Below are 55,055 nucleotides of genomic sequence, written 5' to 3' on the forward strand. Positions count from 1 at the left end.
ATGTCTCCGCGCGCCGGCCTCTTGCAACCCCCGCCGAGCACGGCTCAGATCAACCCAGGACTCTCGTTACGACTGGATGAGAAACGGGGGTCACGTCAGTGGACATCAATGTCTTTCAGGAAATCGAGGACCGCATCGACGAAGATGTCGTTGCGATCGCCCACCAGCATGTGGCCTGCGTTTTCGACATCGGTGAAGTGAGCGTGTGGAACGGCCGCCAGGAAGGCGTCGGCCGCCTCGCGCGAGACAAGCTCGCTGATGCTCCCGCGTATCAAATGGATCGGAGTGTCGATAGCGCCGAGCTGTTCCTGGAAGGAGCCGGTAGCGTACGAGGCTCGACTCTCCGCCACGCTCGTGACGAACCGAGGATCCCAATGCCAGCGATAGCGGCCGTCGGGATGCAGTCGAAGGTTCTTGGCAAGGCCGGATAGATCTCTCGGGCGAGGCCGATGAGGCAGGTAGTTGGCGATGAAATCAGCGGCGTCTTCGAGATCGGAAAATCCGATACTCGCGCGCTCGCCCATGAAGCCCATAACCTTGGCTATCCCTGCCGGCTCCATCTGCGGAGTGACATCGACGAGTGTCAGCGACGAGAAGGTTCCGGGTGCAGCCATGGCTTCCACAACCATCCCCGCGATGCCGCCCAGCGATGCGCCCACCAAAGCCGGGCGGCCCCCCAGCTGTTCGGCGACTTGGACGAGGTCTCCCGCAAAACGCTGGATGCGATAGTCGCCCGAGGGCGACCACTGACTTTGCCCATGCCCTCGAAGGTCCATCGCGACCGCGCGCCAGCCGGATGCGGAGAGGCTCGCACAGGCCCTGGCCCAAGCATGCCGGGTCTGGCCGCCGCCGTGCGCCAGGAGCACTGTACCGCGAACAGGATCACCATAGGTGTCGGCCTCAAGCGTAAGGCCCTCATCGCCGCGGAAGGTGACGGTCACCGGTTTGACCATGGTGCGCTCCGTTTCCACAAAAACAGTGATGAGAGTTACATAAGGCGGGCCGTGGCGATAGGTCAGCAGCTCGGCCGAGAGAGCGTTCGGCCTGAGCGTGGCCCCACAGCGTGGAGAGGATGTCTCCAGGCCGCGACGGGCTTATTCCCGCGACGGAACCTTGGAGTCGTCAGTCCATCAGGTAGGCGCCGCGACCGCTCGCGAGCAGGACGCGATCTTCATCAAGGACCTCAGTGTCCGCCACGCTGATACGGGAGCCGGTCTTGACGATCCAGCTCCGTGCGCGGAGGTTTCCAGGCGCCGCGGGGCGATGGTAGTCGACCCGCAGGTCCGCCGTGGCTCGCACCACCAAGCCGGCGGCGAGGAGCGCATAAAAGCCTGAAAGATCAACGAGAGAAGCTAGTATCCCGCCGTGGGCGGTCCGGCGCTTAGGGTTCGAGATGAGCTCCTCGCGCCACGGCATGGCGAGTTCGATGCCATCCGCATCGATGCGCACGACCTTCAGGCTCAGCCAGCGGTGGAACGGTGCGGCGGCGACCGCCGCTTGCAGGTACGCGGCGTCGGGTAAGTCGGGTTGGGCCGGTGTCGTCAACATGCGCTCCTCATCCGGGATATCCGCATCCTTTCCCGGCGCCCCGGCGGAAGCCAACCCGCATCGTGTCGTCGGCCAACGGGGCAGCGCCCCTTGACTAGTAACGTCTAATACAGCTTCATTCGCGTCTCCCCTCAGCAGAGATTCTGCTTGAGCACCTGGACGCGCTCCGGCGCGTCCTTCTCTTTTTGGGCCTGCGACGCCGCGCGGCAGCATGACGCAGTCTAGGATGAATTGACGCCGGCTCTGTCGTAATGGCCATTTCCGATACGGGGATAAGGACGCAAATGCGTACTGGCGACGCAGCGAGCGCGACGCCGAGGCGGCGGTCCGGCGCTTCGACACAGGCTTGCTGTTCGTCGAAATGACCCTTCTCATTCGCGAGCTCTTCGACGCGCGAATACGCCCTTTGCGGCTGACGGGCTCGACGCGACGGGTGGTGTCGTGCCTAGGCAGCAGGACGACCAGACCCAAATCGAGCTTCCGCGCAGGCTCAAAATCAGCCCTCTCGCGCTTTGGAAGGCGGTGGACTGCCCGGCGCTTAGCGGCCCGGCCGCGCTGCCACCCGATCCGGCCGATCGACGCAGGTGGCGCGCGCGCCCCGACGGGCGCCGCGCGCGCGCCTTTTGCCGACGATGTTGGCCGCGGCCGACGCCTTGCAGGCGGAGTGCTGCCGGGACATCTCGGCTCAGGACCTGGCGACGCTGCAACCTTCCTTTGCGGCCTCGCGGCCGGACATCTTGGCCGCCGGGGCAGATCTTCACGCAGCCACCGCAGCCGTGGGGGTCGCCCGGGCCAACCAGTTCCCGAACGTCGTGCTCAGCGCCGACTTCACCCAGACCGCCATCCGTCAGGGCGACCTCTTCGCCTCATCGGCTTCGGGCTGGAGCCTCAGTCCTTCCCTTGCCGCGCCGCTCTTCGACGGCGGCGTTCTGAAGGCCCGCCGCCACGCCGCGGAGGCGGACCTGCGGATCGCCGAGAGCCGCTATCAACAGACGGTGCTGCGCGCGTTCGTCCAGGTCTCAGACGCGCTAGCTGCGCTTGCGAGCGACGAGGGCGGCATCGAGAGCCTGCAACGGGCGATCGCGGCCGGGGAATCTGGGCTGCGCGACGCCGAGACGGCGTACCGGCTTGGCGGCGGGCCCTCGATCGACGTCGCGCGGGCGCAGCGGACGCTGAGCCGGGCCCGGCGGGCCATGATCCAGATCCAGGGCCAGAGGTACCTGGATCTCGTCGAACTCCATGTCGCGACAGCCGCCGATTGGCGCGCCTCGCCATGAGGTGTCGAGCGGACAGGCTTGGGGGAGCGAAGGGGCATGTGCGACGAGTATCGGCTGAACGCGGACATGCGGCTCGCCCTGGGTCCCCAGTCGGCGGGTCTCGGACCGGCCGAGCAGAGCCTTCTGGCCGGTGGTGAGATCGCGGTGCGACACGGCGATCCCGCGCCACTCCTCGTCCCGCGCGATCCGGCCGCGCCAGAGGCGGGTCTGCGGCTGCTCATCGCCCGCTGGTGGCTGGTCCCTTCCTTTCATCATGGGGCGCTCTCCGAATGGCGGGTCGTAAGCGCGCTCGCGCGCCTGGAATCCTTGGAGTCCCGGCACGCCTACCTTGACGCCTACCGGTGGCGGCGCGCCTTGGCCCCGTTCACCAGCTTCATCGTCTACGGGCCCGGCGCGGAGGGCGGCCGGCGCACGCCAACACAGGGCTGGGCGGTCAAGTGGCGACCGACCGGCCCAACCGACACCCTGCGGTTCTTCCCGGCGATCTGGGAGACCACCACGCTTCCGGGGGACGAGGGCGACCTCACCAGCTTTGCCATCGTCGTGGGCCAACCCGCGAAAGAATTTGCGGTCGGCGACAGACCAGGGCCGTTGGCGCGGCGGCAGGCCCGACTCCTCGACCTCGAGCAGGGCCTGGAATGGCTGCGACTCGACGGACCGGGCAACCTTGGCCTGCTCGATCCTCGCCCACGAGGGGGTTCGACATTGAGCCGTGGCGGCCTGCGTCGCCGCCGACCTTCCAGATGTGGCATGGCGGACGTGCCTGTTGACGCGGGAACGGGGATGGATTGGCTGAAGCACGAGGGGAAGCGAGTGTTGATCGACCCCGCGCCCAGCGCGGGTCTAGATCAGGCCCTGGTCGCACAACGTTCCAGATTAGGGAGCTACTGTTGACCCAACAGCCTGTAAATGTTCCGGCCTCGTTCCGTCATGCCGGGACCTTCTAGCGTGCTTGGCGCTATCCCTCCGTCGCTTCGAATCTACGAAGCGCTACGTGGCCGCATTGCGCGCTTGGGGCCGGTTGAGGAGCTGGTCGAGGCGAATTCCATCCACCTCGTCCGCCGCTCGGCCTTCGCAGGCGTTCATCCCCGTCAAGGCGGTTTGCTCCTCGTGATCCGAACGGCCACTCCGATCGAGAGCAACCGCATTCGTAAAGTGGAGCGTGTCTCGGCGAACCGGTGGCACAATGAACTCCTCATACAAGACTTGGCGGACGTCGATGACCAAGTCCTCGAATGGGTCGCTACGGCTTATGAGCTGGGTGGTTGATGGCACTCCACCAAGGGGCACTTGTCGGTGAGCCTGAATTCGCACTTCCAGGGTCGCAAGGCTTCAGTGGCCACGTCGGCATTCCATGTGCTCGCGCAAAGTGGACTCGAGGGATTCACGTTTCGAGCTGTCGCCGCCGCGTCGCGATGCAGCCTTGGTCGCATCGTCCATTACTATCCCACGAAGCAGGAGCTTCTCCTGGATGCGATCCAAGAGACGGGCGGCGCCATACTCGAGGAGATGGATGAGATCGAGCGTAGGCTGCCGGCGCGCGACGCGTTGGAGGCTGTCCTCTCCTGTGCGCTGCCGATCTCCGAGGCGGGCCGGGAGCATTGGCGCGTGTGGACAAGCTGTTGGACCCTCGCTTCGCGCGATCGCGAGGTCGGTCGGTTCGTCGATCGTCGAAGTCGGGCGTGGCGAGCACGGCTCACACGGTTGGTGACGAGCGCGACAACGCGTGAGGACGTGCGGGACGCCGACGCCGTCTCGGGTCTGGTTACGGCCGGCGTCACCGGCGTCGCGATGATGGCGCTTCGGGATGGTCTCGCGCCTGACGCGCAGATTGCGCTGCTGAAGGGGTGTCTGCGACCCTTCGAGAAAGAGGCTCGAGCCGTTAGCCTCTGACCAGGCGTCTACCCGCGCGAGGCGGGGTTCGGGGAAGCCCGGCCTGCAAACGTCTAGGACCCGACCAAGTCGGTCCAAAGGCGATCTGCGGGTTCCGCTGGCGAGCGCGGGTCGTATTCGCCTTCGACCAAGTCCGTCCACAACCGCTCGGGGCCGAGCGCGGTGGCGGGCGGCCGCGGCGCGGCGTCGCTCTGTTTGGGGCCGGGCGCCTGGTCACGCATTTCGAGAAGCGCACACAGGTGCGCGCTCCAGCGGTCGATCGCATCGCGCTTTTCAGCCACATAGGCGTAGAGGTTGTAATGGCGCGCGGTGATCGCTGCGCCGCCCCCGCCATCCTTGTGCGCGAGGATCTTGGAAACGACATGGGGCGCAACGCCGATCGCCGCGATCCCCGTCGCCCCGGTGCGACGCAGATCGTGGAGGCGAACGTCGTCGAGCCCGAGCGCGGTCGTCATGTCCGCCATTGCATGGCTGAGTGCGGCGGGTTCGATGGGCGCGTCGTTTGACTGCGGAGATGGGAAAACGAATGGGCTCGCCCCCTTCCGCCGCTTGTCCTGAAGCCCGATCGCTGCCTCGATCAAGGCCACGGAGCGATCGCAGAGCGGCGCCAAGTGTTCCACGCGACCCTTGGCGCGCTCGGCCGGGACAAGCCAGGTCTTGCGGACCAGATCCACTTCGTTGCGGCGCATGCCCGAAATCTCCCCGCGACGCTGCAGGGTGAACATCGCAAGCTCGATCGCGATGCGCACGGGCCGGCTGATCAGCACCTTCTCCCCGGCCTTCCTGTCCCTGATCACCAACCCTTCGCTGTCCTGCAGTCCGCTCCAGAGGCGTTTCAGCTCGTCGTCGGTCAGGGTGCGTGTACGCGCCTCGACCTGCGAGACACGAGCCACGTGCGTGACCGGATTCACCGCGACGCGCTCCTCGGCGATCGCATAGTTGAAGAGCTGCGAGAGCAGGCCCCGAACACGGTTGGCCTGTCCGCCGGAGGCTTCATAGATCTCCTTCACGACGTCCCGCACACGGCCGCGCGTGACCTCGTCCACGCCGTCGGCGCCCAACTTCGGCGCGACATGCTTGGTCCAGAGCCACCGTTCGGCCGAGATGGTGCTGTCCGCCTTCCTGCGCCCGCGTCCGCTGCGGTGTGTGCCGAGCTCGCAGGCGCTGAAGTAGGCGCTCGCCAAGTCGGACATCGTCTTGAGCGGCTGGGCTTTGGCGGCGCGGCGGGCCACCTTCTTTGCGACGGCCGGGCTTTCGCCGTGGTCGACCTTGGCGCGAAGGAGGCGAGCGGCCACACGGGCGCCCTGCAGCGTCAGCCGTCGGACCTCGCCCTCGGCGTCAGCCGTGTCGTCGATGGTGGGGTCGAAGACGCCGATCGTGACCCGGCACTGCTTGTCGGTGCGTCTGTCGCGGTAACGGAACGACCAGGATTTCTCGCCTGCGGCCGAGACCCGCAGCTCCAGCCCGCGCACGTCGCCGTCCGGGTAGGCCACGCGCTGAGCCTCGGCGCCATCGGGCGTGGTCCTCACGCCCGGCTTGGCGCTGCGGCAGAAGGCTGAGGTGAGGTTTCGGTCCGAACGCCTGGGCACTTTTCCTACCCCGCTCGTTTTGTGACCCCGGGTTCCGGGTCACACTGGGGTCACAAAATGGAGCATTTCCATGGGAAAATCTGAACCCGCTCGAACCCGAGATCAAGTCACAAGTCATTGGTTATATTGTGATTTGTCGTTTCACCCGGTTTCTGCTTGTTTCATCAGAACCGAACTACGAATCTGAGGGTCGGACGTTCGAATCGTTCCGGGCGCGCCATTTCTTCCCACTCGCCAGCGGCGATCTCTGTTCCACCACGTTAGCCCTACGCCGGCGGCTTGCCGTGGAACGGCGCGATCCCGCCAAGCTTCGATCCCCTCCGGAAACGCGCCGCGGCCACCCGATCAGCGTTCGATGAAGGCCAGGAGATCGGCGTTGATCATGTCGGCGTTCACGGTCGCCATGCCGTGCGAAAAGCCCGGGTAGATCTTGAGTTCGCCATTCCTGAGCAGTTTGACGGCGAGCTTCGCGCTGTTGTCGATCGGTACGATCTGATCGTCGTCGCCGTGCATGAGCAACGTCGGGACCTGGATCGCCTTGAGATCGTCGGTGAAGTCCGTCTCGGAGAAGGCCTTGATGCCGTCATAGTGGGCCTTCGTCCCGCCCATCATGCCCTGGCGCCACCAGTTGTCGACCACCGCCGGCTTCGCTTCGACGCCCGGCCGGTTGAAGCTGTAGAAGGGTCCGGACGCCACCTCCCTGTAGAAGCTCGCCCGGTCGGCGGCGAGCGCCGCGCGAAACCCGTCGAACACCTCGATCGGCAATCCGCCCGGGTAGGCCTCGGTCTTCAGCATGATCGGCGGCACGGCGCCGATCAGCACCGCCTTCGCCACGCGGCCCGGTTCGGCCCTCGCGACGTAGTGCGCGACTTCGCCGCCGCCCGTAGAATGGCCGATGTGGACGACGTTCCTGAGATCCAGCGCCTCGACCACCGCCGCGACGTCCGCCGCGTAGTGATCCATGTCGTGGCCGTCGGCGCCCTGGGTGGAACGGCCGTGGCCGCGGCGATCGTGGGCGATGACGCGATAGCCCCGGTTCACGAAGAACAGGAGTTGCGCATCCCAGTCGTCCGAACTCAGCGGCCAGCCGTGATGGAACATGAGGGGCTGGGCGCTCTTCGGCCCCCAATCCTTGTAGAAGATTTCGACACCATCGTTGGTTGTTGCGTAGGCCACGGTCGTATCTCCTGTTTTCGGGGGTCCTGGGCTGTTGAGGTCAGTGGGTCTGCTTTGACGGTTGCGAGAGGTGGCGCGCGGCGCGGTCGATCACGTCGGCGACAGCGGCCGGCTGGGTGACGAAGGCCGCATGGCTTCCCGGTATCTCGATGATCGTCGCCCCGATGCGTCGCGCCATGCCGTTCAGCATGCCTTCGCCGAATGCGAGATCCTCGCGCGGGATGATCGCCCAACTCGGTTTCGACCGCCATGCCGCGTTCGTGAGCCTGGTTTCGAAGACCGACATGCGGATGGGCGCCTGCGAGTCGCGCAGAAACGCGGCGTCGGCGCCGCTCAGGTCGGCTGCGAAGCCGGACCGGAAGCGGTCTCGACGCACGAAGCCGTATCCGTCGGCGGCGGTGTCGATGACGAACTCGGCAGCCGCCGGATACCCAGAATACTGCTGCGCGGTCGTTTCGCCGGCGTCCGGCGCGAGGGCGGAGAGGTAGACTAGGCCGGCCACCTTCGGATGAACGCCAGCCTCGGTGATCACCGTCCCGCCCCAGCTGTGGCCGACGAGAATGGCCGGGCCATCCTGAGCGGACAACACGCGCCGGGTCGCGGCGACATCGTCCTCCAGCGAGGTCAGCGGGTTCTGGACGATGCTGACGCGATAGCCGCGCGCGGTCAGGTCGTCATAGACGCCGCGCCATCCCGACCCGTCGACAAAGGCTCCGTGCACGAGCACGACATTTCGTATCGAACGGGCGTCGAGGACGACCCGATCGCCGAGGCCAGCCGGGCGCGTCTGCCCCTGAGCGCTGCTCGCGAGCAGCCCGACGGCAAAGATTCCGGCCGCGAAGGCCCCGACAAACGGTCTGGCGACACCACCGATCATGACACCCTCATATATCGTAAGATAATAAATCGTATACGATATATATGACCGCTGACGATCTCCGTCAATTGCTTGCGATTATATCGCGCACGCCTTATCTGTCCGGAAACTGCAAGAGACTGCCCCACAGAGACCAACGATATGAAGAATCAAGAGAAATCGCCCCAGCTCGAATTGGCGGCGTCCTTGCCCGATTTCCTGTGCTTCGCGGTCTATTCGACCAACCTGGCGTTCCACCGGGCCTACAAGCCGCTGTTCGAGGAACTCGGCCTCACCTATCCGCAGTACGCCACCCTCGTCGCGCTCAACGAAGAGGACGACCAGACCGTCAGCCAGCTCGGCGAAAAGCTTCTCCTGGAGTCGAGCACGCTGACGCCACTGCTGAAGCGGCTCGAAGCCGCGGGCTACGTCACGCGCCAGCGCGACAGCCGCGACGAGCGGCAGGTCCGGATAAACATCACCGCGCAAGGCCGGGCGGTGTTCGACCAGGTGTTCTGTGGCCGCGATGCGATCATCGACGCCACGGGCCTGGACCCGGAGGCCTATGTCCGGCTGCAACGGGATCTCATCAAGCTGCGCGACAATCTGCTGGCGGCCTCGAGGAAGTAGCGCCGCGCCGCGGCCCCTTGCCCCGGCGGCCTCGATCCGCCATATGCCGCGGCGGAGATCGGCGGCGGACGAACGCCCCGCCAACCTGGTCAGGGCCGGAAGGCAGCAGCCACAACGGGTCACGGCTCGGGTCGTTGTCCGGTCTCCACCTTTCCCGTCTTGGGAATGCAGAACGCCCCGGCCGAAGGTCGGGGCGTTTGCGTTCGGACACGTCTCGGAGCCGTTCAGGCCACGACGTTCCGCCGTGACCGGATCGCCACGCCGGCTCCGCCGAACCCCAGGATCATCAGCGCCCAGGCCGCGGGTTCCGGCGCCGCCGCCAAAGGCATGAAGGTGATGACGCCGCTGTACGAGGCGTTGCCGCCCCCGAGCCCGGTCAGGACCAGTTGCTGACCCGTCCCCGACGTGATCATCACGCCGTTGAGGAACCGGAACTCGTTCCAGCCGGCGGCCCCGCTCTCGAATTCCTCGCCATTGAAGGCCACACTGGTCCACGTGATGTTCTGCGACCCGCCGCTCATGGTGGAGGTGATGACGAAGTCGCCGCGTCCCGTCGGCATGGCGAAGTCGAAGACGTCGGAGAAGTCCGAGTCGGAGATGCCGGTGTTGCCGAATGTTATGGTGAAGCCCCCGTCGGCTCCGACAGGTCCGTAATTTATGTAGGTCGCCGCCTGAACGGCCGATGGCGAGAGCCCTGCCGCAAGCGCGAAGGCTGCGGCGACAGGGACGAGAACACGTTTCATATCAGGACTCCGATGACCCAAGCCGCGTCCCACATGCGCGTTTATCGATTTGGAGTCTAGTAATTACGAAACGTATAGAAATGAAATATATTGAGATGGCCTATTGCCGCACGGACGCGGCGCCTTCGACTTTCGCGTGGCGACGCCCCGCCCAACGCGGGAACTTTCAACTTTCGCGTGGCATAGGCGCCCCGGGTTCCCCTAAATGCCGTCATGGGCGACGACTTCGACCACGACGATTCCGGTCCGCCGGAGCGCGACCCGAACGCGCCCGACATGTTCGGAGGTGCGCCGCCGCCGCGGGCGGCCGAAGAGTCGGCCGCCTACACCGTCATCGCGCGCAAGTATCGCCCCCGCACCTTCGACGACCTCTATGGCCAGGAGGCCATGGTGCGGACGCTGCGCAACGCCTTCGCCACCGGCCGGATCGCGCACGCCTTCATGCTCACCGGGGTCCGCGGGGTGGGCAAGACCACCACCGCGCGCCTGCTGGCCCGCGCGCTGAACTACGAGACCGACACCGTCCACGAGCCGTCCCTGGACCTCCGCGAAGAGGGCCGCCACTGCCGCGCCATCATCGAGGGCCGGCACATGGACGTGCTGGAACTGGACGCCGCCAGCCGCACCGGCGTGAACGACATCCGCGAACTCACCGACAGCGTGCGCTACGCACCGGTCGAGGCGCGCTACAAGGTCTACATCATCGACGAGGTCCACATGCTGTCGACGGGGGCGTTCAACGCCCTCCTGAAGACGCTGGAGGAGCCGCCGCCGCACGCCAAGTTCATCTTCGCCACCACCGAGATCCGCAAGGTGCCGGTGACCATCCTCTCGCGCACCCAGCGGTTCGACCTGCGCCGGGTCGAGCCCGAGGTGCTGGTGAAGAACCTGGAGATGATCTGCGAGACCGAGGGCGCCCGCGTCGAGGCCGAAGGGCTGATGCTGATCGCCCGCGCCGCCGAGGGCAGCGTTCGCGACGGCCAGTCGATGCTGGATCAGGCCATCGTCCAGGCCGACCCCGGCCAGACGGTCACCGCCGCCGAGATCCGCGACATGCTGGGCCTCGCCGACCGGGCGCAGACGATCACCCTGTTCGAACAGGCCATGCGTGGCGAGGCGGGCGCGGCCGTCGAAACCTTCCGCCAGCTCTACGGCTATGGCGCCGGTCCGGACCAGGTGATGCTGGATCTGCTGGACCACATCCACGCCGCCTCGGTGGCCAAGGCCGTGGGGCCCCAGGCCCTGGTGCTGCCGAAGGAACAGGCCATGCGTCTCGCGGCGGTCGGCGCGGCGCTGTCGCCGGGAACCCTGTCGCGGATGTGGCAGCTCACGCTCAAGGCCTACGAGGAGGTGCGGCGCGCGCCCGACGCGGCCGCGGCGGTGGACATGGCCCTGATCCGCCTGGCCTACGCCGCCGACCTGCCTGGCCCGGAAGAGGCGCTGAAGGCCCTGAGGGCGGGCGATCCGATGACCGGCGGTGGGCCCGGCGCACCTGGCGGCGCCCAGGGAGGCGCCCAGGGAGGCGCAACGGGCGGCGCGGCCGGCCGGCCGGCCGGAGTGGCGACGGGCGCCGTGGCGCGCCAGATGCTGCCGGCGGCCGGCGCCGAGCCCGCGACGACCCTCCAGAGCTTCGAGGACATGCTGGCGCTGATCGACCGGCGGCGCGACATCCGGCTCAAGCTGGACGTGGAGCGGTTCATCCGGCCGATCAGCTTCCGGCCGGGCGCCATCGAGTACGAACCCGCGCCGGGCGCTCCGGCCGACCTGGCCCAGCGGCTGGTGATCCGGCTGAAGGAATGGACCGGCGAGCGGTGGCTGCTGTCCACCCAGGGCGGCGGCGGCGCCGAGAGCCTTTGGGAGAAGCAGAAGCGCGAGGAACGCGAGACCCGCGCCGAGATCGAGGCGCATCCGTTCGTCCGCAGCGTGATGGACGCCTTCCCCGGGACCGAGATCATCGGCGTTCGCCAGATTCTGCAACCCGAGCCGGCGGCCGAGGCGCCCCCGCCCGAAGACGACGGCGACGAGGATTGAGGCGGCGGAGCCGCGAAGTGTTCGACCACGGACCATCACAGACCATCACTGACGTACGATCGGAACGTTCGTCCGTGTTGGTTCGTGAGGGTCCGTGGTTCAAGATGACAGCGCCTGCGGCGTGCATGGAGTAAGCGATGAAGGACCTCGGATCGATCATGAAGCAGGCCCAGGCCATGCAGCAGCGCATGGTCGAGGCCCAGGAGCGGATCGCCGCGATCGAGGTCGAGGGCACGTCCGGCGGCGGCATGGTGAAGCTGACCCTGCGCGGCTCGGGCGAACTGGCCCGTGTCGACATCGACGAGAGCCTGATGGCGCCCGGCGAGGGCGAGGTCGTCTCGGACCTGATCGTCGCCGCCCACGCCGACGCCAAGCGCCGCCTGGACGAGAAGCAGGCCGAGGTGATGCGCGAAGCCGCCGGGCCGCTGGCGGGCATGAACATTCCGGGCATGCCGAAGTTCTGACCTTGGCCGCCTCCGCCGGACCCGAGATCGAGCGACTGATCGGCCTGCTCGCCAGACTGCCCGGGCTGGGGCCGCGGTCGGCCCGGCGGGCGGCGCTGATGCTGCTGAAGCGGCGCGAACAGCTCCTGCTACCCCTGGCCGATGCGCTGGGCGAGGCGGCGGCGCGGGTGAAGACCTGCACGACCTGCGGCAGCCTGGACACCACAGATCCCTGCGCGATCTGCGCCGACCCGGCGCGGGACGCTGCGCTGATCTGCGTGGTGGAAGAGGTCGGCGCCCTATGGGCCATGGAGCGCGGCGGCGCCTTCCGCGGCCGCTATCATGTCCTGGGCGGCCTCCTCTCGGCGCTGGACGGGGTCGGGCCGGACGCGTTGCGCGTGGGGCCCTTGGTGAGCCGCGCTTCCGACGTCGGGGTGCGCGAAGTGATCCTGGCCCTGCCCGCCACCGTCGACGGCCAGACCACCGCCCACTACCTGGCCGACCGCCTGGCGGGCGCCGAGGTGAGCGTGACCCTGCTGGCGCGCGGGGTGCCAGTGGGCGGCGAACTGGACTGGCTGGACGACGGCACCATCGCCCAGGCCCTGCGGGCCCGGCGACCGGCCTGACAGACCCCGCGCGGGCGGCTGGCCGCGACTCACCGTCCGCGCTAAGAACGCAGCATGAACGGACTTCTCCTGCTGGCCATCGCCTGCGTGGTGATCGCCGCCGCCGCCCTGGCCTGGGCGTTCCGGGAACGCGCCGCCGCCGCGCACGAACGCGCGCGGGCCGTCGAAGCCGAGCTCCGCCTGCGCCTGCTGAGCGAGCAGGGCGACACGCTACGCACGCAGCTTTCCCAGTCGGCCGCGAGCATGGCCGAGGAGATCCTGCGCCGGAACGAAGAGACCGTGCGCAGCCGCGAACAGCTCGCCCAGGCCCGGCTGGAGGCGCAGCTCAAGCCGGTGGCCGACACCCTCCAGAAGTTCCAGGAACAGGTGGCCGCCGTGGAGAAGGCCCGCGCCGAGGACAACGGCGGGCTCAAGCAGCAGATCGCCCAGCTCCTGGCCGCCTCCACGGCGACCCAGGACGAGGCCCGCAAGCTGTCGGCGGCGCTGCGCCGGGGCGCCGGCGTCCAGGGCCGGTGGGGCGAGCAGACCCTGCGCAACGTCCTGGAGGCGGCGGGGCTCTCGGCCCGCTACGACTTCGACGAACAGGCCTCCACCGACACCGAGGAGGGCCGGCGGCGTCCCGACGTCACCGTGCGGCTGCCCGGCGGCGGCGTCTTCGTCATCGACGCCAAGTGCTCGCTGAACGCCTTCCTGGAGGTTCAGGACGCCACGGACGATTTCGCCCGCGATGCGGCGGGCCTGCGCCATGTCCAGAGCGTCAAGGCCCACATCCAGGGGCTCTCCGCCAAGGCCTACTGGGACCAGTTCGACGCCTCGCCCGATTTCGTGGCCATGTTCGTGCCGCTGGACTCGGCGCTCGCCGCGGCGCTGGACCGCGCGCCCGACCTGATGACCGAGGCCATGGACCGGCGCGTGGTGATCGTGACGCCCACCACGCTCTTCGCGCTGTGCAAGGCCGTGGCCTACGGCTGGCGGGTCGAGGAGCAGGCCGCCAACGCCCAGCGCATCGCCGACCTGGGCAAGGAACTCTACAAGCGCATCTCGGTGATGGGCGCGCACGCCGGTTCGGTCGGCAAGGCGCTGGAGGCGGCGGTCGGCCGCTACAACCAGTTCGTGGGCTCGCTGGAGACCCAGGTGCTCACCCAGGCCCGCCGCTTCGAGGAGCTGAAGGTGGACCACCAGGGCAAGGAGGTGGTGGAACTCGCGCCGGTGGAGACCGCCGTGCGGCCCCTGGCCAAGCTGTCGGCCGACGAGCCTGTTCCGCCGGTGCGCCTGGCGGCCGGCGGCGATTAGGCGCGAAAGACCCTCCGATCACCGGCGTCGCGGCGGCAAGGCGTCGCTGGGTCGGCCCGCGACCTTGACGGTCAACGATGGCGCCCTTACCTGCCGGACATGGCTCTGCGCGAGATCATCACCGTCCCGAATCCGCTTCTGAAGCAGGTTTCCGCGCCCGTCGAACGGGTCGACGACGACCTGCGGGCGCTGATGGACGACATGCTGGAGACCATGTACGACGCCCCCGGCATCGGCCTGGCCGCCATCCAGATCGGCGTCGCGAAGCGGGTGATCGTCATGGACCTCGCCCGCGAAGGCGAGGAGAAGCAGCCGCGCTTTTTCGTGAATCCCGAGATTCTATGGGCGTCCGACGACACCGCGCCCTACGAGGAAGGCTGCCTCTCGGTCCCCGAATTCTACGACGAGGTCGAGCGTCCCGCGAACGTGAAGCTGCGCTACCTGAACTACCAGGGCGAGACGGTCGAGGAAGACGCCGAGGGACTGTACGCCGTCTGCATACAGCACGAGATGGACCATCTGAACGGCGTGCTGTTCATCGACCACCTGTCGCGCCTCAAGCGCGAGCAGGCGGTGAAGAAGGTCAAGAAGGCCCGGGCGGCATAGCCCTCTCCCTGCCTGGACATGAACAGGGGGAGAGGGCTCGCTCGACCTCAGTGCTTCACGTCGGCGACCACTTCCTTCGCCTTGGCCTCGGCCTTGGCCGCGCCTTCCTTGGCGGCGGCCACGGCGTCACCCGCGGCGTCCTTGGCCGCGGCGCCTGCATCGCTGGCGGCGTCCTTGATTTCCGTACCCGCGTCGGCGGCGGCGTCCTTGATGTCGGCGCCCACGGTCTTGGCGTCGTCGGCGGCCTGCTCGGCGGCGGCGTTGACGTCGGCGGCGGTGTCCTGGCGCTCGGCCTGCGTGCAGGCGGCGAGCATGAGTACGGCGCCCGCGGTCGCGAGCATGGCGGTGATCTTCATGATTGAGGCTCCCTTCGACTCTTTCGCCATAACGGCCACGCTTGGCGGGAAGTTCCCTTGACCCGGATCGACCGCTAAGACGCGCGGCATGCGACTGGCTTTCCTCGGTACGCCCGACTTCGCCGTACAGGCGCTCGCCGCCATCGTGGCGGCCGACCATGACGTGACGTGCGTCTATTCGCAACCGCCGGCGCCGCGGGGCCGCGGTCACGAACGCCGTCCCTCACCCGTCCACGCCTTCGCCGAGGCGCGCGCCATTCCCGTGCGCACGCCCGTGTCGATGCGCGACCCGGAGGCGATCGCCGCCTTCCGCGCGCTCGACCTGGATGCGGCCGTGGTGGTGGCCTTCGGCCAGATCCTGCCGGCCGAGGTGCTGGAGGGGCCGCGCCTGGGCTCGTACAACGTGCACGCCTCCCTGCTGCCGCGCTGGCGGGGCGCGGCGCCGATCCAGCGGGCGATCATGGCCGGCGACGCGATGACGGGCGTCCAGGTCATGCGGATGACGGAAGGCCTGGACGAGGGTCCCGTGCTGGCGACCGCAACGGTCCGGATCGGCCCGCTGGACACCGCCGGCGACCTGCACGACCGGCTGGCCGCGGCCGGCGCCGACCTGATCGTCCGGGCCCTGGCCGACATCGAGGCCGGTGTCGCGGTGGCCCGGCCGCAGTCCGCCGAGGGCGTCACCTACGCCCGCAAGATCGGCCCCAGGATCGCGCGCCTGGACTGGACGAAGGATGGCCGCACGCTGGACCAGAAGATCCGCGGCCTGTCGCCATTTCCGGGCGCCTGGTTCGAGCTGCCCACGGCGAAAGGGCCGGCGCGCGTGAAGGCGCTTCTCTCGCAGTTCGAGGAGGCTGACGTGGAAGCCGGCGTTCCGCCCGGCGTGACGCTGGACGACCGGCTCCTGGTGGCCACGGGCGACGGCGCCGTGCGGCTCCTGCGGGTGCAGCGCGAAGGCAAGGGGCCGCAGGACGCCGACACCTTCCTGCGCGGCCAGCCCGTCCCGGCCGGGACGAGACTGGGCTGATGCCCCGCTACCGCCTCCTCGTCGAGTATGACGGCCGCCCCTATCACGGTTTCCAGGCCCAGGCCGGGCTGCCGTCGGTGCAAGGCGCGCTGGAGCGGGCCATCCGGGCCTTCTGCGGCGAAGACCTGCGGGTGAACGCGGCCGGCCGCACCGACGCCGGCGTCCACGCCACGGGACAGGTCGTCCACGTCGATCTCGCCAAGTATTGGCCCGCCGAGACGGTGCGCAACGCGCTGAACGCCCACCTGGTCCCCGAACCCGTCGCGGTGATCGACGCGCAGGTCGCCGTGGGCGACTGGCACAGCCGGTTTTCCGCGACGGGGCGACGCTACCTCTACCGGATCCTCAACCGGATGGCGCCGCCGGCGCTGGACCAGGGCCGAGTCTGGCACGTGAAGAAGCCATTGGACGCCGCGGCCATGCACGCCGCCGCCCAGGTGCTGGTGGGCCACCACGACTTCACCACCTTCCGCGACCTGGCCTGCCAGGCCAAGTCGCCGGTGAAGACGCTGGACGTGGCCGACGTGCGCCGCGAGGGCGACGAGGTCCTGCTGGTGTTCGCCAGCCGTTCGTTCCTGCACCGCCAGGTGCGTTCGATGACCGGCACCCTGGCCGAGGTGGGCGTCGGGCGCTGGACGGCCGCCGACGTGCAGGCGGCGCTGGCGGCCAGGGACCGCCGCGCCTGTGGTCCCGTGGCGCCGGCGGAAGGCCTGTATCTGACCCAGGTGGTCTATTGATCGCGTTGCGTCGGAGCCGCACCGGGCCTTAGCTTGGCCACATGAGCCTGCCGCCCCTGCCCGCCCAGCCCGACAGCGTCCCCTGGCCCACTCGCACGTGGCCGACGGGCGACCTGCCGCCCGCGCTGAAACGCGCCCGCTTCGAGGCTCTGACGGCCGAAGCGTTCGACGCGCCAATCTCGGACCGGCTGGGCAAGACCCACGCCCTGTTGCTGGTCCAGGGCGGTCGGATCGTCTTCGAACGCTACGGCGAAGGCTTCGTCCCCGAAGACACCCAGCCGTCGTGGTCCAAGGCCAAGAGCATCACCCACGCCCTGGTCGGCCTGCTGGTCGGCGACGGGCGGTTGGACATCCATGCGCCGGCGGCGGTTCCCGAGTGGCGGAGCGAGGGCGATCCGCGCGCGGCGATCACGCTCGACCACCTCCTGCGGATGTCGAGCGGCCTGAAGTTCGTGGAGGACTATGTGCCCGGCCACGTCTCGGACGTGATCGAGATGCTGTTTAACACCGGCAAGGACGACGTCGCCGCCTACGCCGCCCGCCAGCCGCCGGCCCATCCGCCGGGGACGTTCTGGAGCTACGCCAGCGGAACCACCAACATCGTCGCCCGGCTGGCCGGGGACGCTGCGGATGGGGACATCGCCGGCTTCATGCAGACGCGTCTGTTCGGTCCGCTGGGCATGACGAGCCCGATCCCCAAGTTCGACGCGGCCGGCACGTTCATCGGCTCGTCCTATTGTTTCTGCACCCCGCGCGACTTCGCCCGCTTCGGCCTGCTCTACCTGCGCGACGGCGTGTGGGAAGGCCGACGCCTGCTGCCCGAGGGGTGGGTCGACTATGCGCGCACCCCGACGCCGCAGCCGCCCGGGACGACCGAGGGCGCTTACGGCGCGCACTGGTGGCTGGGCGTGGGCGGGCCAGGCTCGTTCTCGGCCAACGGCTACGCGGGACAGTACACCGTCCTGGTCCCCGATCTGGACCTGATCCTGGTCCGCAACGGCGATACGCCGCTTGAAAACAAGGACGATCTGAAAGCCTGGGTCGGACAGGTGATCGACACCTTCCGCTAAGAGGCGGTCGGCCATAGGGAGGCGGCCAAAGCACCACGGAGTCGTTCTCGAATGTCGCAAGGCCCCTGGACCCACCATCACCGCAGCGCCGGCGTCGCCGACGACATCGATTTCGAGATCAAGGGGCAGGAGCTCCAGTTCCTCGAGATCGAGCTGGACCCGGGAGAGAGCGCGATGGCCGAGGCCGGGGCCTTCGTCTGGAAGGACGCCAGCGTTCAGATGACCACCGTCTTCGGCGACGGTTCGGCGGGCGACGCCGGCTTCATGGGCAAGCTGCTGGGGGCCGGCAAGCGGCTGGTCACCGGCGAGAGCCTCTTCACCACCGTCTTCACCCATCAAGGCCCGGGCAAGGCCAGGGTGGCCTTCGGTTCGCCCACGCCGGGCTCGATCCTGCCGATCAAGCTGGATCAGGTGGGCGGAAGCCTCATCTGCCAGAAGGACAGCTTCCTGGCGGCCGCCAAGGGCGTCTCCATCGGAATCCACTTCCAGCGACGCATCATGACCGGCCTGTTCGGCGGCGAAGGCTTCATCATGCAGAAGCTGGAGGGCGACGGCTGGGTGTTCGTCCAGATGGGCGGAGCGCTCGTCGAACGGGAGCTGAAGGCCGGCGAGTCCCTGCACATCGACACCGGCTGCGTGGCCGCCTTCACGGCCGGCGTCGACTTCGACCTCGTGAAGGCCGGCGGGGTCAAGAGCATGCTGTTTGGGGGCGAGGGGCTGTTCTTCGCCCGTCTCACCGGCCCGGGGACGGTGTGGATCCAGTCGCTGCCCTTCTCGCGCCTGGCCGGGCGCATGCTGGCGGCGGCCGGAAGCTATGGCGGGCAGAACCGCGGCGAGGGTTCGATGCTGGGCGGTCTGGGCGATCTGATCGGCGGGAACCGGTAGGTCAGCCGGCCTGAGTCCCTGGCCTGAGTCCCTGGCCTGGCGCCGGTCAGGCGAAGGCCGCGCGCCGGCGGCGGACCAGGGAGCCGACGGCGCCGAAGCCCATGATCATCATGGCCCAGGTCGCCGGTTCGGGAACCGCAGCGGTCAGGAAATCGGGGCCCTTGAACGTGCCCAGGTGGACCTGTGCGCCCTGGTTGAACGCCGCAGCGACCAGCGAACCTTCGATGCGGCCGGTGTTGGTGACCGTGGCGTAGGGAGCCAGGATCGAGCCGTGCATCATCCGGTCGATGCTGAGGTTGGTGGCGTCGGCGAAGTTCCAGATGATCCAGGGATTGAGCGCGGCGTTGTAGCCGCCCACGGCGTTCATCGTCCACGTCGCGCTGGTCCCGCGCACGTTGATGATGATCGGCATCGGCGAACCGAAGACGTTGAAGTTCAACTCGTTCGACGACAGCAGGCTGGCGTCGATGTCGAAGAGGGCGAAACCTGCGCCGCTATCCACGACGTTGAAGATCGGCCCCTGTCCGCCCATCGTGATGGAGCTGAGGTTATCGTCCAGGGTGATGACGCTGAGCGCCGCGGAAAGCGCCTTGAGGTCGATCTCGAGCTTGTTCGTCTCGGCCGTGAGCGTGTCGGTCAGCGCCTGGGTGAAGGCCGTTCCGAGATTGGTCTGCACCGTCGCGCCGTTGCCGTTCAGGTAGCCGGACTGGGCTCCGCCCGCCTGGATGCTGGATCCGGTCGAGCCGTTGGTGTTGGCGATCGCGCCGCCCACCTGCACCGTGGCGTTCTGGGCGTTGAGGTTCATGGTGGAGACCGAGCCGCCGATCGTGGCGCCGGCCGGGCCGATCGCGCCGTCGCCGCCGTTCGAACCGGCGTTGATGTGCAGGTTGCTCACCGTAGCGTCACCGCCCACGGTCAGCGTGACGCGATCCGACGGCGTCAGCCCCTGATTGGCGTTGCCCGTTCCGAAGATGCCGTTGTTCCCGGAGAGGTTGCCCCCGACGTAGACCTTGCCTTCGATGCTGTGGTTGGCGGTCATGTCGCCGAGCACGATGATGTTCAGCTCGCGCATGGCCTGCAGGCCGTCGGCCGCGTTGCCCGCAGCCTGGGCCGAGCCCGCCGCGCACACGAGAGCCGCTCCCACCATCGCCGCCAGCTTGAAACGCATTCGCCTGATCCCAGCGCATCCACTCACCCACACTCGGGCGAGCGTGGCTATAGCTGCATCCTCGCTGTGATGCGCAACGGATTCCCCTGAGCCGGGTGTTCACCTCGCCCTTCAGTGGAGGTGGGGGCGCACGGTAGGCGATTCAGCCGAAATAGCGGGCGATGATGCGCGAATAGACGCGCTGGAGCGTGCGGATTTCCTCCACCGGCGCGCGCTCGTCGACTTGGTGCATGGTCTTGCCCACCAGGCCCACCTCGATCACCGGGCACAGCGCCCGGATGAAGCGCGCGTCCGAGGTGCCACCCGAGGTGGAGAGTTCGGGCGAATGGCCCGTGACGTCCGCCACGGCCTGGGCGACCAGCTCGGTGAAGTCGCCGCGCTCGGTCAGGAAGGCCTCGCCGCTGATGTGCGAGGTGACCGAGACCTTGCCCGGGAAGCCGGCCGCGGCGCGCCACGCCTCCAGGTCGAACCAGTCGGCGAGCTGACGGCCCGTATGGTTGGGATTGAAGCGGATGTTGAGCCGGGCCCGCGCCACGGCGGGGATCACGTTCGTCGCCGTGTTCGGCATCTCGATCAGGGTGACCTCGAGGTTCGACGGCTGGAATTCGGGATAGCCGTCGTCCAGCTTCCGGTCCTGCAGCGCCGTCAGCATCCTGATCAGCGGCCGGGCCGGGTTGGCGGCGCGGTGCGGATAGGCCACGTGACCTTGCACGCCCTCCACCACGATCTCGGCGTTGATCGAACCGCGTCGACCCACCTTGACCATGTCGCCGAAAGTCTCGGCCGAGGTGGGTTCGCCCACGATGCAGTGGTCGATGACCTCGCCCTCGGCCATCAGGGCCTCGACGACCTTCACCGTGCCGTCGGTGGCCACGCCCTCCTCGTCGCCGGTGATGAGGAAGGACAGCGAGCCCGTGACCTGGCCCGCCGCGATGGCCTCGGCCGCCGCGGCCGCAAAGGCGGCGATGGCGCTCTTCATGTCGACGGCGCCGCGCCCGATCAGCACGCCGTCGGCCACCTCGGCGGCGAAGGCGTCCTTGGTCCAGGCGGCGGCGTCGCCCACCGGCACCACGTCGGTATGGCCGGCGAAGCAGAGGTTCGGCGCGGCGGTCCCGTAGCGGGCGTAGAGGTTCTCGATCTCGCCGAACCGCATCCGGCGGCAGACGAAGCCCAGCCCGGTCAGGGTCTGTTCCACGACGTCCATCGCGCCGGCGTCGGCGGGCGTCACCGAGGGACGGCGGATCAGGTCGCGGGTGAGTTCGACGGCGTCTATGGCGGCAGGCATGCCGTCGATCTACCTAGCAATGGGACGAGACGCGAGGGGATCATGGCCAAGATCGACATCGACGCTCTGGAGGTCCGCTCGGGCTGCAGCTATCCGCATCCGTTCAGGGACATCTGCCTGGGCGCCGCCTGGCGCACGCTGGGCGACGCCGCGGGTCTCACCGACTTCGGCGTGAACCTGGTCCGCCTGCCTCCCGGAACGTGGTCCAGCCAGAGGCACTGGCACACCGCCGAGGACGAGTTCGTCTGGGTCCTGGAGGGCGAAGTCGTCCTGGTGGAGGACGACGGCGACCACCTGCTCCACGCCGGCGACTGCGCCGGCTGGAAGGCGGGCGAGGCCGACGGCCACCATCTTCAGAACCGCTCGGACCGCGACGCCGTCTATCTGGAGGTCGGCTCGCGCCGGCCGGCCGTCGACGAATGCGACTATCCCGACATCGACATGCTCGCCGGTCCGGCGGGCTACCGCCACCGCGACGGGACGCCGTATCCGGAGGATTGAGGATGGTCGCGCTTCTCCCCACAAAAGGAGAAGCGCTGCGCCCTCAATCCCGCAGCAGCTCGTTGATGCTGGTCTTGCTGCGGGTGCGCTCGTCCACTCGTTTCATGATCACCGCGCAGTAGGTGGACGGCAGGCCGGGGTCCACCGGGTTGGGGCGGTTCCCGGACACCACCACCGAATAGGGCGGCACCTCGCCGGTGAAGGTCTCGCCCGTACGGCGATCGATGATCGGGGTGGTGGCGGTGATGAAGGTTCCCATCGAGAGCACCGAGCCCTCGCGCACGATCACGCCCTCGGCCACTTCGGCCCGGGCGCCGATGAAGCAGTTGTCCTCGATGATGGTGGGATTGGCCTGGAGCGGCTCCAGCACGCCGCCGATACCCGCCCCGCCCGAGATGTGGACGTTCTTGCCGATCTGGGCGCACGAACCGACGGTGGCCCACGTGTCGACCATCGTGCCTTCGTCGACGTAGGCGCCGATGTTGACGAACGACGGCATCAGGACCACGCCCTTGTTCACGAACGCTCCCTTGCGGACCACGGCGCCCGGGACGGCGCGGAAGCCCGCGGCCTCGAAACGCGCGGCGTCCCAGCCGGCGAACTTGCCCGGGACCTTGTCCCAGAACGGTCCGGGGACGTCGGCCTCCATCACGCGGTTGGGCGAGAGGCGGAACGACAGCAGGATCGCCTGCTTGGCCCACTGATGCGTCGTCCAGGTCCCGTCGGCGCCGCGCTCGGCCACGCGCAGGCGGCCGGCGTCCAGCTGCTCCAGGGTCTCGAAGACGGCGTCGCGCACCTGGCCAGTGGTGGCCGTGTTGATCGTATCGCGCGCCGCCCATGCGGCTTCGATCACGGACTTCAGGTCTTCGGACATCAGAGGGCCTCTCTCAGGCGCGCGCCCGTCAGGAACGGCGCGAGCTTCTCGGTGCGATGGTGGACGAAGGGTGCGGTGGACCGGGGCGCCCAGGCCCCGACCAGAACGGTGGTCATGCCCAGCTCCGCGGCCGGGGCGAGGTTGCGCTCGGAGTCCTCGAAGAACGCCGTGGCGACGGGGTCGATGGCGTGCGCCGCGCCGATGGCCTGGAACGCGCGCGGGCTGGGCTTGGGCTCGTAGCCCGACGAGGCGATATGGAAGACGTCGTCGAACAGGCCGGTCAGTTCCAGCCGCTCCAGAACGCGCCGGGCGTGGACGTCGTCGGCGTTGGTGAAGATCAGCCGTCGTCCCGGCAGCCGCGCCAGGCCCGCCAGCAGGTCGGGGTCGTGCGCCAGGGCCTCCAGCGACATGTCGTGGAAGATGGCGTGGAACTCGGCCGGGTCGACGCCGTGGTTCAGCATCATGCCCTTCAGCGTCAGCCCGTGCTCGGCCAGATAGGCCTTCTGAAGCGCGAAGGCCTCGTCGCGCGGCAGGCCCGTGGCCTTCTGCACGAAGTCGGTCATCCGGCTGGTGATCTCGGCCATGAAGCCGGATTCTGCCGGGTAGAGCGTGTTGTCCAGATCGAACAGCCAGGTGTCGACGTGGGCGAGGTCGGCGGTCATCGCCGGATCAGCGTGCCCGCGCCGAACTCGGTGAAAAGTTCGACCAGCATGGCGTGCGGGCGGCGGCCGTCCAGGATGACCACGGCCTCGACCCCCGATTCCGCCGCGGCGATGGCGGTTTCCAGCTTGGGGATCATGCCGCCGGTGGCGACGCCGTCGGCGATGGCCTGGCGCGCCTGGGCGACCGTCAGTTCGCGGATCAGGTCGCCGTTCTTGTCCAGCACGCCGGGCACGTCGGTCAGCAGCAGCATGCGCTTGGCTTCCAGCGCGCCCGCCAGCGCCCCGGCCACCGTGTCGGCGTTGATGTTGTAGGTCTGGCCCTCGGCCGAGACGCCGATCGGGGCGACCACAGGGATATAGTCGTCCTGCGAGGTGATCAGGTCTTCCAGCAACGTGGTGTCGATGGCGCTGGGCTCGCCGACGAAGCCCAGATCGACCACCTTCTCGATCTGGCTGTCCGGATCCCTCTTGGTGCGCCGGACCTTCTCGACGGTGATCAGGCCGGCGTCCTTGCCCGACAGGCCCACGCCCCGCACCTTGGCCTCGGCGCCGGCCTGGGTGATCCAGCTCGCGATCTCCTTGTTGATGGCGCCCGACAGCACCATCTCGGCGATCTCCATGGTCGCCGCGTCGGTCACGCGAAGGCCGTCCACGAAGGTGGACTTCACCCCGGCTCGCTCCAGCATGGCCGAGATCTGCGGCCCGCCGCCGTGGACCACCACGGGGTTGATCCCCAGCATCTTGAGCAGGACGACGTCGGTGGCGAACAGCCGTGCGACCGCCTCCTCGCCCATGGCGTGGCCGCCGTATTTGATGACCACGGTCTCGCGGTCGTAGATCTGAATGTAGGGCAGCGCCTCGGCCAGGGTCTTCGCGGTGGCCCAGCCCTGCGCTTGCGTCTCTTCGCTCAATTCTTCGCCCTCGAACCTGCGGCGTCCCGATAGCGGACGAGGGCGCCGATGTCACCCGGCTGTGGACTCCGGCGTCCGCGGGTGCGCGGTCTAGATCGCCGCCTCCGGCAGCAGACGCTCGAAGTGGGCGTTGACCGCCGCATAGCACTCGCAGGCGGCCCGCTCGAGGCCGGGACGATCGATCACTTCGACGCCTCCGCGCCGCGTCCGGATCAGCCCCCGGTCCTGAAGCGCCCGCGTCACCGCCGTCACCGTGGTGCGCTGGACGCCCAGCATCCCGGCCAGGGCCTCCTGCGTCAGGTGGATCGTCCCGTCTCCGGCCCGGTCGTGGGCCGCCAGCAGCCAGCGGCAACAGCGGGCTTCGACAGGATGCAGCGCGTTGCACGCCACCGACTGCATGATCTGGGCGAGCAGGGCGTCGGCGTAGCGGGCGAAGAGGTCCCCGAAGCGCACCGATCCCTCCTTGGCCGCCTCCAGGTGGCTGGTCGGCACGGCGTAGGCCTCGCCAGGGATCTGCACGACGGCGCGCCCGAAGGCGGGCTTGCTGCCCTCGCTCACGATGCCGCCCACCGCGCCCTCGCGGCCGATCGTGGCGGCCTCCACCTCGTCGCCGTCGCGGGTGACGATCAGCAGCGACACCATCGTGCGGTGCAGGAGGAAGTACGTCGTCTCCACCTCGTCGCCAGGCTCGAACAGGACCCTGCCGCGCGGAAGCCTGACCCGCTCCAGATGCGGAGCCACGACGTCGAAATCACGCGGCGCGAGCGCCGACAGCAGACGATTGCCCCGCTCCCCCGCCCCGGCGTCGAGGGCCGGACGTCGCGCGGTGACGGTCAATTCGCTCATGGCCTTGGAGTCTCCGAAGCTGGGACCCGGGTTGAACGCGCAAACGGCCCCGCTTGTTGCGTCGGGCGTCCGACGCAACGCCTGTTCGACCGGACGGCCTTCAGAGGGTGCGCGACACCACTTCCTTCATGATCTCGGACGTGCCGCCGTAGATGCGCTGGACGCGGGCGTCGCGCCACAGCCGGGCGATCGGGTACTCGTTCATGTAGCCGGCGCCGCCGTGAAGCTGCAGGGCGGCGTCGCAGACCTCCCATTGCAGTTCGGTGTGGAAAAGCTTGGCCGCCGAGGCCTCGGCCGCGGTCAGCTTTCCTTCCAGATGGCGTGCGATGGCCCAGTCGAGGTGCGCCCAACCCGCCTGGAGCTTCGCCTTCAGCCCCGCCAGGGTGAAACGGGTGTTCTGGAAGTCGAAGACGGTCTGGCCGAACGCCTTGCGCTCCTTGGTGAACTTCACGCCTTCGTCGAAGGCGCGCTGGGCGCCGGCCTGGGCCTGAAGGGCGATGCCCAGACGCTCCTGCGGAAGCTGGCTCATCAGGTACGAGAAGCCTCTGCCCTCGTCGCCCAGCAGGTTTCCGACCGGAACGCGGACGTCCTCGAAGAACAGCTCCGAGGTGTCGGCCGAGTTCTGGCCCACCTTGTCGAGGTTGCGACCGCGCTTGAAGCCTTCGCGCGTCGTCTCCACGAGGACCAGGGAGATGCCCTTGGCCCCCTGGGTCGGATCGGTCTTGGCCACGACGATGACGAGGTCGGCGTTCTGGCCGTTGGTGATGTAGGTCTTCGAGCCGTTGACCACATAATGATCGCCGTCGCGGATCGCCGTGGTGCGGACCGCCTGAAGGTCCGAGCCGGTGCCGGGTTCGGTCATGGCGATGGCCGTGATCGCCTCGCCCGAGACCATTTTCGGCAGCCATTCCAGCTTCTGGGCTTCCGAGCCGTAGTTGGCGATGTAGTCGGCGACGATGTCGGACTGGAGCGTGATCCCCGCCGAGGAGCCCGCATAGAACAGCTCTTCCGAGATCACGGCGTTGTAGCGGAAGTCCAGCCCGAGGCCGCCGTACTCGGCCGGCACGGTGGGACAGAGGATTCCGGCCTCCCCGCAGGCCAGCCAGAAGTCGCGGTCGATGATCCCGTCTTCCTCCCAGCGGTCCAGATGCGGGAGGAGCGCGCGCTCGTAGAACTTCCGGACCTGGTCGCGGAACAGGTTCAGCTCTTCGTCGAAGACGGGACGGGCGGCGGTGTCGATCATCGGGCGGGTTCCTCGCAGAGGCCCGTCGCTTAGCGTGATTACGCGGGGTCAGCCTATGCGGCGCAGGCCGCCAGGATCTCGGCGCGGAGTTCGGGGATGCCCTCGCCCTTCTCGGACGAGGTCGCCAGCACGCGCGGGAAGGCGGCGGGACGGCGGGCGATCTTGCGGGTGGTCTCGGCGTGGACCTGCTCCAGGTCGCGGCCGCGCAGTTTGTCGACCTTGGTCAGGACGACCTGATAGCTGACCGCCGCGAGGTCGAAGGCCTCCATGGCCTCGAGGTCCAGGTCCTTCACGCCGTGCCGGCTGTCGATGAGCAGGTAGGCGCGCTTCAGGTTCGGCCGGCCGCGAAGATAGGCGCGCCCGAGGTTCTGGAACTTGTTCTTCTCGCCCCGGCTGACCTTGGCGAAGCCGTATCCCGGGAGGTCGACGAGCCGCAGGGTGTCGTCGGCCACGAAGAAGTTGATCTCGCGCGTCCGGCCGGGCGCGGTCGAGGCCCGCGCCAGGTGCGTTCGCCCGGTGACGGCGTTGATGAGCGAACTCTTGCCGACGTTGGACCGGCCGGCGAACGCCACCTCGGGCAGGTCCGCCGGCGGCAGGCCGTCCATGCGCACCGCGCCCATCAGGAACGTCACGGGATGGGCGAAGAAGACCCGCGCCGCCTCGAGGGCCTCGGCGTCGAACCCGGACTCCGGGGCGGCGGGGCCGGTCACCCGGCCTCCTTCGGCTTGCCCTGGAGGCGGCGGATGATCTGGTCGATCGGGTTGTCCACCTTGAACCGGCGCATGATCACGTACTGCTGGGCCACGGTCAGGATGTTGGACCATGTGTAGTAGACGAGCAGGCCGATCGCGAACTGGGCCAGGATGAAGGTGAACAGGATCGGCATGAGCTGGAAGATCCGCTGCTGGATCGGGTCCGGCGCCGGCGGGTTCATCGAGGTGGTGAGCCAGGTGGTGAAGCCGTACAGGATCGGCAGCACGCCGATGTGCAGGAAGCCCGGCGGCGTCCCGTAGGCGAACAGGCTGCCGATCATGGGCAGCGTGCCGGGATCCCAGGGTATCAGGCCGAACAGGTTGAAGATCGTCGTGGGGTCGGGCGCCGAGAGGTCCTTGATATAGCCCACGAACGGCGCGTGCCGCATGTCGATGGCGAGCTGCAGGACCTTGAAGAGGGCGAAGAAGACCGGGATCTGGAGGAAGATCGGCAGGCAGCCCGCGAGCGGGTTCACCTTTTCCTTCTGGTAGAGCGCCAGGAGCTCCTGCTGCTGTTTCTGCGGGTCGTTCTTGTACTTCTCGCGCAGCTCGGTCATCGCCGGCTGCACCTTCTTCATCTTCGTCATCGCCTCGTACTGCTTGTTGGCGAGGGGGAAGAAGATGAGGCGGACCACGACCGTCAGGATCAGGATGGCGACGCCGAAGTTGCCGACATGGCCGTAGAGCCACGACAGGAAGTCGTAGACCGGCCGGGTCAGGAACCAGAGCATGCCCCAGTCGATGGCCTCGTCCAGGTGCGCCGCCTTCAGCTTGTCCTGATAGTCGCGCAGGATCGGCGCGTTCTTGGCGCCGGCGAAGACATGGGTGGAGATGGTGATCTGTCGGCCGGGCGCGATCGCCTGGGCCTGGCCCACGAAGTTGGCGTCCAGCACGTTGACGCCGGGCGCGCGGGTCAGACGGTACTGACCCTGGATCTGCTGGTTCTGGGCCGGGATCATGGCGGCCAGCCAGTAGTGGTCGGTGATTCCGATCCATCCGCCCTGGGCCGTATAGGTCGGGCTGGAGCCGTCCTTCTGCCATTTGGCGTACTTCAGCGGCCGGCGCTTCTCGAGCCATCCCATGCCGCCTTCGTGGACCACGCCGTTGCGGCCTGCCGTGGGCGGCACGCCCTGGCGCTGCACCGATCCGTAGGGCGCCAGCGTGACGGGCTGGCCGCTGGTGTTGGCGACGGTGTCGGTGACGGTGAACATGTACTTGTCGTCCACCGCGATGATGCGGGTGAACGTCAGCCCCTGGCCGTTGGAATAGGTCAGGGTCACCGGCTGGCCGGGCGCCAGCGTGGAGCCCTCGGCCAGGGTCCAGACGGTCTGCGGCCCGGGCAGGCCCGGGACGTTGGCGCCGGTCCAGCCCGTATCGGCGAACCACGCGTACTGGGTCCCCTCGGGCCGGAACAGCTCCACCGGCGGCGAATCCTTCGCCAGGGTCTGGCGGTGCATCAGCAGGTAGAGGTCGTCGATCCGGGCGCCGCGCAGCGACAGAGAGCCCTTGAGATAGGGTGTGGCGATCGGGACGCGGGGCGATGCGGTGACCGCCGCGTCGCGCGTGACGGCCTGAGGCACGGCCGGCGCGGCAGGCCCGGCGGCGGACGCCGTCGCCGCGGCCGGCGCCTGACGGGCGCGCTCCTCGGCCTGACGGCGCGACTGCGGGTCGATGACGAACACCTGGTAGACCAGGAGCAGAAGGGCCGCGCACACGAAGAAGATGATCGTGTTGCGGGTGTTGTCGTCTCTCATGGGCGGGACGCGGGGCTTCCGTCGGCGGGAGGGGGCGGCGCTGAAGTCTGCGGATGGGGGGCCGCGCGGTCGGCGCCGAGCCTTATCAGCGCGGTTTTCACGTCGTCAAGCAGACGGGGCCAAGGGCGGCCGATGGTCCCGCCTCTGGCGATCAGCACATAGTCGACGCCCGGCGCGCCATGCTGGGGCAGGATCAGGCGGGCGACTTCGCGCAGGCGGCGCTTGGCCCGGTTGCGCTCGACGGCGCCGCCGATGCGTTTGGTGGCGGTGAAGCCCACGCGGATCCTCGGATCGCCATCGCCGCGCGGACGCGCCTGCACGACGACGGCCCCCTTCGCGAAAAAGGGGGCCTGGGCGCAGGCGAGAAACTCGCTGCGCGTCTTCAATCTCTGGATGACAGTCCCGGCGTCCGCCATGCGGACACCTTACCGTATGGCGCGCCTAGGCGCTCAGACGCTTGCGGCCCTTGGCGCGGCGACGAGCCAGGATCTTTTGCCCGTTCTTGGTGGACATGCGCAGGCGGAAGCCGTGACGGCGCTTGCGCACGAGTCGGGACGGCTGAAAGGTCCGCTTCACGAGAGTGGCTCCGGTCGAAAATCGAGCGGCGGTGGATAGTGGAACGTCCGGGGTGTGTCAACCGCCAGGCCGCGGTTCATTCACTCCGCCAGGGTCACCACCACCGGCCCGCGGCGCGTGGCCACCAGGGTGTGCTCGTACTGCACCGTCGGTTCGCCGCCCGGCGGCCGCAGGGTCCAGCCGTCGTCGTTCGTCTCCTCCACCCAGTCGGCGCCCAGGCTCAGGAACGGCTCCAGCGTGAAGACGAGGCCCTCGGTGATGCGGCGCCGCTCGCCCGGCTCATGCCAGGTGGGGATCTCGGTGGGCGCCTCGTGCAGCGCGGCCCCCACGCCGTGGCTGGCCAGGTTGCGGACCAGGCTGTACCCGTTTCGTCGCGCGAAGGCCTCGATCTGGCGGCCGGGTTCGCCCAGGGCGGCGCCCGGCCGGACAGCCCGGATGCCGGTCCACAGCGCACGGCGACCGTCCCGGCAGAGACGTTCCACCCGCCGGCTGACCGGCGGAACCGCGAAACTGGCGCCGGTGTCGCCGAAGAAGCCGTCCAGTTCGGCCGAGACGTCGATGTTCACCAGGTCGCCCGCCTCGATCCGGCGCTCGCCGGGAACACCGTGCGCCACGTCGGGTCCCACGGATATGCAGGTGGCGCCGGGAAAGCCGTAGGTCAGTTCGGGCGCCGGCCGTGCGCCGCCCGTCTCCAGCATCGCCCGGCCCAGGGCGTCCAGTTCGCGGGTGGTGATCCCGGGCTCCAGCGCCTCGCCCATGGCCTTGAGCGTGCGGGCGACCAACCGGCCCGCCGCCTTCAGCTTCTCCAGGTCGTCTTCGTTGCCGATGGTCATCGACGCCACCTCACAGATCGGGTCGGATGATGGTCTTGCCCACCACCTTGCGCTGAGCCAGCGTCTCGTAGGCCTCCCGCCACCGATCCAGCGGATACTCTGCGTGGACCCGCGGCTTCACCTTGCCCTCTTCGGCCAGGCGCCAGATCGCGGCGGTGTTCTCGCGGCCCTTCTCGGGGAACTGACGCCCGTATTCGCCGGCCCGCACGCCGTGGACCGAAAACCCCTTGATGAGGGCGATGTTGACCGGAAGCGTGGGCAGCCGGCCCGACGTGAAGCCGATGGACAGGATGCGCCCGCCAAAGGCGATGCAGCGCACGCTGTCGTCGAAGATGTCACCGCCGACGGGATCGTATATCACGTCCGCGCCGCGCCCCCCGGTCAGCGCCTTCACGCGTTCACGGAAGCCCTCCGTGACGTTCAACAGCGCCTCGGGGCCGTATTCCTCGCCGATCACCGCCAGCTTCTCGTCCGAGGCCGAAGCGGCGATCACCTTGCAGCCCATCGTCCGGGCCAGGTCGACGGCGGCCAGACCCACGCCGCCCGCCGCGCCGTGCACCAGAACCCACTCCCCCGGCTGGGCGTCCGCCGCACGCACCAGAGCCACATAGGCGGTCAGGTAGGCCACGGGATAGCCCGCCGCCTCGCCATAGCTCAGCCGCGACGGCTTGGGTTGCAGGATCGCGGCCGGCAGCACCACATATTCCGCGAAGACGCCGCGCCCGCCCGCACAGACGGCGTCGCCCGGCTTGAAGGCGGTCACGCCAGGGCCCACCGCATCCACCTCGCCCGCCATCTCCAGGCCGCCGATGAAGGGCAGGTCGGGCTTGTGCTGGTGCTCGCCTCGGGTCTGCATCAGGTCGGGGAAATTCACGGCGGCGGCGCGCACCCGCACGCGGACCTCGCCGGGACCCGGCTCGGGACGGGCGATCTCGCGCACGGAGACACCCTGGTAGTCCGGGGCCAGGCGGTCGACGACGAGCGCGCGCATGGTGTCGGCCATCAGCACTGCGCTCCCGGCAGGCCGCGCAGGCCGTCGAGGATCATGGCCACCGCGAAGTCGGCCGCCACGGCGGTGTCGATGGGACGCCGCTCCAGCATCTTGTCGCAGACCTCGCGCGCCACGGCGATGCAGGCGGCCGTCATGTATTCGGAATCCGAGACCGGCCCCCGGCCCGCCTCGATGGCGTCCTCGATCGCATCCTTCACCTCGGCGAACACGGCGGCCATCTCGGGCGTCTCGCCATGGATGTGGGGATGCGGCTCTCCGGCCGGGCGCCGGGCGGCCCAGCTCACATGCTCGTCGGCCATGAATTCGAAATAGGCCACGATGGCGGCGCGGACGAAGTCTTCGAACGACAGTCCCTGGGTCCGCAGCGACTTGAGGACCGGCGCGAACCGCCGGGCGCCGTCGTCGGCGAGGGCGGCGAACACCTCCTCTTTCGAGCGGTAGTAGTTGTAGAACGTGCCCGCGGCGAGACCCGTCCGTCGGATGATGTCGCGCACCGTGGCCGCCTCGTAGCCCAGTTCGCCGAACACCTCGCGCGCGGCGTCCAGGATGGCCTGCCGGTTCTGGACCTTGGTCTGCTCGCGTTTGCCCCCTGAGAGCTTTTCGACGGGGAGGTAGGCGACCTGCGACATGCGAATCCTGACGCGCGAAAGTTGACGCGCGTCATTCTAGAGGGGTGTCCGCTACGACAGCAAAGGGTTTCCGCAAGCGGAAGGCGCCCCCGACACAGCGGACGGCGCCCTGGCCTCCTGCTTCCTGGGCCTCCTGCTTCGCCGGCGCCCGATGGTCCGGCGGCACGGTGCGTCAGACCGTGCGCTGGGCGCGATCCTTCTCGTTGGCGCCCTTGATGGCGTCGCGGGCGGCGGCCCACTCCGCATCGCCCCATTCGGACAGCCGCGCGAACCCGCCCCCGCCCTTCAGATGGCCGCCGCCGTCGATGGCGATGGTCTGGCCGTTCACATAGGCCGAGCCCGGGTCCAGCAGATAGACGGCGAGGTTGGCCAGTTCGCGCATCTCGCCGTTGCGGTTCAGCGGAATGGTCGGGTCGGCCTTTTCGGGCGCGCCGCCCATCGCGCCGGTCGAGCCGGGGTTCAGGCGGGCCCATGCGCCCTCGGTCGGGAAGGGTCCCGGCGCGATGGCGTTGAACCGCACCCCCCGGCCGCCCCACTCCACCGCCAGCGACTGCGTCATGACGTTCAGGCCGGCCTTCGACATGGCCGACGGCACCGTGAACGGCCCCCCATGCCAGACCCAGGTGGTCAGGATCGAGACGACCGAGGCGTGCCGGCCCTCGGCGAGCCAGCGCTTGCCCGCGTCCAGGGTGACGAAGAACGAGCCGCGGAAGACGATGTTGGCGATGGCGTCGAAGCCCCGGGGGCTCAGGTCTTCGGTGCGGCTGATGAAATTGCCCGCCGCGTTGTTGACGAGTCCGGTCAGGGCGCCGCCGGTCCAGACCTCGTCCATCGCCTCGTGGATCGCCTCGGGCACGCGGATATCGCAGGCCATCCCCACGCACCGCCCGCCCCCGGGGTGAGCATCCGTCAGTTCCTTCGCGGTCGCCTCGATGACGCTCCCGCGTCGGCCCCAGATATAGACGTCGGCGCCCAGCGCCACACACGCTTCGGCCATCACCTTCCCCAGTCCGGTGCCGCCGCCGGTGATGAGGATACGCTGGCCCTTCATGAGGCCCGGCTTGAACATCAGGTCGTCAAGGCTCAACTCGGCCATCGTCGCCTCCCTTCGTCGTTGTTGCGACGAGCAGGCCGCGCTGACGTGGGGTCGGTCAAGCGACCACGGCGCCGCCGGCAGCTCTCATGTGGCGCCGCCCTCATGTAGCGCCGCCTTCCCGGCCTCGGACGAAACCGCTCAGATCTGCCGCGCCCGGCCTTCCCAATAGGGCGCTCGCACCTTGCCGCGCTGGATCTTGCCCGCCTCGGAGCGGGGCAGCTCGGTCGCGAAATCCAGGCTGCGCGGAACCTTGAAGCTGGGCAGCGCATCGCGGGCGAACGCCAGGATCTCCTGCGCCAGAAGGTCAGAGGGCTCATAGCCTGGCTTCAGCAGGATCACCGCCTTGACCTGTTCGCCCCACTCGTCGTGCGGCACGCCCACCGTCGCGCTGTCGGCCACCGCCTCGTGCTTGATCAGTTCGTTGTCGACCTCCTGTGGATAGATGTTCACACCCCCGGAGATGATCGTCTCGGCGCTGCGGCCGGTCAGGAACAGGTACCCGTCGTCGTCGAAGTAGCCCATGTCGCCCATGGTGAAGTAGTCGCCGACGCGCGACGCCTGGGTCTTCGTCTGGTCCTTGTAGTAGGTGAAGCCGCCGCCGGGCGGGAGCTGGTGGTAGATCGTGCCCGAGACGTTGGGCGGGCACTCGGCGCCCTGCTCGTCCAGGATCTTCGAGCCCAGCAGCTCGGGCCGCTTGCCCACCGACCCCGGCTTCCGCAGCCATTCCTCGGAGCTGATCGTGAAGCCCGCCCCGCCTTCCGACCCGGCGTAGTACTCGCTGAGGATGGGCCCCAGCCACTCGATCATCGCGTGCTTCACCTCGGGCGGGCACGGGGCGGCGCCATGCACCACGTACTTGAGCGAGGAGAGATCATACTTCGCCTTCACCGCAGCAGGCAGCGCGAGCAGCCGCTGGAACATGATCGGGACCAGATGCATGTGCGTGACCCGGCGCTCGGCGATCGTGGCCAGCGTGCGCTCGGAATCCCATTTGTCGAGGAAGACGAGGGTCGCGCCCGCGCCCATGGCCGCGCGGATGTCGAACGCCAGCGGGGCCGCGTGATAGGCCGGGCCGGCGCAGAGCTGGACCGAGTCCGCGTCGTACCCGCGCAGGGCGTACAGCGCCTGGGGGACCAGAACCGGCGAGGCGCGATGCACCCCCTTGGGGCGGCCGGTCGTGCCCGAGGTGTAGAGCATCTGATTGCCCAGAACCGGGTCGGGGATGTCGGAAGGATCGAGCCCGTCCAGGGCGGACTCATAGGGCGAAAAGCCGTCGATGGCCCCGCCGACGGCGATCTTCAGCTTGAGCCCGGGCGTCTGGTCGGCCGCCGGGCCGGCGGTGGCGATCCGGGCCTCGGCGAAGACCGCCTTCGCCTCGCAGTCGTTGAGAATGTAGGCGATCTCGTCGACGGTCAGATGCCAGTTGATCGGCGTGAGGCGGAAGCCCCCGCGCAGAACCGCAGCCTGGATCTCCACGAACTCGCCGCGGTTGGACATGACCAGGGCAACCGCGTCGCCCGCTTGCAGGCCGGCCGCGCGCAGCCGGCGCACGATGCGGTTCGCGTTGGCGTTGACCTCTGCGAAGTCGCGCGTTCGCCCGTCCGGGTCGATCACGGCGGGCTTGCCGGGCTGCACCTCGGCCCAGACCGCCGTGGTCATGCCGTCGAGCGCCGCCGCCTCGAGCCGAGCGTCCAGCCCACGGCCGTCGATCACCGCATCCATCCCGTTTCCTCCGCACCTCGGCTTTACGCCGTATATTATTCTCGATCTTCGAAGATCGAAGATGGCACGGACGCCGGGGCGGCGGCTAGATGGGCGATGGGGACGTCGCCGCCTCCACAGCGTCGCGCAAGGCCATGCGAACGCGTTCGGGACGCTCCATCGGCAGGAAGTGCGAGGTTCCGGGGACCGTCTCGTGGCGGAGCCTCGGGTTGGCGTCGACCTCGGCGCGATGCTCGTCGATCCGGGCCGTCGAGGCGATCTCGGCGCGCAGCATCCGGACCGGACAACGGACGTCGCGAAGCGCCTGGAACGGATCGTAGTTGTGGGTCCGGAAGTTCGAGGCCTCCCAGGCGGGCGCGCAGGTCAGCGTGACCTCGCCCGTCTCGGTCTCGCGGAAGCCGGCTTCCACATAGTCGGCCAGCTGTTCGGCGCTCCAGGTGCGGAAGGCGCCCCGGCCGCTGTAGGCCGCCACCGCGGCGGCCTTGTCCGGGAAGACGGCGCGCCGACGCTCGGCGCCGTCCGCCAGAGGGTTGGACTCGCCCGAGGCGGCGCGCTTCGGGTCGAAGAACACGGGATCGAACAGCACCAGTCGCCGCGCGCTGTCGGGCGCGGTCGCCGCCGACAGCAGGCAGGTGGTGCCCCCCATCGAATGGCCGGCCAGCACCACGGCCCCCTCCGTCTCCGACCGGAGCAGGGCGATGAGGTCGTCGCGGAACTCGGGCCAGCCCTCGCGGCCTTCCACCACGGCCGGAAGGGTCGAGGCGCCGTGACCGCGCATGTCGACCGCCAGGAGGCGCATCGAGGCCGCCAGCGGCGCCAGGATCGAGCGGTAGGTGCGCGCATTGAAGCCGTTGGCATGGCAGAAGACCACGTCCACCGGCCGTTCCGGCGAGCCGAAATCCAGCACCGCCATCGCCCCGCCCCGCGAAGGCAGGTCCACATGCCGCGCGCGCGGCTCGAATTCGACGCTTCCGTCCATGCCCCTTCCTAGCGGGGCGCCGCTGGGAAAGGAAAGCCGATCAGGCCGCTGCGGGTCGCACTCCGACGCCGTCGCCCGGCCTGCGGATGGCCAGCGCGGCGAACCCGGCGACCAGGGCCAGGGCGCCGGCGATCAGGAAGCTCTCAAGGTAGCGGCCCTGGAGGTCGCGCAGGACGCCCGCGCCGAACGCGGCCGTCGCGGCGCCGATCTGGTGCCCGAAGGCCACCCAGCCGAACACGATCGGTCCCTCCCTGTCGCCGAAGGCCTCGCTGGCGAGCCGCGCCGTGGGCGGCACCGTGGCCAGCCAGTCCAGGCCGTAGAAGACCGCGAACAGCGACAGGCTGACGAGGTTGAACTCCAGGAAGGGCAGGGCCAGCAGCGAGAGCCCTCGCAGGACGTAGTAGGCGAACAGCAGCTTGCGCGGATCGTAACGGTCGGTGAGCCAGCCGGACGCCGTGGTGCCCACGATGTCGAACACACCCATCGCCGCCAGCAGCAGGCCGGCCTGGACCAGCATCATACCCTGGTCGCCGCAGAACGAGATCAGATGCGTGCCGATCAGGCCGTTGGTGGTGAAGCCGCAGACGAAGAAGGTGCCGAAGAGCAGCCAGAAGGCCGGCGTACGGGATGCGCGGACCAGGACGCCCAGCGCCAGCGCCAGCGCGTCGGTCGCCCGACCCGGGGGCGGCGGCGGCTCGATACGGTCGCCGCCATACGGCGCCTGGCCGATGTCGGCCGGCCGCTCGGGCATCAGGAACATCACCAGCGGAACCAGCGCGGCCGCCGCCGCGGACACGGCGATCGCCACCGGCTTCCAGCCCCCGCTCTCGGCGAGGGCGGCCATGCCCGGCAGGAAGATGAGGGACCCCGTGGCCGTCGAGGCGCTCAGCAGACCCATCGCGACGCCCCGGCGGCGCACGAACCACCGGTTCACCACCGTCGCCCCCATCGACAACGCCACGGCGCCGCTGCCCAGGCCCGACAGGACGCCCCAGGTCATGACGTAATGCCAGGGTTCGGCCATGAAGAGGCTGGCCGCGGTCGAGCCGCTCATCAGGATCAGGCCGCCCAGCAGCGTCCGCTTGAGGCCGAGAGTCTGCATCAGCGCCGCGGCGAAGGGGCCTACGAGCCCATACAGGAAGATGCCGAGCGCGGCGGCCGCCGACAGCTGGGCCCGCTCCCAGCCGAAGGCCTGGTGCAGCGGAGTCATCAGCACGCCCGGCGCGGACCGCAGGCCCGCCGCGGCCAGAAGCGCCAGGAAAGTGACTCCGGCGACCACCCAGGCGTAGTTCTGGCCCAGCCGGCCCGCGCGCGCTATCATGCTGTGACTGACCGGTACGGATTGATTTCGCCGATCGATTAATGCGTACCGGTCAGTAACATCGTCAAGGCCTCTCAATGAGCAACGTCAAGCCGCCCGGTGAAAGCCAGGCCCCGAAGGCCGCCGACCGGATCCTGTCGACGGCCAGCGAGCTGTTCTATCGCGAAGGCGCCCGCGCCATCGGCGTCGACCAGATCGTGGCGCGCGCCGGGGCCACGAAGCCCAGTCTCTATCGGGCGTTCGAGTCCAAGGACCACCTCATCGCCGTCTACCTCCAGGGCGAGGGCGACCGCTTCTGGACGTATTTCGACGCCGCCGTCGCCGCCCATCCCGACGACCCGAAGGCTCAGCTCCTCGCCTATTTCGACGGACTCGGTCGCCGGGCGACGGAACCCGGCTATCGTGGTTGCGGCCTTTCGAACGCCGCGGTCGAATATCCCGACCCGGCTCATCCCGGCCGCAAGGTGGCCGTGGAGGAGAAGGGCCGGCTGCGCGACCGCCTCCGCGAACTGACCCGTGCGATGGGCGCCCGCAAGCCGAAGAAGCTGGCCGACAGCCTGCTGCTGCTCATCGAAGGCGTCTTCCTGACCAGCCAGCTCTTCGGCGAGGACGGCCCGGCCGCCGCGGCGCGGGGCGCGGCCGAAGCGCTGATCGACGCCCACACGCGCGGCGCGAGCTAGATCTCCATCTCCGCACCCGCCAGGTCGCAGCCTGCGAGGCGGGCGCCGTCCATCTCGGCCTCCAGGAACCGAGCCCGGGGGGCATGGGCGCCCCGAAGATCCGCCCCGCGGAGCGACGCCCGGCTGAAGTCCGTCCGGACGAAGCGGTTGTCGCCCAGGGTCAGCGGACCCATCTTCGCGCCGCGAAGGTCGGCGCGCGCCAGCTGCGCGTGGGTGAACCGGGCGCCGCGAAGGTCGGCTTCCCGCAGGTTCGCGCCCCGGAAATCGCTGCCCGACAGATCCGCGCCCTGAAGCTGGACACCTTCCAGGTCCATGCCGAAGAAGATGGATCGGGGCGCCGACAATCCCGAGAGCCGCCGCTTCTTCAGCGCCTTCATCGGCCGGAAATCGACTTCGGACAGCTTGATGACCTGACCCTGCCGGCCGTTGGTGTCACAGAACGCCTCGTGCTCGGAAAGCACTTCCGAGAGCGACTTGTCGTCGACGTAGAAGATCGGCGGCGGCGCCCGCAGCACGCCGGTCAGGTCGCAGTCGTCGAGCCGCGCCTGACTGAGGTTCACACCGCTCAGCACGGCCCGCTTCATGGACGCCCCGGTCAGGTCGGCGCCGCCGAGATCCGCGTGCGACAGATCGGCGCCGTCCAGCACCGCGCGCATCAGCTTGGCGCCTGTCAGGACGGCGCCCGACAGGTTGGCGTCGGTGAAGTCCGATGTCATCGCTACGGCGCCGCTCATCTGCGCCCCTGCGAGGTTCGCCCCGGCCAGGACGGCGTAGTTCAACTCCCCCGGCCGATGCTCGTGACGCAGGATGCGAAAGCCGTCCAGCTTGTCCTGCAACGCGATCCGGCCCTCGCGCAGGTCGCAGCCCGCCAGTTCCGCGCCCGCGAGATTGGCGCCGCGCATGCAGACGCCGCGCAGATCCGCCCGCTTGAGGTTCACATGCCGCATGTCGGCTTCGCGGAGATCGGCGCCGAACAGGATCGCCCGCGACAGGTTGGCCCGCGCCAGGGTCGCGCCCGAAAGCCGGGCGCCGGTCAGGTCGGCGTCACGGAGATCCAGCCCTTCGAGCGAACAGTTCGCCAGGTCGGCGTAATGGAGGTTCAGTCGCCGCCCCCCCGAGCGACCGGCCAGATAGCGATGATGCGCCTCCAGCGCCTCGCGCAAAGCCTGGGCGTCGAGCGCGGTGTGATGCTGCTGGGGTTGGGACGACATTCGGGACCTTGCCGTTCACCATGCCGCGACCGGACTTAAGGTGCGGTTGCGGGACAGCCTTAAGCGATCCTGAAACCCGCTTCAGAGCCAGCCGCGATGCTTGAACCAGAGCACCGGCAGCACGGCGGCGACCAGCATCGCGAGAAGGGCCGCGGGGTAGCCCAGGACCCATCCCAGCTCGGGCATCACCCTGAAGTTCATGCCGTAGATCGACGCGATGAGCGTCGGCGGCATGAACACGACCGCGACCACCGAGAAGAACTTTATGATCCCGTTCTGCTCGATGTTGATGAGGCCCAGGGCCGCGTCGAGCAGAAAGGCCACATGAGCCGACTGCTGGCTCGCATGCTCGGAGAGCGACTGGGCGTCACGCTGGAGGCTGTCGAGGTGCGCGCGCGCTTCCGCGGCTCCGGCGATCTGGGGCGCGAGCGCGGCGAAACTGAGCATGCGGGCCAGACTGACCAGGCTCGAACGGGCCAGGGCGGTGAGGGACTGGGCCTTGGCGAGCCCGGTGAGCATCGGACGGAAGTCCCCTGCCTTCGGGCGTTCGAAGATGGCGGACGACGCTTCTTCGACGCGGTGACCCGTCTCGTCGAGCACCTGGGCCAGGCGTTCGATGACCGCATCCAGAAGTCCCAGGAAGGCCGAGCCGCCGTCGGCGCCGGCCTCGATACAGGCCCGCCCCGCAAAGACCGTGAAGGCGCGGAAGTCATGGTAGCGCAGGGTGACGAGCAGGCCCTGGGCGAGGACGAAGGTCACAGGCGCGCCGAACGGCGCCTCCGCCGCGCTCCGGGCCAGCAGCGTGGCCGTCATGAAGGTGGCGCCGCGCTCCTGGTAGAGGCGGCTCGACGGCTCGAGCGCAGCCATCTCGCTCGGGGTCGGGAGGTCCAGGCCCAGGGCGGCCTCGACGGCCAGTTCCTCTTCCCGCGTGGGCCGAAGCAGATCGATCCACACGACGTCGGGCTCGACGCGCCAGCCGGCTTCCGGCGAGACGATATGGAAGGCGGCGTCGCCGCGCCGCAGGACCTGGAGCATGCCGAAGCCTCCGCGCGCCTTTGTGGTCGCGCGTCGCCGCGTGCGTCAACGCGGGGATTTCAGCGCGAGGTCGGCGAGTCCGGGCGGGTTGCGGCCGCGATCAGGGCCGCGATGCGGTCGGTGGAGTCGGCGGCTTGCGACAGCACGCTCATCGGCCCCTGGCCCGGCCGCACGGCGTTGGCCATCTGGGACGCGGCGGATTGGGCGACGGCGATGGCGCCGTTCTGGACCTTGCTCATGCCGGTGGCCGCCAGGACACGGGCCGTGGCGTCCGGATAGATGAAGCCGTGGACCGGATAGGTCGACCCGCCCAGGTCGCGGTTGGGGTCATACCAGACCTTGACCTCGCTCCAGTCGCCCTCGGGCGACACGTCGATGACCGTGACGTCCTGCTCCACCTTGCCGCGCGAGCCGCCGATCGGGCTCCAGTTGGCGTGGGTGATCTGAACGACGCGGTCGGTCAGGACCTGGCTCACGACGGCCACGTGGCCCAGTCGCATCCGCGATGTGGGCTTGAAGCACAGCACGGCGCCGGCGCGCGGGACGAAGCCCGTCTCGTACTTGCCCACCGCCTGGCCCCACCAGGTGCGGGCGTCGCCGAAGATCTGGATGCCGGAGATGAGGCGCGCAAACGGCACGCACTGCCAGTACGTATCGGCGATCGCGCCTGCGGGCGCGAAGGCCACGAAGGCCGCGGCGGCCAGGGAACCCAAAAGGGTCCGCGTCCGTTTGCGCATGCTCTCGGTGACTCCCCGAACTCTCCGCGTGAAGGGCTAGCCGTATATGCCGGGAGTGAAAAGAGGGTTTACGAGCTGAGCCGTCCCAATCCTCGTGGGTTATCCACAGGGTCCGGGGAGCGGACCACAGGCGAAACGGACCTCGGGATCAGCAAGATCCATGTCTATCCTGAAGCATCACCTCTTTCGAAGAAAAATTTCCCGCGCGATCCGCAGAGATCTTGTATTCCGACATCGCTCCGCTCGGCTTATTCTTGCTCTCCGTCGCGGGCTTTTCTTTCCGTCACTTGGTCACGCCGCATCGCAACAAACGGAAACAAGTGCTCGCAAGCCCTGAGCATGGGCCAACCGAGACTCGCGCGTCAGGAGAGTTTCCACATCACGAACCCGTGATCCTCCACACTGGGCGCCTGAATATTAGGCGCCGGATGGAGACGCGCTCCGCCCTCTGGTCGTTCTCGCAGGAGCCACTAGATATGCGCGCGCGGGGAAGCTGGGAGAAACTACGAAAATGGACATCGTCGCCCTCTTGAGCGACCCGGCCGCATGGGCGGCCCTCATCACTCTGATCGTGATGGAGGTGGTCCTCGGCATCGACAACCTCATCTTCATCTCGATCCTCTCGAACAAGCTGCCGGAACACCAGCGCACCAAGGCGCGCCGGATCGGCATCTCGCTGGCGCTGGTCATGCGGCTGGGTCTGCTTTCGACCCTGGCCTTCATCGTCGGCATGACCCAGACGGTCTTCAGCCTGCCCTGGCAGGGCATGATCGGTCAGGACGGCAAGCCGATCTTCGAGCTCGACTTCTCGTGGCGCGACATCATCCTGATCTCGGGCGGCCTCTTCCTGGTGTGGAAGGCGACGACCGAAATCCACGAGAAGGTCGATCCGCACGAGACCGACACCCTTCTGGACGTGAAGGGCAAGGTGATCACCAACTTCGGTACGGCGATCTTCCAGATCATCCTTCTGGACATCGTATTCTCGATCGACTCGATCCTGACGGCGATCGGGATGACCGATCAGCTGCCGATCATGATCACCGCGGTGGTGATCACCGTGATCATCATGCTGATCGCGGCGGATCCCCTGGCCAACTTCATCAACAACAACCCGACGGTGGTGATGCTGGCGCTGGGCTTCCTGCTGATGATCGGCGCGATCCTCATCGCGGACGGCTTCGGGGTGCATGTGCCGAAGGGCTACATCTACGCCGCGATGGCGTTCTCGGCGGGCGTCGAGGCGCTCAACATGATGGTCCGCCGAAGGCAGTTGCGTAAAGCAGCCGAGGACGACGCGTCGCACTGACGCGCCTACCGACGCCGGGCGGCCCCTCTCCCGATCCGGGACCGGGGCCGCCCGGCTGCAGGAAGCTGCCGGCTACAGGAAACTGTACGGGTCGATGTCGATGGCCACCCGGACGGGGCCAGGCGGGCGCACCCGCGCGCGCCACGCGGCCATGTAGGCCGAGAGGTCCACGCCGCGGTCGGCCCGCACCAGGAAGCGCTTGCGCCGCCGGCCGCGGATCAGCCCCAGCGGCGCGTCCGCCGGGCCGTAGACCTCGACCCCCGGCGTGTTCGGCGCGGCGCGGGCCATGTCCTGGACGAACGCGTCCAGCTGGCCCGCATCGGGGCCAGAAGCGATCACCGCGGCCAGCCGGCCGAACGGCGGCAACCCGGCCAGCTCGCGCTCGGCCATCTCGGCGGCGACGAAGGCGTCCCGGTCCTGGGCGGCCAGCGCCTGCATCACCGCATGGTCGGGCGCGTAGGTCTGCAACAGGGCCCGGCCGGGTCGGTCGTGGCGCCCTGCGCGGCCCGTCGCCTGGGCCAGGAGCTGATAGGTGCGCTCGCCGGCCCGCAGGTCCCCGCCCCGCAGGCCGAGATCGGCGTCCACCACCCCCACCAGCGTCAGGCGCGGGAAGTTGTGGCCTTTCGCGGCCGCCTGCGTCGCCACCAGGATGTCGATCTCGCCCGCCGCCATCCGCTCGACCAGCCGCCGCGCCTCGCGGGCATCGAACACGGTGTCGGACGAGAAGACGGCGAGGCGCGCGTCGGGGAACAACGCCCGGGCCTCCTCCTCCACCCGCTCCACGCCCGGCCCGATCGACACCAGGCTGTCCTTCGCCCCGCAGTGCGGGCAGGCCGCGGGTTTCGGCATGGAGAAGCCGGTCAGGTGGCAGACCAGGCGGCCGGTATAGCGATGCTCCACCAGCCAGGAGTCGGTGTCGGGCGCCGTCATCCGCTCGCCGCACGCCTTGCACAGCACCAGCGGCGCATAGCCGCGACGGTTCAGGAACAGCAGCGTCTGTTCGCCCCGCGCCAGGGTCTCGCCCATGGCGCGGACCAGGGGCGGAGAAAGCCAGCGCCCCGCCTCGGGCGGCGTCTCGCGCAGATCGATCAGCGTGATGTCCGGCAGGCGGGCCGCCCCGTGCCGCGCCGACAGCCGCAGCCAGCGATAGCGGCCGGTCTCGGCGTTGCGCAGGCTCTCCAGCGACGGCGTGGCCGACGCCAGCAACACCGCGGCGCCCTCGATCCGTCCCCGGACCACCGCCAGGTCGCGGGCGTGGTAGATGAATCCCTCTTCCTGCTTGAACGAACCGTCGTGCTCCTCGTCCACCACGATCAGGCGCAGGCGCTTGAACGGGAGGAACAGAGCCGAGCGCGCGCCGACCACGATGCGGCACTCGCCGGCGGCCGTCGCCTCCCAGACCCGACGGCGGGCGGGCGGGGCGATGTCGGAATGCCACTCGCCGGGCGCGGCGCCGAACCGCGCCGCCACGCGGGCGATCACGGCCTGGGTGAGCGCGATCTCGGGCGCCAGGATCAGAACCTGCGCCTCGGGATCGGCTTCCAGCGCCGCGGCGGCGGCCTCCAGGTAGACCTCGGTCTTGCCCGAGCCCGTCACCCCGTCCAGCAGCGTGACCGAGAATCCGCCCGGGGCTTTGCGCAACGCCTCGGCGGCGGCGGCCTGGCTGGGATTGAGGTGCGTCTCTCGGCGCGACACGTCGGGCGGATCGAAGGCCCTCCGCGGGTCGATCTCGCGCACTTCGAGCACACCCTCGTCCACCAGGCCTTTCACCACGCCCGCCGAAACCCCAGCCGCCCGCGCGAGATCGGCGGCCGGCATCGGCTGGACCGCGGCGTCGAGCACCCGCCCCCGCGCCGGCGTGGCGCGAACCGGCGCGCGCCCGGTGGCGGCCACCACCCGCTGGGGCCGCGCCTTCTGGGCGCGCGCCCCCCGCAGCGCGATGGCCAGCGGCTGACCCGGCGCGTCCACGGCGTAGCGGGCCGCCCACTGCACGAACTCGACCGTGCCCGGCGGCAGGGGCGGATCGTCCAGCCGCTCGGCGACGGGCTTCAGCGGCCGGTTTCCGCCGGCGGCTTCGCGCAGGTCCACCACCACGCCCCGCATCGTCCGAGGGCCGAGGGGCACGGCCACCTGATCGCCGGGCGCGAGGCCCATGCCCTCGGGCTCGGCGTAGTCGAACGCCTCCGGCAGGGGCATGGGAATCAGGACCGAGGCGATGCGGCTCATCGAGCCTGTTTTGCGCTGTCCGCCATCGCCGCTACAAGCGGCGAGAACGCGATCCCGACCAAGGCGAGGCCATGCAGCTCTTTCTCGACACCACCGACACCGCCGTCCTCAAGGACCTGGCCGCCACGGGCCTGGTCGACGGGGTCACCACCAACCCATCCCTGATCGCCAAGTCCGGACGCAACATGCTGGAGGTGATCGCCGAGATCTGCGCCCTGGTGGACGGGCCGGTCTCGGCCGAGGTGGCGGCGACCGAAGCCGAAGCCATGCTGGCCGAAGGCCGCAAGCTGGCCGGCGTCGCGCCCAACGTGGTCGTCAAGGTTCCTCTGACCCGCGACGGCCTGGTCGCCACGCGCGAGTTCTCGGCCGAGGGAATCCAGACCAACGTCACCCTGTGCTTCTCGGCCGCCCAGGCCCTGCTCGCGGCCAAGTCGGGCGCCACCTACATCAGCCCCTTCGTCGGCCGGCTGGACGATCACGGCGCCGCCGGCATGGACCTGATCACCGAGATCCGGGCGATCTACGACAACTACGACTTCGACACCGAGATCCTGGCCGCTTCGATCCGCACGCCGGCCCACGTCACCGAGGCCGCGCTGTCGGGCGCCGACTGCGCGACCATCCCGCCGGACGTCTTCCTGGCGCTTTTCAAGCATCCGTTAACCGAACGCGGGCTCCAACAGTTCATGGCGGATTGGGCGAAGACCGGTCAGTCCATCCTGTAGAGGCTTGAGGTGACATGGACGGGTCGCAGGGCGAGTTCGAATTCGGATCAACTCAGCTCGACCCGTCCGCGGTTCGACGGTTCCTCGCCGACAATCCCGACTTCCTGAAGGCCGACCCCGGCCTGCTGGCCGAGCTTGGCCTGACCGTCCTGGGCGACAACGTGGTCGAGCTGGCGCCGCTGGCGCGCGTCCACGCCGCCCATCAGCGCGAGACCGAACAGCGGCAGTTGCTGGAGGAGGTGGCCCGCGCCAACTTCGCCGCCCAGGCCCAGACGCACGGCGCCGTCGTCGACCTGCTGGACGCGCGGAACCACGCCGACCTGGCGCGCCGGGTGGACGAGATCGCCCGGAACCGCTTCGGCCTGGCCGCCGGCGTGATCGCCCTGGAATGCGAGGGCCTCCCCCCCGCCGGGTGGCATGGGCTGGTGGACGGCCAGGTCGACCTCCTTCTGGACGGACCGCGGCGGATGGCGCGGATGGGCTTTGCGCCGACCGCGCTCGGCCTCTTCGGCGGCGCGTCCGGGGACATCCGCTCGATGGCCATGGTGCGGCTGGCGATCTGGGAGCCGTCACATCGCGGACTTCTGGCGTTCGGCTCGGGTGACGACGAGGACTTCACCCCCGACATGGGCGCCGAACTGGTGGCCTTCCTGGCCCGCGTGGTCGAGCGGACGGCGGAGCGATGGCCGCGCCTCTGACCGCCGACCAGGCCCGCACGGCCTGGCTGGAGCATCTGGCGCACGAACGCCGCGCCTCGCCCCGGACGCTCGAGGCCTATGGCTTCGCCGCCGCCCGCTACCTGGCCTTCCTCCAGCGTCATCGCGGCGAGGCGCTCGGGGCCGCCGACCTGGGCGGAGTCGCCGCATCGGAGATCCGCGCCTGGCTGGCGCACCTGCGCGGCGGAGACCGGCCGCTGTCGCCGCGCTCGGTCAGCCAGGCGCTCTCGGCCATCCGGACCTTCCACCGCTTCCTGGATCGCCGGTACGATGTCCCCAACCCGGCGCTGACCCTGGTCCGCGGCCCCAGGGTGAAACCCGGCGCGCCCCGGCCCGTCTCGGAGGATCAGGCCAGCGGCCTCCTGGCCGAGCCCGGCCTGGATCCCGACCGCCCCGACTGGGAGGCCGCCCGCGACGAGGCTGTCCTGACCCTCCTCTACGGCTGCGGCCTGCGGATCTCGGAAGCCCTGTCGCTCAACCGTCGGGATGCGCCCCTGGGAGATGTCCTGCGCATCACCGGCAAGGGCGGCAAGACCCGGATGGTCCCGGTGCTGCCGGCGGTCCGCCGGGCGATCGACGCGTATGTCGCCGAGCTGCCCTTCGTCCTCTCGCCGGACGAGGCCCTCTTCCGCGCGCCCCGCGGCGGCCCGCTGTCGCCGCGTCACGTCCAGGCCACCGTCCAGCGCCTGCGAAGCCGGCTGGGATTGCCGGACAGCGCCACGCCGCACGCGCTGCGCCATTCCTTCGCCACGCACCTGTTGGGCGCGGGCGCCGATCTGCGGTCGATCCAGGAACTGCTGGGTCACGCTTCGCTCAGCACGACCCAGCGCTACACCGACGTGGACGCCGCCGCCCTGCTGGGCGCCTACGCCGCCGCCCATCCGCGAGCGTAGCGCCACGGGACCACGGATCTACCGTCGATCGCCGGCGCCGACGGCCTGGGCGTCCTCGGAGCCGTGCCGCGCGAGAACACCGTGCCGCATCAGGATACAGGGCTGGCCGCTGCGGGCGGTTCCGCCCGACGCCGGGCCATACGCCAGCGTCAGCTTGGCCGGACGCTCCGCGGCGCGATCCGACACCATGTAGGGCGCCGGACGGCATTTCACGGTTCCGGGCTCGGGCGCCTGAGCTGCCGGCCCGCCGGCGCCGAGCGCCATCGCGAGGATGTGCGGGACGAACGTCATCGCCTAGCGCCCGACCCCGTAGCCCGCCACCAACGGCAGGCCTCCCGCGTCAGGACGGCCGCAGCGGACAGCACCGAGATCATCGCAGCCTTCTCCCCAGGATGACGGCGGACGCCGCGAAGGCTGCCACCCGTCCTGCGGCCGGCCAAATTAAGTTTCAGCCATGAACGAAGCGCAGCCAGGGGACGCCGCCATCCTCGCCGGCCTCGACGCAGCGGAAGCCTTCGCGCAGATAGAAGGCTTGGGCCCGCCGGTTGGCGGTCTGGCACTTCAGCTCCAGACGCCCGCCCGCCGCCGCCATGACATGGCGCAGCAGCAGCCGACCGACGCCCCGGCCACGGTGGCTCACATACAGCGAGTGCAGAAAGGCCTGGGGGCGATAGAGCGCGGCGACGCCGACAATCCGGCCCGCATCGACGGCGACGAAGACCTCCTCGTCCCGCGCCGCGGCCAGGAAATCCGCCGCCCTGTGCCGCTCGGGCGGAAGCCAGGTGAAGGTGTCGGTCAGGACGCGGACATAGACGTCCGCGCAGGCGCCCAGCTCATCCGGACGCGCACGGCGGATGACGAGCCCCGGGGATGGATCGGCCCTCAGGCCTGCATCGTCCACCCTTCGACCCCCATCGCGGCCTGCCGCAGCGCCTCCGAGCGGGTCGGGTGCGGATGGCAGGTGCGGGCCACGTCCTCGGACGCGGCGCGGAACTCCATGGCCACGCAGAACTCTCCGATCATCTCGGACACCGAAGGCCCGATCAGGTGGGCGCCCAGAATCTCGTCGGTGGCCGCGTCGGCCAGCACCTTGGCGAACCCTTCTGTCTCGTGGTTGATCTTCGCGCGGCTGTTGGCGATGAAGGGGAACTTGCCCACCTTGTAGGCGCGGCCCTCGGCCTTCAGCTCCTCCTCGGTCTTGCCGACCCAGGCCACTTCCGGGGCCGTGTAGATCACGCCCGGGATGATCCCGTAGTTCACGTGGCCGGCCTTGCCCGCCAGGGTCTCGATGCAGGCCACGGCCTCCTCCTCGGCCTTGTGCGCCAGCATGGGTCCGTGCGTGACGTCCCCGATGGCCCAGACGCCGGGCGCCGAAGTCTTCCAGTGGTCGGTCTCGATGAAGCCGCGCTTGTCGGGCGTGATCCCGACGGTGTCGAGGCCCAGATCGTTCGTGAAGGGCCGCCGCCCGATGGCCAGCAGGACGTAGTCGGCCTCCAGCGTTTCGGCGTCGCCGCCCTTGACCGGCTCGAAGGTCAGGGCGACGCCCTTCTTCGACGCCTTGGCGCCGGTCACCTTGGCGCCCAGCTTGAATTCGACGCCCTGCTTGGTCAGCGCACGCTGGAAGGCCTTGGCGACTTCCGCGTCCACGCCCGGCGTGATGCGGTCCAGGTACTCCACCACCGTCACCTTGGCGCCCAGACGGCGCCAGACCGAGCCCAGCTCCAGGCCGATGATGCCGGCGCCGATCACCACCAGATGACCGGGAACCTCGGGAAGGGCCAGGGCGCCGGTGGAATCGACGATCCGCTTCTGGTCCACCTCGACGCCGGGCAGGCTCGACGGCTCCGAGCCGGTGGCGACGACGATGTTCTTCGCCTCCAGCGTCGTGACCTGGCCGTCCGCGCCCGTCACCTCGACCTTGCCGGCGCCGGCGATCCGGCCGTGGCCCTTCACCCAGTCGACCTTGTTCTTCTTGAACAGGAACTCGATGCCCTTGGTGAGCTGGCCGACCGAGTCGTCCTTCTGCTTCATCATCTGGGGCAGGTTGAGCTTCGGCGCGACCTCGATCCCCAGCGTCGCGAACTCCGAGCCCGCCGCCGAGAACAGCTCCGAAGCGTGCAGCAGAGCCTTTGAGGGCATGCAGCCGACGTTCAGGCACGTACCGCCCAGGGTCCCGCGGCTCTCCACGCAGGCCGCCTTCAGCCCGAGCTGACCGGCCCGGATCGCGGCGTTGTAGCCGCCCGGACCACCACCGATGATGACGACGTCGTACTGAGCCATGTCGGCCCCCAGGGAACAGAATTCAATTGCGCGCGCCAAGCTCCGACACGCAGGCGAAGCGGTTTCCGGCTCAGATGTCCAGCAGCAGGCGCTGCGGGTCCTCGATGGCGTCCTTCACGTGGACGAGGAACGTCACCGCGCCCTTCCCGTCCACGATCCGGTGATCGTAGCTGAGCGCCAGGTACATCATCGGCCGCACCACGATCTGGCCGCCCACCGCCATCGGCCGCTCCTGGATCTTGTGCATGCCCAGGATGCCCGACTGCGGCGGGTTCAGGATCGGCGTCGACATCAGCGAGCCGTAGATGCCGCCGTTCGAGATGGTGAAGGTGCCGCCCTGGAGGTCGTCCATCGACAGCTGGCCGTCGCGGGCCTTCCGGCCCAGAGCGCCGATCTCCTTCTCGATGTCGGCCAGGCTCATGGCGTCGGCGTCGCGGACGACGGGCGTCACCAGGCCCTTCTCGGTGCCGACGGCGACCGAGATGTCGTAGTGGTTCTTGTAGATGACGTCCGTACCGTCGATCTCGGCGTTGACGTCGGGAACCTGCTTCAGCGCGTGGACCACGGCCTTCACGAAGAAGCTCATGAAGCCCAGCTTCACCCCGTGGCGCTTCTCGAAGACGTCCTTGTATTCGTTCCGCAGGGCCATGACCGCGCTCATGTCCACCTCGTTGAAGGTGGTCAGCATGGCGGCCGAGTTCTGCGCCTCCTTCAGCCGGCGCGCGATCGTCTGGCGCAGGCGGGTCATCCGCACGCGCTCCTCGCGCGCGTGGATTTCGCGCGGCGCGGCGGGCGCGGGTGTCGCCGCCGGCGCCGAGGCCCGGGCCTCCAGCGCGGCGAGCGCGTCGCCCTTGGTCACACGGCCGTCCTTGCCGGTCCCGGGGATCGCGGCCGGGTCGAGCCTGTTCTCGGCCGCGATCCGCTGGGCCGAGGGCGCCAGGACCGGCGCGGCGGCGGGGGCCGCCTTGGCCGGCGCCGGAGCGGGCTCGGCCTTGGGCGCAGGCTTGGGAGCCTCGGCGGCCTTGGGGGCCGGCGTCGCCGCGGCGGCCGCGCCTTCCGTGATCTTGCCCAGAACCGTGCCCGGCTCGACCGTGGCGCCCTCTTCGGCGCTGATCTCGGCCAGGACGCCGTCGGCGGGCGCGGCCACCTCCAGGCTGACCTTGTCGGTCTCCAGCTCGACCAGGATCTCATCCTTGCGGACCGCCTCGCCGGCCTGCTTGGCCCAGCGCGCGACGGTCGCTTCGGTGACGGATTCACCCAGCGCCGGGGTCATGATGTCGGCCATCGGGGGGAAGGCTCCTTGGAGTGTCTCGGACACAAACAGCAGTTGAAACGGAGAACGGGGGTTTAGGCTACGCGAACGCCTCGGTCAGGAACGACTCGAGTTCCTTCAGGTGGCGACTCATCAGGCCGGCGGCGGTCGAGGCCGAGGCCGGCCGGCCCACATAGCGGGCGCGCTTGGCCTTGACGCTCATCCGCTCCAGGGTCAGCTCCAGCCAGGGGTCGACGAACTGCCAGCCGCCCATGTTCTTGGGCTCCTCCTGGCACCACACCAGCTCGGCGTTCTTGAACCGCTTCAGCTCGCCGGTGATCGACTTCAGCGGCCACGGATAGAACTGCTCCAGGCGCAGGATATAGACGTCGTCCCGGCCCGACTTGGCCCGCTGCTCCACCAGGTCGAAGTAGACCTTGCCCGAACACAGGATGACGCGCTTGATCTCCGCGTCGGGGCGAAGCTGCACGCCGCCCACGTCGCAGCCGACCTCGGCGCCGTCCACCATCACCCGGTGGAACCCGGTGCCCAGCTCCATGTCGGCCAGGTTCGACACCGCCCGCTTGTGGCGCAGCAGCGACTTGGGCGTCATGACGACCAGCGGCTTGCGGAACTCGCGCAGCAATTGCCGCCGCAGGACGTGGAAGTAGTTGGCCGGGGTGGTCACGTTGACCACCTGCATGTTGTCCTCGGCGCAGAGCTGCAGGAAGCGCTCCAGGCGGGCCGACGAGTGCTCGGGACCCTGGCCCTCGTACCCGTGCGGCAGCAGCATCACGAGCCCGCTCATCCGCAGCCACTTGCGCTCGCCCGAGCTGATGAACTGGTCGATCACCACCTGGGCGCCGTTCACGAAGTCGCCGAACTGGGCTTCCCAGAGCGTCAGGGTGTCGGGATCGGTCAGCGAGAAGCCGTACTCGAAGCCCAGGACCGCCTCTTCCGAAAGCGCCGAGTCCAGCACCTCGAAGTGCGCCTGGGTCGGCGACAGGTTCCGGAGCGGGAAATAGACCTCCTCGGTCTTCTGGTCGATGATCCCGGAGTGGCGCTGGCTGAAGGTGCCGCGCACGCTGTCCTGGCCCGACAGCCGGACGGGGAAGCCCTGGTCCAGCAGCGTCGCAAAGGCCAGGGCTTCGCCGGTGGCCCAGTCGACGCCCGAGCCGCTCTCGATCGCATCGCGGCGACCCTGGATCACGCGCTCGACGGTCTTGTGGGGCGCGACCCGCTCGGGGATGGCCGTCATCTTGCGGCCCAGGTCCAGCAGCTTCTCGCGCGGCACGCCCGTGGCGTAGCGCTCGTCGCCCGTGGCGAGCTTCACGTTCGACCACTTGCCGTCCAGCCAGTCGGCCTTGTTGGCCTTGTACTGCTTGCCCGCCTCGAACTCGGAATCGAGGAACTTGTCGAAGTCCGAGATCCAGCCGTCCACTTCGCCCTGGGTGGCCACGCCCTCGCCGACCAGGCGCTGGGCGTAGAGGTCCCGGACCGAGGGGTGCCCCTTGATCTTCGCGTACATCAGCGGCTGGGTCATCGTGGGGTCGTCCCCCTCGTTGTGACCGAACCGCCGGTAGCAGAACATGTCGATGACCACGTCCTTGCCGAAGAGCTGGCGATACTCGGTCGCCACCTTGGCGGCGAAGGTCACGGCCTCGGGATCGTCGCCGTTCACGTGGAAGATCGGCGTCTCGACCATCAGCGCCACATCCGTCGGATAGGGCGAGCTGCGGCTGTTCTTCGGGCTGGTGGTGAAGCCGATCTGGTTGTTCACCACGAAGTGCATGGTGCCGCCCACGCCGTAGCCGCGCAGGCCCGACAGCGCGAAGCATTCGGCCACCACGCCCTGACCCGCGAACGCGGCGTCGCCGTGCAGAAGCAGGGGCATGACATGGCCCCGACCCGAGGCCGGCTGCTCGCGCAGCGTGAAGGCCTGCTTGGCCCGCGCCTTGCCGATCACCACCGGGTTGACGATCTCGAGGTGCGACGGGTTCGCCGTCAGCGACAGGTGCACCGAATTGCCGTCGAACTCGCGGTCCGAGCTGGCGCCCAGGTGATATTTCACGTCGCCCGAGCCCTGGACGTCCGAGGGCACGGCCGTCCCGCCTTGGAACTCGTGGAAGATGATGTGGTAGGGCTTGCCCATCACGGCGGCCAGCACGTTCAGGCGGCCCCGGTGCGGCATGCCGATGACGATGTCCTCCACCCCCATCGCGCCGCCGCGCTTGATGATCTGCTCCAGCGCCGGGACCATCGACTCGCCGCCGTCCAGGCCGAAACGCTTGGTGCCGGGGAAGCGGCGGTGCAGGAAGGCTTCGAAGCCCTGGGCCTCGATCAGCTTCTTCAGGATGGCGACCTTGCCTTCCTTGGTGAAGACGATCTCCTTGTCGCGGCCCTCGATCCGCTCCTGGAGCCAGGCCTTCTCCTGGGGATTGGACACGTGCATGTACTGCACGCCCACGTTCCCGCAGTAGGTGCGGCGCAGGATCTCCAGGATCTCGCGGATGGTCGCGGTCTCCAGGCCCAGCACATAGTCCAGGAAGATCGGCCGGTCGAAGTCGGCCCCGGCGAAGCCGTAGCTCGCGGGATCGAGTTCCGAGGCGTCGCCCTCGGTCGTGGCGATGCCCAGCGGGTCCAGGTTGGCCTTCAGGTGGCCGCGCATCCGGTAGGCCCGGATCATCATGATGGCGCGCAGGGAATCCAGCGTCGCGGCGCGGACTTCGTCCACCGAGGCGGTGGGCTTGCGGGCCTCGATGGCCTTGCCGACCTTGGCCTCCACCGCCGGCCAGAGGCCGTCGATGGCGCTCATCCAGTCGGGGCGGGCGGGCGGCGCGGAGGGGCGCGTCCAGGCGGGCGGCGCGACCGCGCGCTTCACCTCGTCGGCGCGCTCGGCCAGCGAGGCGAAGAACGCCTGCCAGGAGGGCTCGACCGAGCCGGGATCGCTCGCCCACTTCGCGTAGAGCTCCTCCACGAAGGCCGCATTGCCGCCGTAGAGGAAAGATGTCTCGGCCAGAACGTCGTTGATCAGGCCTGCGTCGTCCGCCATGTCCTTCGCCTTCCGCGGGCGGGCCCCACGGACTCGGAAGAAGGAGCCGAGGGCGGACCGCCCTATTCCAATGTCAGCCCGTCAGGCGCCCTTCAGCACCTCGAGCAGCGTCGTGCCCAACGCGGCCGGCGAGGGTGAGACCCGGATGCCCGCCGCCTCCATCGCCGCGATCTTGTCCTCGGCGCCGCCCTTGCCGCCCGAGATGATCGCGCCGGCATGGCCCATGCGACGTCCCGGCGGCGCCGTGCGGCCCGCGATGAAACCGACCATAGGCTTCTTCTTTGGTGAATTCTTGATGAACTCGGCCGCGTCTTCCTCGGCCGAACCCCCGATTTCACCGATCATGATGATCGACTCGGTCTCGTCGTCGTCCAGGAACATCTGGAGCATGTCGATGAACTCGGTGCCCTTCACCGGGTCGCCGCCGATCCCCACGGCCGTCGTCTGGCCGAGCCCTGCCTGAGTGGTCTGGAACACGGCTTCGTAGGTAAGCGTGCCCGAGCGGGAAACAACACCCACGCTGCCGCGCTTGAAGATGTTTCCGGGCATGATGCCGATTTTGCACTCATCCGGCGTCAGCACGCCGGGGCAGTTGGGCCCGATGAGGCGCGACTTCGAGCCCGAGAGCGAGCGCTTCACCTTCACCATGTCGGCCACCGGGATGCCCTCGGTGATGCAGACGATCAGGGGGACCTCGGCGTCGATGGCTTCCAGGATCGAGTCCGCGGCGAACGGCGGCGGGACGTAGATCACGCTGGCCTCGGCGCCCGTTTCCTTCACCGCCTGGGCGACGGTGTCGAACACCGGCAGGCCGATGTGGGTCGTGCCGCCTTTGCCGGGGGTGACGCCGCCGACCATCTTGGTGCCGTAGGCCACGGCCTGTTCGCTGTGGAACGTGCCCTGGGCGCCGGTGATGCCCTGGCAGATGACGCGGGTGTTCTTGTTGATCAGGATCGACATGTCTTACGCAGCGCCCCGCACGGCCTTGACGATCTTCTCGGCGCCGTCCGAGAGGTCGTTCGCGGCGATGACGTTCAGGCCGCTCTCGTTGATGATCTTCTTGCCCAGCTCGGCGTTGGTGCCTTCCAGGCGCACCACCAGGGGCACGTTCAGGCCCACCTGCTTCACCGCGGCGATCACGCCGTTGGCGAGGATGTCGCAACGGGCGATGCCGCCGAAGATGTTGACCAGGATGCCCTTAACGTTCGGGTCGGCGATGATGATCTTGAACGCGGCCGTGACCTTGGCCTCGTCGGCGCCGCCGCCCACGTCCAGGAAGTTGGCCGGCTCGGCGCCGTACAGCTTGATGATGTCCATGGTGGCCATGGCCAGGCCCGCGCCGTTGACCATGCAGCCGATCTCGCCGTCGAGCGCGATGTAGGACAGGTCGAACTTCGAGGCCTCGATCTCCTTCGGGTCCTCCTCGGTCTCGTCGCGCAGCGCCTGGATGTCCTTGTGGCGGTACAGGGCGTTGGAGTCGAAGCTGACCTTGGCGTCCAGCACGCGGAGCTGGTCGTCCGCCGTCACGATCAGCGGATTGATCTCCAGCATGCTCATGTCCTTGGCGACGAACGCCGCGTAGAGCTGCGAGAGGAGGGTCGCGGCCTGCTTGGCCAGGTCGCCCTTGAGGCCCAGCGCGCCCGCGAGCGCGCGGCCGTGGTGGGGGAACACGCCGGTGGCCGGGTCGATCGAGAAGGTGGCGATCTTCTCGGGCGTGTCGTGGGCCACGTCCTCGATGTCCATGCCGCCTTCGGTGGAGGCCACGACCGAGACCCGGCTCGTTTCGCGGTCGACCAGCAGCGACAGGTAGAATTCCTTGGCGATGGCGGCGCCTTCCTCGATGTAGAGGCGGTTCACCTGCTTGCCCTTGGGACCCGTCTGGTGGGTCACCAGAACCCGGCCCAGCATCTCCTCGGCGTTGATCTTGACGTCCTCGACCGACTTGACCACGCGGACCCCGCCCTTGGCGTCCGGGCCCAGACCCTCGAA

At 69.0% G+C, this 55,055-nt stretch carries 56 protein-coding genes and 1 other RNA gene (1 of these 57 running past the window's edge); 21 read left to right on the top strand and 36 right to left on the bottom strand.

What is annotated here, in order from left to right; translation table 11 throughout:
• Positions 1–95: 95 nt before the first annotated feature.
• Entirely contained in the window at positions 96–953 is an 858-nt protein-coding gene (locus tag ABS78_RS10225) for an alpha/beta hydrolase (protein WP_111276269.1), read from the bottom strand.
• A gap of 169 nt (positions 954–1,122) precedes the next feature.
• Positions 1,123–1,548 (bottom strand): PaaI family thioesterase, encoded by a 426-nt coding sequence (locus tag ABS78_RS10230; RefSeq protein WP_111276270.1) that lies wholly within the window; start codon positions 1,546–1,548, stop codon positions 1,123–1,125.
• Positions 1,549–2,180: 632 nt separating this feature from the next.
• Between ABS78_RS10230 and ABS78_RS10235 the strand changes: the two genes are divergently transcribed.
• The 4 genes from ABS78_RS10235 to ABS78_RS10245 are packed head-to-tail and all read left to right on the top strand — an operon-like array spanning position 2,181 to position 4,718.
• Positions 2,181–2,825, top strand: coding sequence for a TolC family protein (locus tag ABS78_RS10235; protein ID WP_111276271.1), 645 nt, complete (start codon positions 2,181–2,183; stop codon positions 2,823–2,825).
• A 36-nt stretch (positions 2,826–2,861) separates the two neighbouring features.
• Positions 2,862–3,719, top strand: coding sequence for an SOS response-associated peptidase family protein (locus ABS78_RS10240; protein ID WP_111276272.1), 858 nt, complete (start codon positions 2,862–2,864; stop codon positions 3,717–3,719).
• A 36-nt stretch (positions 3,720–3,755) separates the two neighbouring features.
• Positions 3,756–4,094, top strand: coding sequence for a DUF5655 domain-containing protein (locus tag ABS78_RS23910; RefSeq protein WP_363083030.1), 339 nt, complete (start codon positions 3,756–3,758; stop codon positions 4,092–4,094).
• Between the two features lie 27 nt (positions 4,095–4,121).
• Positions 4,122–4,718 carry a TetR family transcriptional regulator C-terminal domain-containing protein gene (locus tag ABS78_RS10245; RefSeq protein WP_165843991.1) on the top strand — a complete coding sequence of 199 codons (597 nt, stop codon included), beginning with the start codon at positions 4,122–4,124 and terminating at the stop codon, positions 4,716–4,718.
• Positions 4,719–4,771: 53 nt separating this feature from the next.
• On the opposite strand, the gene ABS78_RS10250 is transcribed toward ABS78_RS10245, so the two are convergent.
• The 3 genes from ABS78_RS10250 to ABS78_RS10260 all read right to left on the bottom strand — a co-directional run bounded on the left by ABS78_RS10250 (position 4,772) and on the right by ABS78_RS10260 (position 8,360).
• Positions 4,772–6,307: a site-specific integrase gene (locus ABS78_RS10250; RefSeq protein WP_111276275.1), complete on the bottom strand. Its 1,536-nt coding sequence runs from the start codon at positions 6,305–6,307 to the stop codon at positions 4,772–4,774.
• Positions 6,308–6,652: 345 nt separating this feature from the next.
• A complete protein-coding gene (locus ABS78_RS10255) occupies positions 6,653–7,483 on the bottom strand; it encodes an alpha/beta hydrolase (protein WP_293378106.1) in 831 nt (276 codons plus the stop codon).
• A 40-nt stretch (positions 7,484–7,523) separates the two neighbouring features.
• Complete coding sequence (locus tag ABS78_RS10260; RefSeq protein ID WP_293378109.1) at positions 7,524–8,360, bottom strand: alpha/beta hydrolase; 837 nt, start codon at positions 8,358–8,360, stop codon at positions 7,524–7,526.
• A gap of 141 nt (positions 8,361–8,501) precedes the next feature.
• On the opposite strand from ABS78_RS10260, the gene ABS78_RS10265 reads away from it, so the two are divergent.
• Positions 8,502–8,969: a MarR family transcriptional regulator gene (locus ABS78_RS10265; protein WP_293378112.1), complete on the top strand. Its 468-nt coding sequence runs from the start codon at positions 8,502–8,504 to the stop codon at positions 8,967–8,969.
• Positions 8,970–9,021: 52 nt separating this feature from the next.
• An RNA gene (ffs, locus tag ABS78_RS10270) (signal recognition particle sRNA small type) lies at positions 9,022–9,120 on the top strand.
• Positions 9,121–9,193: 73 nt separating this feature from the next.
• Here the strand turns inward: ffs and ABS78_RS10275 are convergent.
• Positions 9,194–9,712: an FxDxF family PEP-CTERM protein gene (locus ABS78_RS10275; protein WP_293378115.1), complete on the bottom strand. Its 519-nt coding sequence runs from the start codon at positions 9,710–9,712 to the stop codon at positions 9,194–9,196.
• Between the two features lie 213 nt (positions 9,713–9,925).
• Here ABS78_RS10275 and ABS78_RS10280 point away from each other — a divergent pair, with 213 nt between their 5' ends.
• The 5 genes from ABS78_RS10280 to def all read left to right on the top strand — a co-directional run bounded on the left by ABS78_RS10280 (position 9,926) and on the right by def (position 14,711).
• Complete coding sequence (locus tag ABS78_RS10280; RefSeq protein WP_293378119.1) at positions 9,926–11,743, top strand: DNA polymerase III subunit gamma/tau; 1,818 nt, start codon at positions 9,926–9,928, stop codon at positions 11,741–11,743.
• Positions 11,744–11,880: 137 nt separating this feature from the next.
• Positions 11,881–12,207 carry a YbaB/EbfC family nucleoid-associated protein gene (locus ABS78_RS10285; RefSeq protein WP_293378122.1) on the top strand — a complete coding sequence of 109 codons (327 nt, stop codon included), beginning with the start codon at positions 11,881–11,883 and terminating at the stop codon, positions 12,205–12,207.
• Positions 12,208–12,209: 2 nt separating this feature from the next.
• Entirely contained in the window at positions 12,210–12,812 is a 603-nt protein-coding gene (gene recR, locus ABS78_RS10290) for a recombination mediator RecR (RefSeq protein ID WP_293378124.1), read from the top strand.
• 54 nt (positions 12,813–12,866) lie between these two features.
• Positions 12,867–14,105, top strand: coding sequence for a DNA recombination protein RmuC (locus tag ABS78_RS10295; RefSeq protein ID WP_293378127.1), 1,239 nt, complete (start codon positions 12,867–12,869; stop codon positions 14,103–14,105).
• A 99-nt stretch (positions 14,106–14,204) separates the two neighbouring features.
• Positions 14,205–14,711: a peptide deformylase gene (gene def / locus ABS78_RS10300; RefSeq protein ID WP_293378130.1), complete on the top strand. Its 507-nt coding sequence runs from the start codon at positions 14,205–14,207 to the stop codon at positions 14,709–14,711.
• A 47-nt stretch (positions 14,712–14,758) separates the two neighbouring features.
• On the opposite strand, the gene ABS78_RS10305 is transcribed toward def, so the two are convergent.
• Positions 14,759–15,067, bottom strand: coding sequence for a hypothetical protein (locus ABS78_RS10305; protein WP_293378133.1), 309 nt, complete (start codon positions 15,065–15,067; stop codon positions 14,759–14,761).
• A gap of 88 nt (positions 15,068–15,155) precedes the next feature.
• Between ABS78_RS10305 and fmt the strand changes: the two genes are divergently transcribed.
• From fmt to ABS78_RS10325, 4 genes are read left to right on the top strand one after another with little or no spacing between them, the layout of a single operon-like run.
• A complete protein-coding gene (gene fmt / locus ABS78_RS10310; protein ID WP_293378136.1) occupies positions 15,156–16,094 on the top strand; it encodes a methionyl-tRNA formyltransferase in 939 nt (312 codons plus the stop codon).
• Complete coding sequence (truA, locus tag ABS78_RS10315) at positions 16,094–16,831, top strand: tRNA pseudouridine(38-40) synthase TruA (RefSeq protein WP_293378139.1); 738 nt, start codon at positions 16,094–16,096, stop codon at positions 16,829–16,831. Before fmt ends, truA begins: the two co-directional genes overlap by 1 nt.
• 41 nt (positions 16,832–16,872) lie before the next feature.
• Positions 16,873–17,901 carry a serine hydrolase gene (locus ABS78_RS10320; RefSeq protein ID WP_293378142.1) on the top strand — a complete coding sequence of 343 codons (1,029 nt, stop codon included), beginning with the start codon at positions 16,873–16,875 and terminating at the stop codon, positions 17,899–17,901.
• A gap of 51 nt (positions 17,902–17,952) precedes the next feature.
• Positions 17,953–18,786, top strand: coding sequence for a TIGR00266 family protein (locus ABS78_RS10325; protein ID WP_293378145.1), 834 nt, complete (start codon positions 17,953–17,955; stop codon positions 18,784–18,786).
• A 46-nt stretch (positions 18,787–18,832) separates the two neighbouring features.
• Here ABS78_RS10325 and ABS78_RS10330 read toward each other — a convergent pair whose 3' ends face one another.
• On the bottom strand, positions 18,833–19,954 hold the full coding sequence (locus tag ABS78_RS10330; protein ID WP_293378148.1) for a collagen-binding domain-containing protein: 1,122 nt from the start codon (positions 19,952–19,954) through the stop codon (positions 18,833–18,835).
• Positions 19,955–20,096: 142 nt separating this feature from the next.
• Positions 20,097–21,239 carry a succinyl-diaminopimelate desuccinylase gene (gene dapE / locus ABS78_RS10335; protein WP_293378151.1) on the bottom strand — a complete coding sequence of 381 codons (1,143 nt, stop codon included), beginning with the start codon at positions 21,237–21,239 and terminating at the stop codon, positions 20,097–20,099.
• 42 nt (positions 21,240–21,281) lie between these two features.
• Between dapE and ABS78_RS10340 the strand changes: the two genes are divergently transcribed.
• Positions 21,282–21,740, top strand: coding sequence for a cupin domain-containing protein (locus tag ABS78_RS10340; RefSeq protein ID WP_293378154.1), 459 nt, complete (start codon positions 21,282–21,284; stop codon positions 21,738–21,740).
• Between the two features lie 43 nt (positions 21,741–21,783).
• Here ABS78_RS10340 and dapD read toward each other — a convergent pair whose 3' ends face one another.
• The 16 genes from dapD to ABS78_RS10420 all read right to left on the bottom strand — a co-directional run bounded on the left by dapD (position 21,784) and on the right by ABS78_RS10420 (position 36,950).
• Complete coding sequence (gene dapD, locus ABS78_RS10345; RefSeq protein ID WP_293378157.1) at positions 21,784–22,614, bottom strand: 2,3,4,5-tetrahydropyridine-2,6-dicarboxylate N-succinyltransferase; 831 nt, start codon at positions 22,612–22,614, stop codon at positions 21,784–21,786.
• Positions 22,614–23,276, bottom strand: coding sequence for a pyrimidine 5'-nucleotidase (locus tag ABS78_RS10350; protein ID WP_293378160.1), 663 nt, complete (start codon positions 23,274–23,276; stop codon positions 22,614–22,616). Before ABS78_RS10350 ends, dapD begins: the two co-directional genes overlap by 1 nt.
• The gene (gene argB, locus ABS78_RS10355; protein WP_293378163.1) at positions 23,273–24,187 is read right to left on the bottom strand and encodes an acetylglutamate kinase; all 915 of its coding nucleotides are present in this window, start codon (positions 24,185–24,187) and stop codon (positions 23,273–23,275) included. The genes ABS78_RS10350 and argB overlap by 4 nt, the downstream gene beginning before the upstream one ends.
• Before the next feature lie 90 nt (positions 24,188–24,277).
• On the bottom strand, positions 24,278–25,033 hold the full coding sequence (locus ABS78_RS10360; protein WP_293378166.1) for a Crp/Fnr family transcriptional regulator: 756 nt from the start codon (positions 25,031–25,033) through the stop codon (positions 24,278–24,280).
• A gap of 100 nt (positions 25,034–25,133) precedes the next feature.
• A complete protein-coding gene (locus tag ABS78_RS10365; protein WP_293378169.1) occupies positions 25,134–26,276 on the bottom strand; it encodes an acyl-CoA dehydrogenase family protein in 1,143 nt (380 codons plus the stop codon).
• 53 nt (positions 26,277–26,329) lie between these two features.
• The gene (yihA, locus tag ABS78_RS10370) at positions 26,330–26,896 is read right to left on the bottom strand and encodes a ribosome biogenesis GTP-binding protein YihA/YsxC (protein ID WP_293378403.1); all 567 of its coding nucleotides are present in this window, start codon (positions 26,894–26,896) and stop codon (positions 26,330–26,332) included.
• A gap of 86 nt (positions 26,897–26,982) precedes the next feature.
• Entirely contained in the window at positions 26,983–28,782 is a 1,800-nt protein-coding gene (gene yidC, locus ABS78_RS10375) for a membrane protein insertase YidC (RefSeq protein WP_293378172.1), read from the bottom strand.
• Complete coding sequence (gene rnpA, locus ABS78_RS10380; RefSeq protein ID WP_293378175.1) at positions 28,779–29,198, bottom strand: ribonuclease P protein component; 420 nt, start codon at positions 29,196–29,198, stop codon at positions 28,779–28,781. The genes yidC and rnpA overlap by 4 nt, the downstream gene beginning before the upstream one ends.
• A gap of 25 nt (positions 29,199–29,223) precedes the next feature.
• Positions 29,224–29,358: a 50S ribosomal protein L34 gene (gene rpmH / locus ABS78_RS10385; RefSeq protein WP_012520954.1), complete on the bottom strand. Its 135-nt coding sequence runs from the start codon at positions 29,356–29,358 to the stop codon at positions 29,224–29,226.
• 80 nt (positions 29,359–29,438) lie between these two features.
• Entirely contained in the window at positions 29,439–30,191 is a 753-nt protein-coding gene (gene map / locus ABS78_RS10390) for a type I methionyl aminopeptidase (protein ID WP_293378178.1), read from the bottom strand.
• A 10-nt stretch (positions 30,192–30,201) separates the two neighbouring features.
• On the bottom strand, positions 30,202–31,194 hold the full coding sequence (locus ABS78_RS10395; protein ID WP_293378181.1) for an NADPH:quinone oxidoreductase family protein: 993 nt from the start codon (positions 31,192–31,194) through the stop codon (positions 30,202–30,204).
• Positions 31,194–31,832, bottom strand: a complete 639-nt coding sequence (locus tag ABS78_RS10400; protein ID WP_293378185.1) for a TetR/AcrR family transcriptional regulator — start codon at positions 31,830–31,832, stop codon at positions 31,194–31,196. The genes ABS78_RS10395 and ABS78_RS10400 overlap by 1 nt, the downstream gene beginning before the upstream one ends.
• A 172-nt stretch (positions 31,833–32,004) precedes the next feature.
• The gene (locus ABS78_RS10405; protein WP_293378188.1) at positions 32,005–32,928 is read right to left on the bottom strand and encodes an SDR family oxidoreductase; all 924 of its coding nucleotides are present in this window, start codon (positions 32,926–32,928) and stop codon (positions 32,005–32,007) included.
• Between the two features lie 138 nt (positions 32,929–33,066).
• Positions 33,067–34,650 carry an AMP-binding protein gene (locus tag ABS78_RS10410; protein WP_293378191.1) on the bottom strand — a complete coding sequence of 528 codons (1,584 nt, stop codon included), beginning with the start codon at positions 34,648–34,650 and terminating at the stop codon, positions 33,067–33,069.
• A gap of 85 nt (positions 34,651–34,735) precedes the next feature.
• Positions 34,736–35,629, bottom strand: a complete 894-nt coding sequence (locus tag ABS78_RS10415; RefSeq protein WP_293378194.1) for an alpha/beta hydrolase — start codon at positions 35,627–35,629, stop codon at positions 34,736–34,738.
• Positions 35,630–35,669: 40 nt separating this feature from the next.
• Positions 35,670–36,950 carry an MFS transporter gene (locus ABS78_RS10420; protein ID WP_293378197.1) on the bottom strand — a complete coding sequence of 427 codons (1,281 nt, stop codon included), beginning with the start codon at positions 36,948–36,950 and terminating at the stop codon, positions 35,670–35,672.
• 77 nt (positions 36,951–37,027) lie between these two features.
• On the opposite strand from ABS78_RS10420, the gene ABS78_RS10425 reads away from it, so the two are divergent.
• Positions 37,028–37,630 carry a TetR/AcrR family transcriptional regulator gene (locus tag ABS78_RS10425; RefSeq protein ID WP_293378200.1) on the top strand — a complete coding sequence of 201 codons (603 nt, stop codon included), beginning with the start codon at positions 37,028–37,030 and terminating at the stop codon, positions 37,628–37,630.
• On the opposite strand, the gene ABS78_RS10430 is transcribed toward ABS78_RS10425, so the two are convergent.
• The 3 genes from ABS78_RS10430 to ABS78_RS10440 all read right to left on the bottom strand — a co-directional run bounded on the left by ABS78_RS10430 (position 37,627) and on the right by ABS78_RS10440 (position 40,613).
• Positions 37,627–38,841 (bottom strand): pentapeptide repeat-containing protein, encoded by a 1,215-nt coding sequence (locus tag ABS78_RS10430; RefSeq protein ID WP_293378203.1) that lies wholly within the window; start codon positions 38,839–38,841, stop codon positions 37,627–37,629. The genes ABS78_RS10425 and ABS78_RS10430 overlap by 4 nt on opposite strands.
• A gap of 81 nt (positions 38,842–38,922) precedes the next feature.
• Positions 38,923–39,876: a magnesium transporter CorA family protein gene (locus ABS78_RS10435; protein ID WP_293378206.1), complete on the bottom strand. Its 954-nt coding sequence runs from the start codon at positions 39,874–39,876 to the stop codon at positions 38,923–38,925.
• Positions 39,877–39,935: 59 nt separating this feature from the next.
• Positions 39,936–40,613, bottom strand: a complete 678-nt coding sequence (locus ABS78_RS10440; protein ID WP_293378209.1) for a CHAP domain-containing protein — start codon at positions 40,611–40,613, stop codon at positions 39,936–39,938.
• A gap of 511 nt (positions 40,614–41,124) precedes the next feature.
• Between ABS78_RS10440 and ABS78_RS10445 the strand changes: the two genes are divergently transcribed.
• Positions 41,125–41,922: a TerC family protein gene (locus ABS78_RS10445; protein ID WP_293378212.1), complete on the top strand. Its 798-nt coding sequence runs from the start codon at positions 41,125–41,127 to the stop codon at positions 41,920–41,922.
• A 72-nt stretch (positions 41,923–41,994) separates the two neighbouring features.
• Here ABS78_RS10445 and ABS78_RS10450 read toward each other — a convergent pair whose 3' ends face one another.
• A complete protein-coding gene (locus tag ABS78_RS10450) occupies positions 41,995–44,148 on the bottom strand; it encodes a primosomal protein N' (RefSeq protein WP_293378215.1) in 2,154 nt (717 codons plus the stop codon).
• Between the two features lie 71 nt (positions 44,149–44,219).
• On the opposite strand from ABS78_RS10450, the gene fsa reads away from it, so the two are divergent.
• From fsa to ABS78_RS10465, 3 genes are read left to right on the top strand one after another with little or no spacing between them, the layout of a single operon-like run.
• Positions 44,220–44,873 carry a fructose-6-phosphate aldolase gene (fsa, locus tag ABS78_RS10455; protein ID WP_293378218.1) on the top strand — a complete coding sequence of 218 codons (654 nt, stop codon included), beginning with the start codon at positions 44,220–44,222 and terminating at the stop codon, positions 44,871–44,873.
• A gap of 14 nt (positions 44,874–44,887) precedes the next feature.
• Complete coding sequence (locus ABS78_RS10460; protein ID WP_293378221.1) at positions 44,888–45,571, top strand: DUF484 family protein; 684 nt, start codon at positions 44,888–44,890, stop codon at positions 45,569–45,571.
• Complete coding sequence (locus tag ABS78_RS10465; RefSeq protein ID WP_293378224.1) at positions 45,556–46,482, top strand: tyrosine recombinase XerC; 927 nt, start codon at positions 45,556–45,558, stop codon at positions 46,480–46,482. Before ABS78_RS10460 ends, ABS78_RS10465 begins: the two co-directional genes overlap by 16 nt.
• Before the next feature lie 18 nt (positions 46,483–46,500).
• Here the strand turns inward: ABS78_RS10465 and ABS78_RS10470 are convergent, their stop codons facing one another.
• The 7 genes from ABS78_RS10470 to sucC all read right to left on the bottom strand — a co-directional run.
• Positions 46,501–46,773, bottom strand: coding sequence for a hypothetical protein (locus tag ABS78_RS10470; protein WP_293378227.1), 273 nt, complete (start codon positions 46,771–46,773; stop codon positions 46,501–46,503).
• Between the two features lie 157 nt (positions 46,774–46,930).
• Positions 46,931–47,383, bottom strand: a complete 453-nt coding sequence (locus ABS78_RS10475) for a GNAT family N-acetyltransferase (protein WP_293378231.1) — start codon at positions 47,381–47,383, stop codon at positions 46,931–46,933.
• Positions 47,365–48,762 (bottom strand): dihydrolipoyl dehydrogenase, encoded by a 1,398-nt coding sequence (lpdA, locus tag ABS78_RS10480; RefSeq protein WP_293378234.1) that lies wholly within the window; start codon positions 48,760–48,762, stop codon positions 47,365–47,367. The genes ABS78_RS10475 and lpdA overlap by 19 nt, the downstream gene beginning before the upstream one ends.
• 70 nt (positions 48,763–48,832) lie before the next feature.
• On the bottom strand, positions 48,833–50,047 hold the full coding sequence (gene odhB / locus ABS78_RS10485) for a 2-oxoglutarate dehydrogenase complex dihydrolipoyllysine-residue succinyltransferase (RefSeq protein ID WP_293378237.1): 1,215 nt from the start codon (positions 50,045–50,047) through the stop codon (positions 48,833–48,835).
• 67 nt (positions 50,048–50,114) lie between these two features.
• Positions 50,115–53,066, bottom strand: a complete 2,952-nt coding sequence (locus ABS78_RS10490) for a 2-oxoglutarate dehydrogenase E1 component (RefSeq protein ID WP_293378240.1) — start codon at positions 53,064–53,066, stop codon at positions 50,115–50,117.
• Between the two features lie 81 nt (positions 53,067–53,147).
• Positions 53,148–54,026, bottom strand: a complete 879-nt coding sequence (gene sucD / locus ABS78_RS10495; RefSeq protein ID WP_293378243.1) for a succinate--CoA ligase subunit alpha — start codon at positions 54,024–54,026, stop codon at positions 53,148–53,150.
• A gap of 3 nt (positions 54,027–54,029) precedes the next feature.
• On the bottom strand, positions 54,030–55,055 hold the 3' portion of the coding sequence (gene sucC, locus ABS78_RS10500; RefSeq protein ID WP_293378246.1) for an ADP-forming succinate--CoA ligase subunit beta. Its footprint extends 174 nt past the window's final position; the window shows 1,026 of its 1,200 coding nt (coding positions 175–1,200); the start codon falls outside the window, past its right edge — the gene reads right to left on this strand; it ends in the stop codon at positions 54,030–54,032.

Origin of the sequence: Phenylobacterium sp. SCN 70-31 (assembly GCF_001724605.1) — a bacterium.
Taxonomy (GTDB): domain Bacteria; phylum Pseudomonadota; class Alphaproteobacteria; order Caulobacterales; family Caulobacteraceae; genus Phenylobacterium.

Bases quoted from the DNA above. Each gene is read 5' to 3' on its own strand.
- ABS78_RS10225 (WP_111276269.1), bottom strand. From the start codon at position 953: ATGGTCAAACCGGTGACCGTCACCTTCCGCGGCGATGAGGGCCTTACG.
- ABS78_RS10230 (WP_111276270.1), bottom strand. From the start codon at position 1,548: ATGTTGACGACACCGGCCCAACCCGACTTACCCGACGCCGCGTACCTG.
- ABS78_RS10235 (WP_111276271.1), top strand. From the start codon at position 2,181: ATGTTGGCCGCGGCCGACGCCTTGCAGGCGGAGTGCTGCCGGGACATC.
- ABS78_RS10240 (WP_111276272.1), top strand. From the start codon at position 2,862: ATGTGCGACGAGTATCGGCTGAACGCGGACATGCGGCTCGCCCTGGGT.
- ABS78_RS23910 (WP_363083030.1), top strand. From the start codon at position 3,756: ATGCCGGGACCTTCTAGCGTGCTTGGCGCTATCCCTCCGTCGCTTCGA.
- ABS78_RS10260 (WP_293378109.1), bottom strand. From the start codon at position 8,360: ATGATCGGTGGTGTCGCCAGACCGTTTGTCGGGGCCTTCGCGGCCGGA.
- ABS78_RS10265 (WP_293378112.1), top strand. From the start codon at position 8,502: ATGAAGAATCAAGAGAAATCGCCCCAGCTCGAATTGGCGGCGTCCTTG.
- ABS78_RS10275 (WP_293378115.1), bottom strand. From the start codon at position 9,712: ATGAAACGTGTTCTCGTCCCTGTCGCCGCAGCCTTCGCGCTTGCGGCA.
- ABS78_RS10280 (WP_293378119.1), top strand. From the start codon at position 9,926: ATGGGCGACGACTTCGACCACGACGATTCCGGTCCGCCGGAGCGCGAC.
- ABS78_RS10285 (WP_293378122.1), top strand. From the start codon at position 11,881: ATGAAGGACCTCGGATCGATCATGAAGCAGGCCCAGGCCATGCAGCAG.
- ABS78_RS10295 (WP_293378127.1), top strand. From the start codon at position 12,867: ATGAACGGACTTCTCCTGCTGGCCATCGCCTGCGTGGTGATCGCCGCC.
- def (WP_293378130.1), top strand. From the start codon at position 14,205: ATGGCTCTGCGCGAGATCATCACCGTCCCGAATCCGCTTCTGAAGCAG.
- ABS78_RS10305 (WP_293378133.1), bottom strand. From the start codon at position 15,067: ATGAAGATCACCGCCATGCTCGCGACCGCGGGCGCCGTACTCATGCTC.
- fmt (WP_293378136.1), top strand. From the start codon at position 15,156: ATGCGACTGGCTTTCCTCGGTACGCCCGACTTCGCCGTACAGGCGCTC.
- truA (WP_293378139.1), top strand. From the start codon at position 16,094: ATGCCCCGCTACCGCCTCCTCGTCGAGTATGACGGCCGCCCCTATCAC.
- ABS78_RS10320 (WP_293378142.1), top strand. From the start codon at position 16,873: ATGAGCCTGCCGCCCCTGCCCGCCCAGCCCGACAGCGTCCCCTGGCCC.
- ABS78_RS10325 (WP_293378145.1), top strand. From the start codon at position 17,953: ATGTCGCAAGGCCCCTGGACCCACCATCACCGCAGCGCCGGCGTCGCC.
- ABS78_RS10330 (WP_293378148.1), bottom strand. From the start codon at position 19,954: ATGCGTTTCAAGCTGGCGGCGATGGTGGGAGCGGCTCTCGTGTGCGCG.
- dapE (WP_293378151.1), bottom strand. From the start codon at position 21,239: ATGCCTGCCGCCATAGACGCCGTCGAACTCACCCGCGACCTGATCCGC.
- ABS78_RS10340 (WP_293378154.1), top strand. From the start codon at position 21,282: ATGGCCAAGATCGACATCGACGCTCTGGAGGTCCGCTCGGGCTGCAGC.
- dapD (WP_293378157.1), bottom strand. From the start codon at position 22,614: ATGTCCGAAGACCTGAAGTCCGTGATCGAAGCCGCATGGGCGGCGCGC.
- ABS78_RS10350 (WP_293378160.1), bottom strand. From the start codon at position 23,276: ATGACCGCCGACCTCGCCCACGTCGACACCTGGCTGTTCGATCTGGAC.
- ABS78_RS10360 (WP_293378166.1), bottom strand. From the start codon at position 25,033: ATGAGCGAATTGACCGTCACCGCGCGACGTCCGGCCCTCGACGCCGGG.
- ABS78_RS10365 (WP_293378169.1), bottom strand. From the start codon at position 26,276: ATGATCGACACCGCCGCCCGTCCCGTCTTCGACGAAGAGCTGAACCTG.
- yihA (WP_293378403.1), bottom strand. From the start codon at position 26,896: ATGGGCGCGGTGCGCATGGACGGCCTGCCGCCGGCGGACCTGCCCGAG.
- yidC (WP_293378172.1), bottom strand. From the start codon at position 28,782: ATGAGAGACGACAACACCCGCAACACGATCATCTTCTTCGTGTGCGCG.
- rnpA (WP_293378175.1), bottom strand. From the start codon at position 29,198: ATGGCGGACGCCGGGACTGTCATCCAGAGATTGAAGACGCGCAGCGAG.
- map (WP_293378178.1), bottom strand. From the start codon at position 30,191: ATGACCATCGGCAACGAAGACGACCTGGAGAAGCTGAAGGCGGCGGGC.
- ABS78_RS10395 (WP_293378181.1), bottom strand. From the start codon at position 31,194: ATGGCCGACACCATGCGCGCGCTCGTCGTCGACCGCCTGGCCCCGGAC.
- ABS78_RS10400 (WP_293378185.1), bottom strand. From the start codon at position 31,832: ATGTCGCAGGTCGCCTACCTCCCCGTCGAAAAGCTCTCAGGGGGCAAA.
- ABS78_RS10405 (WP_293378188.1), bottom strand. From the start codon at position 32,928: ATGGCCGAGTTGAGCCTTGACGACCTGATGTTCAAGCCGGGCCTCATG.
- ABS78_RS10410 (WP_293378191.1), bottom strand. From the start codon at position 34,650: ATGGATGCGGTGATCGACGGCCGTGGGCTGGACGCTCGGCTCGAGGCG.
- ABS78_RS10415 (WP_293378194.1), bottom strand. From the start codon at position 35,629: ATGGACGGAAGCGTCGAATTCGAGCCGCGCGCGCGGCATGTGGACCTG.
- ABS78_RS10420 (WP_293378197.1), bottom strand. From the start codon at position 36,950: ATGATAGCGCGCGCGGGCCGGCTGGGCCAGAACTACGCCTGGGTGGTC.
- ABS78_RS10425 (WP_293378200.1), top strand. From the start codon at position 37,028: ATGAGCAACGTCAAGCCGCCCGGTGAAAGCCAGGCCCCGAAGGCCGCC.
- ABS78_RS10430 (WP_293378203.1), bottom strand. From the start codon at position 38,841: ATGTCGTCCCAACCCCAGCAGCATCACACCGCGCTCGACGCCCAGGCT.
- ABS78_RS10435 (WP_293378206.1), bottom strand. From the start codon at position 39,876: ATGCTCCAGGTCCTGCGGCGCGGCGACGCCGCCTTCCATATCGTCTCG.
- ABS78_RS10440 (WP_293378209.1), bottom strand. From the start codon at position 40,613: ATGCGCAAACGGACGCGGACCCTTTTGGGTTCCCTGGCCGCCGCGGCC.
- ABS78_RS10445 (WP_293378212.1), top strand. From the start codon at position 41,125: ATGGACATCGTCGCCCTCTTGAGCGACCCGGCCGCATGGGCGGCCCTC.
- ABS78_RS10450 (WP_293378215.1), bottom strand. From the start codon at position 44,148: ATGAGCCGCATCGCCTCGGTCCTGATTCCCATGCCCCTGCCGGAGGCG.
- fsa (WP_293378218.1), top strand. From the start codon at position 44,220: ATGCAGCTCTTTCTCGACACCACCGACACCGCCGTCCTCAAGGACCTG.
- ABS78_RS10460 (WP_293378221.1), top strand. From the start codon at position 44,888: ATGGACGGGTCGCAGGGCGAGTTCGAATTCGGATCAACTCAGCTCGAC.
- ABS78_RS10465 (WP_293378224.1), top strand. From the start codon at position 45,556: ATGGCCGCGCCTCTGACCGCCGACCAGGCCCGCACGGCCTGGCTGGAG.
- ABS78_RS10470 (WP_293378227.1), bottom strand. From the start codon at position 46,773: ATGACGTTCGTCCCGCACATCCTCGCGATGGCGCTCGGCGCCGGCGGG.
- lpdA (WP_293378234.1), bottom strand. From the start codon at position 48,762: ATGGCTCAGTACGACGTCGTCATCATCGGTGGTGGTCCGGGCGGCTAC.
- odhB (WP_293378237.1), bottom strand. From the start codon at position 50,047: ATGGCCGACATCATGACCCCGGCGCTGGGTGAATCCGTCACCGAAGCG.
- ABS78_RS10490 (WP_293378240.1), bottom strand. From the start codon at position 53,066: ATGGCGGACGACGCAGGCCTGATCAACGACGTTCTGGCCGAGACATCT.
- sucD (WP_293378243.1), bottom strand. From the start codon at position 54,026: ATGTCGATCCTGATCAACAAGAACACCCGCGTCATCTGCCAGGGCATC.